The 57,289-nt window shown below is 42.6% G+C and carries 51 protein-coding genes and 3 tRNA genes (1 of these 54 only partly in view); 20 read left to right on the top strand and 34 right to left on the bottom strand.

Going from position 1 to position 57,289, the window contains the following annotated elements:
• Nucleotides 1-108: 108 nt before the first annotated feature.
• The 18 genes from JMW39_RS08285 to JMW39_RS08200 all read right to left on the bottom strand — a co-directional run bounded on the left by JMW39_RS08285 (nucleotide 109) and on the right by JMW39_RS08200 (nucleotide 19,754).
• Nucleotides 109-1,773 carry a hypothetical protein gene (locus tag JMW39_RS08285; RefSeq protein ID WP_201545675.1) on the bottom strand — a complete coding sequence of 555 codons (1,665 nt, stop codon included), beginning with the start codon at nucleotides 1,771-1,773 and terminating at the stop codon, nucleotides 109-111.
• A gap of 76 nt (nucleotides 1,774-1,849) precedes the next feature.
• Complete coding sequence (locus tag JMW39_RS08280; RefSeq protein WP_201545672.1) at nucleotides 1,850-2,701, bottom strand: PilX N-terminal domain-containing pilus assembly protein; 852 nt, start codon at nucleotides 2,699-2,701, stop codon at nucleotides 1,850-1,852.
• Nucleotides 2,702-2,750: 49 nt separating this feature from the next.
• Nucleotides 2,751-3,851, bottom strand: a complete 1,101-nt coding sequence (locus JMW39_RS08275; protein WP_201545669.1) for a PilW family protein — start codon at nucleotides 3,849-3,851, stop codon at nucleotides 2,751-2,753.
• Complete coding sequence (locus JMW39_RS08270; protein ID WP_201545666.1) at nucleotides 3,851-4,420, bottom strand: type IV pilus modification protein PilV; 570 nt, start codon at nucleotides 4,418-4,420, stop codon at nucleotides 3,851-3,853. Before JMW39_RS08270 ends, JMW39_RS08275 begins: the two co-directional genes overlap by 1 nt.
• Nucleotides 4,417-4,908 (bottom strand): Tfp pilus assembly protein FimT/FimU, encoded by a 492-nt coding sequence (locus tag JMW39_RS08265; RefSeq protein ID WP_227679463.1) that lies wholly within the window; start codon nucleotides 4,906-4,908, stop codon nucleotides 4,417-4,419. Before JMW39_RS08265 ends, JMW39_RS08270 begins: the two co-directional genes overlap by 4 nt.
• Nucleotides 4,909-5,268: 360 nt before the next feature.
• Nucleotides 5,269-6,072 carry a ComF family protein gene (locus tag JMW39_RS08260; RefSeq protein WP_201545664.1) on the bottom strand — a complete coding sequence of 268 codons (804 nt, stop codon included), beginning with the start codon at nucleotides 6,070-6,072 and terminating at the stop codon, nucleotides 5,269-5,271.
• Nucleotides 6,073-6,099: 27 nt separating this feature from the next.
• On the bottom strand, nucleotides 6,100-7,557 hold the full coding sequence (locus tag JMW39_RS08255; RefSeq protein ID WP_201545661.1) for a phospholipase A: 1,458 nt from the start codon (nucleotides 7,555-7,557) through the stop codon (nucleotides 6,100-6,102).
• A gap of 394 nt (nucleotides 7,558-7,951) precedes the next feature.
• Entirely contained in the window at nucleotides 7,952-10,114 is a 2,163-nt protein-coding gene (locus JMW39_RS08250; protein ID WP_201545658.1) for a protein-disulfide reductase DsbD domain-containing protein, read from the bottom strand.
• Between the two features lie 63 nt (nucleotides 10,115-10,177).
• The gene (locus JMW39_RS08245; protein WP_201545655.1) at nucleotides 10,178-10,747 is read right to left on the bottom strand and encodes a protein-disulfide reductase DsbD domain-containing protein; all 570 of its coding nucleotides are present in this window, start codon (nucleotides 10,745-10,747) and stop codon (nucleotides 10,178-10,180) included.
• 263 nt (nucleotides 10,748-11,010) lie between these two features.
• A complete protein-coding gene (gspG, locus tag JMW39_RS08240) occupies nucleotides 11,011-11,550 on the bottom strand; it encodes a type II secretion system major pseudopilin GspG (protein ID WP_320157916.1) in 540 nt (179 codons plus the stop codon).
• A gap of 430 nt (nucleotides 11,551-11,980) precedes the next feature.
• The gene (gene gspF, locus JMW39_RS08235) at nucleotides 11,981-13,183 is read right to left on the bottom strand and encodes a type II secretion system inner membrane protein GspF (protein WP_201545635.1); all 1,203 of its coding nucleotides are present in this window, start codon (nucleotides 13,181-13,183) and stop codon (nucleotides 11,981-11,983) included.
• Nucleotides 13,184-13,264: 81 nt separating this feature from the next.
• A complete protein-coding gene (locus JMW39_RS08230) occupies nucleotides 13,265-14,383 on the bottom strand; it encodes a hypothetical protein (RefSeq protein WP_201545621.1) in 1,119 nt (372 codons plus the stop codon).
• A gap of 289 nt (nucleotides 14,384-14,672) precedes the next feature.
• Nucleotides 14,673-15,608, bottom strand: coding sequence for a helix-turn-helix transcriptional regulator (locus tag JMW39_RS08225; RefSeq protein ID WP_201545618.1), 936 nt, complete (start codon nucleotides 15,606-15,608; stop codon nucleotides 14,673-14,675).
• Nucleotides 15,609-16,056: 448 nt separating this feature from the next.
• Nucleotides 16,057-16,132: transfer RNA gene (locus JMW39_RS08220), tRNA-His, on the bottom strand.
• Nucleotides 16,133-16,171: 39 nt separating this feature from the next.
• A tRNA-Arg gene (locus JMW39_RS08215) sits at nucleotides 16,172-16,248 on the bottom strand.
• Nucleotides 16,249-16,341: 93 nt separating this feature from the next.
• Nucleotides 16,342-16,418, bottom strand: a tRNA-Pro gene (locus JMW39_RS08210).
• 247 nt (nucleotides 16,419-16,665) lie between these two features.
• Complete coding sequence (locus tag JMW39_RS08205; RefSeq protein ID WP_227679462.1) at nucleotides 16,666-18,264, bottom strand: McrC family protein; 1,599 nt, start codon at nucleotides 18,262-18,264, stop codon at nucleotides 16,666-16,668.
• 14 nt (nucleotides 18,265-18,278) lie between these two features.
• Nucleotides 18,279-19,754, bottom strand: a complete 1,476-nt coding sequence (locus tag JMW39_RS08200) for an McrB family protein (protein WP_201545615.1) — start codon at nucleotides 19,752-19,754, stop codon at nucleotides 18,279-18,281.
• A gap of 401 nt (nucleotides 19,755-20,155) precedes the next feature.
• Here JMW39_RS08200 and JMW39_RS08195 point away from each other — a divergent pair, with 401 nt between their 5' ends.
• Together JMW39_RS08195 and JMW39_RS08190 are read left to right on the top strand one after the other, a co-directional pair.
• On the top strand, nucleotides 20,156-20,890 hold the full coding sequence (locus JMW39_RS08195) for a DUF4442 domain-containing protein (RefSeq protein ID WP_201545599.1): 735 nt from the start codon (nucleotides 20,156-20,158) through the stop codon (nucleotides 20,888-20,890).
• 74 nt (nucleotides 20,891-20,964) lie between these two features.
• Nucleotides 20,965-21,459, top strand: a complete 495-nt coding sequence (locus JMW39_RS08190; RefSeq protein ID WP_149490519.1) for a RidA family protein — start codon at nucleotides 20,965-20,967, stop codon at nucleotides 21,457-21,459.
• Between the two features lie 95 nt (nucleotides 21,460-21,554).
• Here JMW39_RS08190 and gspE read toward each other — a convergent pair whose 3' ends face one another.
• The gene (gene gspE, locus JMW39_RS08185) at nucleotides 21,555-23,096 is read right to left on the bottom strand and encodes a type II secretion system ATPase GspE (protein WP_201545596.1); all 1,542 of its coding nucleotides are present in this window, start codon (nucleotides 23,094-23,096) and stop codon (nucleotides 21,555-21,557) included.
• Between the two features lie 404 nt (nucleotides 23,097-23,500).
• On the opposite strand from gspE, the gene JMW39_RS08180 reads away from it, so the two are divergent.
• Both JMW39_RS08180 and JMW39_RS08175 read left to right on the top strand, forming a co-directional pair.
• A complete protein-coding gene (locus JMW39_RS08180; protein ID WP_201545591.1) occupies nucleotides 23,501-24,340 on the top strand; it encodes a thiazole synthase in 840 nt (279 codons plus the stop codon).
• Nucleotides 24,341-24,616: 276 nt separating this feature from the next.
• A complete protein-coding gene (locus JMW39_RS08175; protein ID WP_201545588.1) occupies nucleotides 24,617-26,056 on the top strand; it encodes a WS/DGAT/MGAT family O-acyltransferase in 1,440 nt (479 codons plus the stop codon).
• A 69-nt stretch (nucleotides 26,057-26,125) separates the two neighbouring features.
• On the opposite strand, the gene JMW39_RS08170 is transcribed toward JMW39_RS08175, so the two are convergent.
• Nucleotides 26,126-26,953, bottom strand: coding sequence for an inositol monophosphatase family protein (locus JMW39_RS08170; RefSeq protein ID WP_201545586.1), 828 nt, complete (start codon nucleotides 26,951-26,953; stop codon nucleotides 26,126-26,128).
• 298 nt (nucleotides 26,954-27,251) lie between these two features.
• Complete coding sequence (gene dxs / locus JMW39_RS08165; protein ID WP_201545583.1) at nucleotides 27,252-29,300, bottom strand: 1-deoxy-D-xylulose-5-phosphate synthase; 2,049 nt, start codon at nucleotides 29,298-29,300, stop codon at nucleotides 27,252-27,254.
• A 575-nt stretch (nucleotides 29,301-29,875) separates the two neighbouring features.
• On the opposite strand from dxs, the gene ribA reads away from it, so the two are divergent.
• From ribA to JMW39_RS08150, 3 genes are all read left to right on the top strand, one after another.
• Nucleotides 29,876-30,583: a GTP cyclohydrolase II gene (gene ribA / locus JMW39_RS08160; RefSeq protein WP_201545580.1), complete on the top strand. Its 708-nt coding sequence runs from the start codon at nucleotides 29,876-29,878 to the stop codon at nucleotides 30,581-30,583.
• 111 nt (nucleotides 30,584-30,694) lie between these two features.
• Complete coding sequence (hemF, locus tag JMW39_RS08155) at nucleotides 30,695-31,624, top strand: oxygen-dependent coproporphyrinogen oxidase (protein ID WP_201545798.1); 930 nt, start codon at nucleotides 30,695-30,697, stop codon at nucleotides 31,622-31,624.
• A gap of 285 nt (nucleotides 31,625-31,909) precedes the next feature.
• Nucleotides 31,910-32,380 (top strand): c-type cytochrome, encoded by a 471-nt coding sequence (locus JMW39_RS08150; protein WP_201545578.1) that lies wholly within the window; start codon nucleotides 31,910-31,912, stop codon nucleotides 32,378-32,380.
• Between the two features lie 131 nt (nucleotides 32,381-32,511).
• Here the strand turns inward: JMW39_RS08150 and gloA are convergent, their stop codons facing one another.
• Nucleotides 32,512-33,096: a lactoylglutathione lyase gene (gloA, locus tag JMW39_RS08145; protein WP_413786224.1), complete on the bottom strand. Its 585-nt coding sequence runs from the start codon at nucleotides 33,094-33,096 to the stop codon at nucleotides 32,512-32,514.
• A 99-nt stretch (nucleotides 33,097-33,195) separates the two neighbouring features.
• Nucleotides 33,196-33,834, bottom strand: coding sequence for a carbonic anhydrase (locus JMW39_RS08140; protein WP_201545576.1), 639 nt, complete (start codon nucleotides 33,832-33,834; stop codon nucleotides 33,196-33,198).
• Nucleotides 33,835-34,261: 427 nt separating this feature from the next.
• Between JMW39_RS08140 and potA the strand changes: the two genes are divergently transcribed.
• The 4 genes from potA (at nucleotide 34,262) to JMW39_RS08120 (ending at nucleotide 38,273) form a co-directional block, all read left to right on the top strand.
• A complete protein-coding gene (gene potA / locus JMW39_RS08135; RefSeq protein ID WP_201545574.1) occupies nucleotides 34,262-35,536 on the top strand; it encodes a spermidine/putrescine ABC transporter ATP-binding protein PotA in 1,275 nt (424 codons plus the stop codon).
• Nucleotides 35,536-36,444: a spermidine/putrescine ABC transporter permease PotB gene (potB, locus tag JMW39_RS08130; protein WP_201545561.1), complete on the top strand. Its 909-nt coding sequence runs from the start codon at nucleotides 35,536-35,538 to the stop codon at nucleotides 36,442-36,444. Before potA ends, potB begins: the two co-directional genes overlap by 1 nt.
• Nucleotides 36,444-37,262: a spermidine/putrescine ABC transporter permease PotC gene (gene potC, locus JMW39_RS08125; RefSeq protein WP_201545554.1), complete on the top strand. Its 819-nt coding sequence runs from the start codon at nucleotides 36,444-36,446 to the stop codon at nucleotides 37,260-37,262. The genes potB and potC overlap by 1 nt, the downstream gene beginning before the upstream one ends.
• A 120-nt stretch (nucleotides 37,263-37,382) precedes the next feature.
• A complete protein-coding gene (locus JMW39_RS08120; RefSeq protein WP_201545548.1) occupies nucleotides 37,383-38,273 on the top strand; it encodes a LysR family transcriptional regulator in 891 nt (296 codons plus the stop codon).
• An 84-nt stretch (nucleotides 38,274-38,357) separates the two neighbouring features.
• Here JMW39_RS08120 and JMW39_RS08115 read toward each other — a convergent pair whose 3' ends face one another.
• The 4 genes from JMW39_RS08115 to JMW39_RS08100 all read right to left on the bottom strand — a co-directional run bounded on the left by JMW39_RS08115 (nucleotide 38,358) and on the right by JMW39_RS08100 (nucleotide 41,115).
• Nucleotides 38,358-38,729, bottom strand: a complete 372-nt coding sequence (locus JMW39_RS08115) for a CrcB family protein (RefSeq protein WP_201545546.1) — start codon at nucleotides 38,727-38,729, stop codon at nucleotides 38,358-38,360.
• A gap of 58 nt (nucleotides 38,730-38,787) precedes the next feature.
• A complete protein-coding gene (tsaD, locus tag JMW39_RS08110; protein WP_201545538.1) occupies nucleotides 38,788-39,855 on the bottom strand; it encodes a tRNA (adenosine(37)-N6)-threonylcarbamoyltransferase complex transferase subunit TsaD in 1,068 nt (355 codons plus the stop codon).
• A gap of 185 nt (nucleotides 39,856-40,040) precedes the next feature.
• Entirely contained in the window at nucleotides 40,041-40,562 is a 522-nt protein-coding gene (locus tag JMW39_RS08105; RefSeq protein ID WP_201545530.1) for a c-type cytochrome, read from the bottom strand.
• A 133-nt stretch (nucleotides 40,563-40,695) separates the two neighbouring features.
• Nucleotides 40,696-41,115, bottom strand: a complete 420-nt coding sequence (locus tag JMW39_RS08100) for a hypothetical protein (protein WP_227679461.1) — start codon at nucleotides 41,113-41,115, stop codon at nucleotides 40,696-40,698.
• 428 nt (nucleotides 41,116-41,543) lie between these two features.
• Between JMW39_RS08100 and rpsU the strand changes: the two genes are divergently transcribed.
• Nucleotides 41,544-41,759 (top strand): 30S ribosomal protein S21, encoded by a 216-nt coding sequence (gene rpsU, locus JMW39_RS08095; protein WP_201545528.1) that lies wholly within the window; start codon nucleotides 41,544-41,546, stop codon nucleotides 41,757-41,759.
• Nucleotides 41,760-41,963: 204 nt separating this feature from the next.
• On the top strand, nucleotides 41,964-42,413 hold the full coding sequence (locus tag JMW39_RS08090; RefSeq protein ID WP_201545525.1) for a GatB/YqeY domain-containing protein: 450 nt from the start codon (nucleotides 41,964-41,966) through the stop codon (nucleotides 42,411-42,413).
• A gap of 198 nt (nucleotides 42,414-42,611) precedes the next feature.
• Here the strand turns inward: JMW39_RS08090 and JMW39_RS08085 are convergent, their stop codons facing one another.
• Nucleotides 42,612-44,162: a M48 family metallopeptidase gene (locus JMW39_RS08085; protein WP_227679460.1), complete on the bottom strand. Its 1,551-nt coding sequence runs from the start codon at nucleotides 44,160-44,162 to the stop codon at nucleotides 42,612-42,614.
• 397 nt (nucleotides 44,163-44,559) lie between these two features.
• Between JMW39_RS08085 and JMW39_RS08080 the strand changes: the two genes are divergently transcribed.
• From JMW39_RS08080 to thiS, 4 genes are all read left to right on the top strand, one after another.
• Nucleotides 44,560-45,045: a sulfurtransferase TusA family protein gene (locus tag JMW39_RS08080; RefSeq protein WP_201545510.1), complete on the top strand. Its 486-nt coding sequence runs from the start codon at nucleotides 44,560-44,562 to the stop codon at nucleotides 45,043-45,045.
• A gap of 241 nt (nucleotides 45,046-45,286) precedes the next feature.
• The gene (rpoH, locus tag JMW39_RS08075; RefSeq protein ID WP_201545792.1) at nucleotides 45,287-46,150 is read left to right on the top strand and encodes an RNA polymerase sigma factor RpoH; all 864 of its coding nucleotides are present in this window, start codon (nucleotides 45,287-45,289) and stop codon (nucleotides 46,148-46,150) included.
• Between the two features lie 76 nt (nucleotides 46,151-46,226).
• Entirely contained in the window at nucleotides 46,227-46,598 is a 372-nt protein-coding gene (locus JMW39_RS08070) for a DUF423 domain-containing protein (RefSeq protein WP_201545508.1), read from the top strand.
• A gap of 178 nt (nucleotides 46,599-46,776) precedes the next feature.
• Nucleotides 46,777-46,977 carry a sulfur carrier protein ThiS gene (thiS, locus tag JMW39_RS08065; protein ID WP_201545506.1) on the top strand — a complete coding sequence of 67 codons (201 nt, stop codon included), beginning with the start codon at nucleotides 46,777-46,779 and terminating at the stop codon, nucleotides 46,975-46,977.
• A 213-nt stretch (nucleotides 46,978-47,190) separates the two neighbouring features.
• Here the strand turns inward: thiS and hpf are convergent, their stop codons facing one another.
• Both hpf and rpoN read right to left on the bottom strand, forming a co-directional pair.
• Nucleotides 47,191-47,571: a ribosome hibernation-promoting factor, HPF/YfiA family gene (hpf, locus tag JMW39_RS08060; protein ID WP_201545504.1), complete on the bottom strand. Its 381-nt coding sequence runs from the start codon at nucleotides 47,569-47,571 to the stop codon at nucleotides 47,191-47,193.
• A gap of 449 nt (nucleotides 47,572-48,020) precedes the next feature.
• Nucleotides 48,021-49,712, bottom strand: a complete 1,692-nt coding sequence (gene rpoN / locus JMW39_RS08055) for an RNA polymerase factor sigma-54 (protein WP_201545502.1) — start codon at nucleotides 49,710-49,712, stop codon at nucleotides 48,021-48,023.
• 312 nt (nucleotides 49,713-50,024) lie between these two features.
• On the opposite strand from rpoN, the gene JMW39_RS08050 reads away from it, so the two are divergent.
• Nucleotides 50,025-50,921: a nitrilase-related carbon-nitrogen hydrolase gene (locus JMW39_RS08050; RefSeq protein ID WP_201545500.1), complete on the top strand. Its 897-nt coding sequence runs from the start codon at nucleotides 50,025-50,027 to the stop codon at nucleotides 50,919-50,921.
• Nucleotides 50,922-50,980: 59 nt separating this feature from the next.
• Here JMW39_RS08050 and JMW39_RS08045 read toward each other — a convergent pair whose 3' ends face one another.
• The 4 genes from JMW39_RS08045 to lptM form a co-directional block, all read right to left on the bottom strand.
• The gene (locus JMW39_RS08045) at nucleotides 50,981-52,018 is read right to left on the bottom strand and encodes a tyrosine recombinase XerC (protein ID WP_227679458.1); all 1,038 of its coding nucleotides are present in this window, start codon (nucleotides 52,016-52,018) and stop codon (nucleotides 50,981-50,983) included.
• Nucleotides 52,019-52,075: 57 nt separating this feature from the next.
• On the bottom strand, nucleotides 52,076-52,963 hold the full coding sequence (gene dapF, locus JMW39_RS08040) for a diaminopimelate epimerase (RefSeq protein ID WP_201545498.1): 888 nt from the start codon (nucleotides 52,961-52,963) through the stop codon (nucleotides 52,076-52,078).
• Between the two features lie 258 nt (nucleotides 52,964-53,221).
• Nucleotides 53,222-54,556, bottom strand: coding sequence for a diaminopimelate decarboxylase (gene lysA / locus JMW39_RS08035; RefSeq protein ID WP_265088448.1), 1,335 nt, complete (start codon nucleotides 54,554-54,556; stop codon nucleotides 53,222-53,224).
• A 116-nt stretch (nucleotides 54,557-54,672) separates the two neighbouring features.
• Nucleotides 54,673-55,011, bottom strand: a complete 339-nt coding sequence (gene lptM, locus JMW39_RS08030; protein WP_201545496.1) for an LPS translocon maturation chaperone LptM — start codon at nucleotides 55,009-55,011, stop codon at nucleotides 54,673-54,675.
• Nucleotides 55,012-55,729: 718 nt separating this feature from the next.
• Here lptM and JMW39_RS08025 point away from each other — a divergent pair.
• Nucleotides 55,730-56,962 (top strand): acetate/propionate family kinase, encoded by a 1,233-nt coding sequence (locus JMW39_RS08025; RefSeq protein ID WP_201545494.1) that lies wholly within the window; start codon nucleotides 55,730-55,732, stop codon nucleotides 56,960-56,962.
• A 175-nt stretch (nucleotides 56,963-57,137) separates the two neighbouring features.
• A protein-coding gene (gene pta, locus JMW39_RS08020) for a phosphate acetyltransferase (RefSeq protein WP_201545493.1) crosses the window boundary here: on the top strand, nucleotides 57,138-57,289 show its 5' end (the start). Its footprint extends 2,005 nt past the window's final position; only the first 152 of its 2,157 coding nucleotides appear in the window; its start codon is at nucleotides 57,138-57,140; the stop codon falls past the right edge of the window.

Here is a 57,289-nt window from a genome sequence, read left to right as displayed (position 1 = left end):
ACTCATGTCTTTGTTTTTGACACTTCTAATCACTTGTGCTCGAAAATCTGCTGAATAGGTCATTTGTTCTTCTGCCATTTCGCTTGTTTTAAAACGATTGTATCTTATTTAAAAAGAACTGACTATATCAGCAATACTTGAAGCATCTGTCGTATAATAAAAACCACCGCCGCCATATGCTTCGCTGCCTAATTTACATAAGTTCTTTGCATCAGTAGAAGGTGTAATAGATGAGTTAGGGTCTTTTTCATCACAATGATAGACCGTTTTGCCGCTACCATCTACTGAGGTCTTGATACCATCAAATGTCTTACCAAAACCAACTGCAGCGGTTAAAATTGAGCGCTTAGAAGGGTTGGTCACATCTCGTAACTTTTGAGAGTAATCACCCATACATGACCATGCGCCCTCCGAACCTCCTTTTCCATTTTCCAAACCTCCAGAACAGCTACTGCTTATACTTAAAGAGCTACTATTACCTGTCAGGCTTAAATTCATTAAATTAGAAGCAATAGTGCTAGAAGAACCATTTGGCTCACCATCTGTTAAAAAATAAACCCCATAGCCACTACACTGTGATTCAGAGACAGGTGCTTGATAGTTTAGATAATCATTATTAGAATCTTTAGTATCTTGATTTGATACGGTATAGCCACTATGATCCGTATCTTTGATCACCTTAACTTTCTCTATTTTTTTGAGATAATAACGAGTATTTGAAGTATCCTCATACTTATTAATTTCTCTCGATACGTAAGTTTTTGCCGTATCATCATAGTAAGATAACGAATTTGAATAATAACCACTACTTGTTTCCCGTCTAACGGTGCGATATTGGCTTTCTGCACAGTCATAAATATTGAGACTTCCTAATTTAGTTAGTTCAGAAGAGTTATTATCGCATTTGTCTATAGTATATCTGTAGTCATATCTTGAGCCGCTAGAAACAATCTTACCCAATACTTTATAAGCCGTTATCTCTTCTGTTGTTGTGGTACTCGTACCCATCATATATGCTCCTGCTTCCGCATAAGCATTAGCAGCAGGTGTACCATTATAAACGGTTAGGCTCTTTACAGCATTTATTAGTTTAATACGTTGGTCGTCGTCTAGCTTTTTAGCAGGCACAATAATACGACCTGCTTTACTATCAGCCTGCCCATCTCCATCTTTATCAACAGAGTAATTGCCTAAACCAATCATATTCTTTTCTGATAAGGTATAATTCCCGTTACTGTCTTTTTGTGAAAACAATTGGATCAGAGCATCTTGTAACATGGTGATACGGTCATAATAATTTTGACTACTACTATTTTCGTTCCAAGTACTGCCACTCCAGCTGCCTTTTTTACAACTTTTTAAGCTATAATCAATCTTTGTACTACCAATTACAACGCTTTTATTATCTGCTAATCCATGAACTTTAAAAGCGTTAGCATTTTTATAAGACCAAGAAAGACTACCATTCCAATTTTTAGTTATATTCCAGACACAGCTAAAGCCGTAATCCTCAAACATACTATCTACACCATAATCTGATCTAGTACTGGTACCCATAGACCCTGATGTATCAAGCATTAGAGTTAGTACCGCACCACCTGACTCAGCTGCTTTGTATATCTCAAGGTCTCCCAAGTTATTTCTACCGGCATTGACAGATATGGGTATCATAGAAAGCGCGATAGCACAAGAAAGCGGCAACATCAGAGGCTTAACAATCTGATTAACTTTAGAGCACTTTGAGTGTTGGCTGATATTATTTTTTAAAATCATAGTAAATACTCTTTTTAATAACAGATGTTAAACAATCTAAATAAGTGATGTATGACTCAGTTGCTATCGATATCGATTACTTGGGTTTTGGGTTGCCGTTGACATCAATCCCTACTAATTCTTGGCAACCTTCTGCTATTTTACCGTCCCCTACACCAAAGCCGTAACAGACCGTATTCTCAACGACATTTTTGACATAGGCTTGTTGTACTAATGTCTTGCTAGGGATACCCTCATCTTTCATGCACTCGTCTAGAGACTTAGTGGTTCCATCATTAGGAGCAATAGGCTTTTTTAAACAATCATTTATTGCTTGTTTATTAGCGTTCGATAGACTGGGCAGGATCGAGGTAGAATGAATATTAAAAACAGCAGACTCGTTGCTAGGCTCATTTGCTTGTATGCCAGAACCTTGTGTTACTGATTTAAAATTTCCTTGTCCTACTACCGCTTTTGATGGACGAGTAATATTAATCTGTGTGACAACATTACTGCGGGCGCTAGCATAGCTATCTGCCTTAGATATATCGCAGTAGCCATTGCCTGTCGTCAATACAGTACTTCCATTTGGCTTTACAATACTGGCTTGGTTCAATTTGGCAAAATCACTCTGTCGTGGGTTATAGCAAAAAATATACTGATCGTTGCGATTTGCGCTCCCTGCTTCAGAAAGATAGTAGCCAAACATCCCACTTCCTTTAATAACCGCATCTTTATAATCTTGATCTTTGTCATTATCAAAAATTTTCTCTATACGCTTGTTACCACTATCTGATGAGTTTAATAGAAACGTGTCTATTTGATCCGCAGTAGCGACTTTTAGGTCTGTTGTACTTCTTTTAACTGCGATAACACCTACCAAAGTAATCAGCATTAAGAAAAGTAGCACGACTATAAGAGTAACGCCTTCCTGTGATTTTTTACGCATCTCATTTATCCTCTTGCAGTCAGCATATACGCTTAACTTATTAGATAGCTTATATAGAGCTCTCTTTGATTGCTCTCGAGTTTCTTAACATTATATTTGACTCATATACCCTACGAATAAAGGCTTTAGACGTATCTGTTGATAATGCCTTTGGCTCTCCAAATATGATGAATTTAGAAGCTCCTGTCTCTCCCGTTAATGGACGATCGGCGCGTACTAGAGCAGATAGCTTTATGGATATAATATCCGTGGTTATAGTAGAATCAGTCGCTAAACCCTTTAAATAGCTCATGTACTGCTCAGGAGTAAAATACCTCAGATTCACGGAAGAAGTTAGCGGGTCTACAACTTCTACCCCTAACAGCACACCAAAATAATCTACTCTCGGAATAACTACTTCTCCTACATCGCCAAAATCTCTTATATTTCGACTCTCTTGCAATATAGTACTATCATTAATTTTTTGTAAAGTAAGCTCTGCTGGATTTAAAATCTCTTTGACATATCGCCCAGCATCACAACGTAGCTCATAGCTTTTTATATTAGATTCATAATTAGATTTGTCATTCTGAGCGACTTCTCTTAAAAAATATCTTTGAACGATAACCTGTCCCGGTATAAGCTCTAAACGACCATCACGTTCTATTTCTATAGGACCTCGAACTAAAGTACCTTCGCAATCATACATATCCTGCGGTGCTTCATATTGAATAGTCAATTGTGAGCTTTTTAGACCAGTAATATTACTTGCTTCTATTCCGCTTCTTGTTAGAAATTTAACATCAATGTCATCTGTACCAACGCTTGTTGCGGTTCCACCCATTTTAATGCCATTCATATTGTTTTTAGATTTATCTGTTTGCGAGGCACTAACTAGACTGGTATCACTGGTCATAACCACACCAGCTAAAGGAGTGAAAGGGTTATTGGAGTCCGCCATACCTAAATTACTAAGCCTGATACTTTTCTCAATATTTTGAATACCAAAAATACTCGCTTCTAATATATCTGTACCACCAGACTGTACGCTACTGGTTTTGATACTTGTGAGATAAACCTGCATAACTGCTGCCGAGATCAGAAGACCTAATGTAAGGGATATCATAAGCTCAATTAAAGAAAAACCTTTTTGAGTACAATTAGGTGGCATTAGTAGGACTCCATAATCACACAGTCAGAACCTGCATGGTATATACCAGAAGTGTCAGCACAAGCTTTATTACTTTGCGAATTAGCAGCAAAAATTGGTTTTGTGCCATTCCATGAAGCAATAATACATTGGCGTAGTTGCTTATTTGTAGTGCCTGGACAAGTAACCATGTTAACTAAAATGCCATTATTACAAGCTTGTTGCATAGCGCTCCAGCTATTATATTTTACTAATTGTTGTGCAGTGCATGAGTCGCTATCACAGTTCTTCGTCACACTACTAGTTTTATAGTCTGTGACAGCAGTGCAATAATCTTTTGTATCAGATACATTTCCTAAAGCACTCTGTATACCCTGCTGATAAGCTAATATATTATTAGGATTTAGCCGTAAGTCTTCAGATAGGCCGCGCATCACTGTATTAGCATTAGCAATTAATACGCTATCGTCTGTTGCTTTTACAGATACCATATTTAATGCACTAAAGCCTAAAACTGCCACCGCTAGTAATAGTAAAGCGACCATTACCTCAACCAGCCCAAGACCAATTTGCTTATTAAGCATATTCATGTACATGTTCCTTCCGACTTAACGCTAATAGTTGCTATAGCGCTAACCGTTACTTTTAAAGGAGTGGCAGCAGTATTGCTATCGCAGATAGTATATATAGTGGCATTCGCAATCTTATTCGGACTGAACTTAGTACTAGTAGCATTTGGTTTGATTGTACTTTTAGTATCATACTTATAACTTGCTATATTTTTTTTTACCGCGCCTGAAACCATATAATCGATTTTGATCGTTTTTTTAGTATTATCGAAACTCAACGTCAATGGTTGTCGGCGAATAATGCTCTCAGCCTTAGCTTCTTTTAATGCATTCTCTAACGTAGCAGTTGTCGACTTTACGCGCTGATTGGCTAATTGATTACTAATATTAGGTGCCGCAATACTAACAATAATTGCAAGCACGGCAATCGTTACCATCAGCTCAATCAGCGTAAACCCTGAACTGGTCATTCGTAATTTTTGTACTACCGTATTTGCAGATGCGTTCACATCAAATCCCTATATCTAGCTGCCACTTTCTTAATTAATACTTGGTTCAGAATAATAATTATTGTACCTAGCTCTTCTAAAGCCTATTATCAGTCTCTTACATTTTAACTATATTCACTAATATACATGCAATTTTCGTTCCAATAGATCTCATTTTAATATAGCGGAAATACTTTTACTGGTTAGATCTCTGACTTTACTTATTATGGTGTTAATTAGAATTTATGGTAATCACATTGGATGCTAAAGCTCTAAAATATATGGGGGAAATGTGTCAATAATATAACGTTAAGACAACAAATTAGCAACATAATAGTTATTATAAATTGATATGAAAAGCTTTTCTAATAAAAACGGATTTTATGACTGACTACCATGCGCTAAGGCATAAGCTGAGAGATAATACTGATGAGAGTTTTGAGAGTTAGGTATTGCTAAGCTTGTATGTTGCATAATTAGAGCACGACCTAACGCTTGTAGGCTAGCGCCTGTGGTTGCAACATCATCAAATAATATTAAGCGTTTAACCGGAAGTTTTTCGATTAAAGCAAAGGCATTGTCTAAATTACTTAAACGTTCCGCACGCGTCAGTCCTTGCTGGCTAACAGTATTGTCGATACGTTCTACGCCTTGCCAAAACGGAATGTGCCAATGCTTAGACAGTTGCGTGGCTAAAATACTGACGGGGTCAAAGCCACGTTTAATAAGGCGTTGATTGGTTGTCGGCATGGCAATAATGACGCTATTATCGCGATGGCAGCCATGAGGACGTGGTAATTGACGTAATACATGCAGCAATAACGGCAGCTTCGTCATATCTTCGTGATGCTTAAAAGCACGGATCGCTTGCCGTATTGGATAATCGTAATAAGTCGCTGCTTGAATAGACAGACTAGTGCCCGCAGCAATATCAACTTCGAAAGATTTGGGTAGCCACGCGATACTGTTATGACAATCGGAGCAAAGCAAGCCGCTATTAAAACGGTTATTAACTTGTTGGCGCAGTTTGGTAAAGAATGAATAATTATTTAGCGGACTTGTTGAGGGATGATTTTTTAAGAATTGTGATTGCGGCGTACTGCGATAAATACGGCATAACTGGCAGCGTATGTCTCCATACTCTGCCAGCCATAGTCCGCTTTGATAAGGCGCTAAATGGCGCATCCGACGATGCCTATTGGCGCACTTATATTAGAAACCTTTCCAATCATTAAGAATGATACCAAAACCGATAGAGGTATTTTCATGGTTATAATCAACAATAGATTCACCATAACCCTGAAATAGCTGTATATAGCCATTAATATTTTTAGCTAATGGATACGTGTAGTCAATTTGCGCCGCACCTTTATTGGTGGCGGGATTATAACGCAAAGTGCCACTCAGACTCTGTTGCGCTGGTAGGTCATATAAGAATTTAATATCACCATAACCCATGTAGTCTTCGATATCTGGATTATCTTCACTATCAGAGCTTTCGTTATTAATGCGAGCCCATAGGCGTGGTATGACAGAAAGCTTACCCCACTCAGCCCCTGCCATCAGATAAGCACGGTTCCATGAGCGCGATAAAGGATCATCTTGTCCGTTAGAGTGGTGAATAGCACCCGCTCCTAACATGCGCAGACGACCACCAAAAGGTAAGTCAGCCGCCACTGGCTGGGTCAAAAATATTTCTGGCTGATAGTCGGTCGCTCGAAATGGACGCGAGTTATCTTCGTTATAGACTTGCCAATGCGACTCTTGAGTATAACCAAACCACAAATCAGCACTGGTATCGAACAGATCTTCCATTACTTTAGTCTTTAAAGACAACTGGAACTTTAGCTCGGTATTGCGCGTATCGTTAGAGGTGCGAGGATACACTTCTTGTGACGGCGTGCTTGGACCTAAATTGGGATCAAAGGTATAAAAGAGTGGCAATACATAAGTCGGACGGTACGGTCTAACCGTCCACGTACCACGCTCGCTATTTTTATCCAAATCATAAGCCAAGCTTAGCGGGCTAAACTTTTCTATATCGGCTTGTGTAACGCCGATATTTTCTAATACTTCCGCTTCCCTCTGCGTCAATCCAACCGTATCCAAAGTGTCTGTATCTGTTGGTTCACTATTCGTGGTGCCATTCATCGCTTCATTAGCATTAGCATTGGTAGCGATAGTGTTATTTTCGTCTACAAGCACCAATTGCGGATTACCTGAAAAGGTACTTTGCAGGGTTTTTGCCAAATCAACCGGTTGCTTAGTGGCAGTGTAGCTCGGCGTCTGACCTTGCTCAGCCACTTTATCGAAACAGGCTAACCGCGCACCACTGGTTTGCACTTGAGTACATTCATAAAACAGTCTTGCTTGTTCGGCGACAAATTCCTTACTAATAACTTTGTCGCTTTGAGCCGCTGCATTTGGGTTGACGACGCGCTTATTCACCTTTTCTGAGGATTTATCGGTCTCATATTCAAATGCAATGTCTTCTACTGGCAGCTCCTCATAAACTTCATTACCATTGGCCGCATGTCCTTGTAGCGTAAAACAAGTAAGCGCCGTACCAACGGCTATCGTTAAATAGCGCTTAGGTAGCTGAATATGGCTAGGTTTGCATACTTTAATAAGCGCTAAAGAGCGACGCTGTGAGGTAATATGAGAAAACATAAGTGTCCTTTATCTAACTGACATCATCGTCAGCAGAGTATATGAGATAAGTAATATAACCATTAGCGTGATTGCTAAAATAGAATAAGAACTGAGACAATAGCCATAAATTTGGTCGTAAAAGGTAGCGATTACACGTAGTAATGCTCCTTTAGCAATGTTGCTTTATTGTAATGAAAATATAGGCACTATACTAGCGTTATCGCTGTCTAATGCCAATGTAAATAACAATATAAATCGCAAAGTAAATAGAAATAAATAACGCTAAACCAAGGATTTAGCGCCTACATTAAAGAATATATTTAATAAAATTGAAAAAGCCAACGCCCTATTATCAAAGGACGTTGGCTTTTTAGTGTGTAGGAATGACGTGAAATTTATCTAAATTTAATGATTAATTCAATGCAGCTAAGGTTTGCTCAAACTCTGCGCGACCAATTTCACCCACTTGTTGATTGACCAATTGACCGTCTTGATAATACAGCAATGCTGGTGGGCCAAATAATTTATAGCGCGCTAAGATTGCTTTTGAATCGGCTGTCGTTTCAGTGATATCAAGTCTGACCAGTTGCCAATCTTGCATCTGCGCTGGACGATTATAAAATAAGTTTTTATCCATAATCCTGCACTCAATACACCATTCGGCAGTGACGTCGACCAGCACTTTAGGGTTGGCGGCGATAATGGCATCTAACTCAGTCAGCGTAGTAACAGTCTTATCTGTGCTATTGCTTATCGCTGGTTGACCAGTAGTAGTCTGCATCATCGGAGTAACGCTTAATGACGCTAGCGGATGTAAGCTATCATCATTGCCTAATGCAGCGCCGACGATTAAACACGTCGCCCAAATACCAGTAATCAATCCTAGCGCTTGGGTCAGCATACGACCTTTACCCAACCAGCTCCACGCCCACATCGCCACAACCATAAACCATAATGCCCACACCATCAGCATCACAGGCGAAATAAAGACGCGCTCAATTAATAACAACGCAACGGCAAAAAGCAGCAAAGCAAAACCTTGCTTAACCCAGTTCATCCACTCGCCAGCTTTAGGCATGATTTTACCTTGGGTAGCACCAATTAAGATAAGCGGCGCTGATAAACCAAAACCTAGCATAAATAAGGCGGCAAACCCAAGTAGCGGGCTACCAATCGTCGATACTGCAAGCAGCGCGCCAAATAATGGTGCAGAAACACAAGGTGATACTACGAGCGCGGATAAAAACCCAGCGATTAAACTGCCGCCCGTACTACCAAGCTTACTATCCCCTGCTTGGCTTAAGCCTTGCATTTTACTACTAATAAATCTTGGCAGACGAATGCTAAACAAACCTAGCATGTATAAAGCCAATAGGACAAAGACAATAGCAAAACTAATCAAGATAATCGGATTTTGCAGCCAACCGATAATGCCTAACGATTCACCAAACACCGCTATAACTGCACCTAAAATACCATAAGCCGTCGCGACACCGATGGCATAACTGCTGGTGAGAATAATGCCGCGTTTCACGGTTGGGTTTTCCTCACGTGCAACGATGTTGGCGACAATTGGTAGCATCGGTAATACACATGGCGTCAATGCCAAGCCTAACCCTGCCAAAAACAATAATACCAATGCCAACCACGGATGCGAAGCCAAGCCAAAAGGATCGCTATTAATCGCATTATTGCCAATCACTGTATTACTGTCTGTTGCAGCAGCATTATTTATGACAGCGTCATTGTTTGCTGCTCCACTTGTGACATTACCACCTATAACTTCTTCGTCTGCGCCAGAGATGGTATTGCTAGCACCAAGTTCTGCATCTAAAGTCGCATCATCTAACAAGGCATAATCAATCACCTCATCGTCTGGCAAGGCTTGCGCTGCGGCAACATTATTAGAATCATCCGCATTTGCAGATAGAGGTTTATCATTCGCAGGATTATTTTGCGCAGCGGAAATACTGGCACTATTCGCTGCCGATTGTTGCGGCATGGCCGCGATATTGACCGTGGTTTTTATTTTCTCCGGTGGATAGCACAGACCCGCTTTGGCGCAACCTTGCCAACCAATCGTCACAGCAGCATTATCTATAGCTTTGCCGTTACTACTGCTCAAAACGGTGCTAGCAATCATGTTAGCTTGGTCAAAAACCAATACTTGCCCAAAGGTTGGATCGTCGATTGAGACTGGCTTTTGGCTAAAGGTAAAAGGCGCGGCTGTCACGCCAGCAGGCAACGTCAGCTTAATTTGGTCTTTGTAAACATAGTGCTCAGGGGTTATGTCAAAGTTAATCGCTAAACGGGTGCCATTATTGGTAGGTTTGCTACTACTGCTGACCTGAAAAGCTTGGTCAACTGGCAAAAATTTCGGCTGGGCAGTACTTTTATTACCAAATAAATCACCCAATCCTGCCGCTTGCGATGCCACTGGCGCAACCACTAATCCAGTAGCGGTTAATACCGTCAACAGTGAACTAGCGCTTAAAGCAAATGCCAATAGACAAGATTTTTTTGAAGATTTATTTTCCGTTAATGACGGAGATTTTTCTGCGGTCTTAATGGACATAAAACGCTACCTATTATTACCAAAATTCAAATTAACCCATTCGCTGTCTGTCTACGTGATTATTTATTTACGTAGCGTAGCAATATTTACCGTGGTTTTTATTTTCTCTGGTGGATAACACAGACCCGCTTTGGCACAGCCTTGCCAGCCAATGACAACCGGTACATTTTTGGCGCCTTTGCCATTATTGCTGGTCAACGTGGTAGTGGCGATTATATTTTTTTGGGTAAAGACCGGAACTTTCCCAAAGGTCGGGTCATTAATAGCAACTGGCGACTGACTAAAGCTAAATGGCGTGGCACTGATGCCCTTAGGAAAGCTTAACGTAAGTTTATCTTTATAAACGTAATGGCCGGGCGTGATATCAAACGTAATCGATAGCTGCGTGCGTTTAGAGGTCGCTTTGGAAATACTATCCACTTGAAAGGCTTTATCGACTGGCAAAAACTTTGATTGCGCTACATTATTGTTACTAAACAACTCACCTAGTCCTGCTGCTTGCGCGCTCATTGACATCATTGACATCATTGACAACCCTGTCATCAATAAGGTGCTCATAAGCGCAATTGACAATATATGAGGCTTTTTAGCAAGGCGTTTATTGATAATTGACGTGGCTGTTTTTATGAACATAAATACCTACCTTTGATGACTGGTTTTAAAGACTGTTTTTAAAGTACGGGTAAAGACTGCTTTCAATGATTAATTACTAAAAACTTGAACTTATATGGTGAGCGTTTATATATGACACTACTTATTTTATGTTTTAATAAAAAATATCAACCAATAAAGCCTTATTGGTTGATATTTAGAAATTATAAACGGCGCTTTAGTCAATAAAGTGTCATTATTAGAAAATAACAGACTACTCATCTCTAACCACTTTAAGGCCAAACTTATAGCTGGGCATAAAGGTCAGCGTCTTGTCCTTCACCGCCCTGCTGTCCATCTGCACCCAAAGAAAACAAGTCATAAGGTCGACCTTCGCTACCTGGCGCGACATATTGCAATTCGTTTTCCCAACCATCGGTCGGATAACCACCTTTGATATAACCGCCATCAGGATAGTTTTTGGCCTCTGCTGGCGGTGTGGTTAGCGCTTCTAAACCTTGCGCCGTAGTTGGATAACGCGAATTATCAACTTTATACATATCAAGAGCATTAGATACGGTCGCAATCGCCGTTTCAGTGGTTTTGACGCGAGCTTTATCACTTTGTCCAACCACTTTCGGCACCACCAAACCTGCAAGAATGGCCAAAATCACAATCACTACCATAATTTCAATAAGAGTAAATCCAGACTGGCTTTTACGCAATGGCTGACTGGCTCTCGTAGAAGCTGGCTTATTGTCGCTAATACTTTCTGCCTGAGATTTATTGCCAGTCTTAGCGTTTTTTGGCATGGTATTTACTTGAATGGTATCAATTATAGTCATCGCTTTTGTCATCGCTTTTTATCAGGTGATATAAATAATGAATGTGGTGTTCAGAGCGCTTTCATCGGTTGGCTATAGATTAATGAACACTAAACCGTTTATCACTATAAACCATGCTTTTATTTTTATCCAGCGCTACGGTAGCTTGTTATTGATGGAGATTTTTATTTATTGAAAGAGGCAGCGGATAATTTGATGACAGCTAATATTGCTAAGCACGAAGTATATTTATAAATATAGACTATCTAGACGTGGCTTTTGACTAATGCTTACTATAGCGTGCCAATTGGTTTAGCTCTAGTAAAAACACGCCGCTGTCAACAATCTACAACAGTAAGCAAAGCTTAAGAAAGTTAATGGAATTTTTAGCAAGATAGAGGTAATGAGGTTTAATTTAGATAAAGTAAATTTAAGAAAGTTTAGACATTTACTATCCTGCCAAATCATTCATATTAACAATCGGTAGCATCACCGCCATCACAATAATCATCACTACCACGCCCATGAGTACTAGCATTAACGGCTCAAGTAACGACAGCAAAGTACTGATAAAGTTGGTCGCTTCCGCTTCTTGCATATTAGCCGCGCGGCTGAGCATATTTTCAAGCTCGCCTGAGTTTTCACCACTTTTAATCATTTGTACCATCATTGGCGGAAAGTAGGCGGATTTTTCTAATTGACTGGATAAACTTGAACCTTCCGTCACCCTATCGGCTGCGGTGATAATGCTTTTTTGAATATGTAAATTGGTCGTCACCGCCGCACCTATATGTAACGCTTCAATCAGCGGCACACCTGAGCGCACCAATATCGCAAGCGTACTGGCAAAACGTGCCGCATTAAGCCCTTTTGATAAGCGCGCCAATATTGGTAATCTGAGAACGATACTGTCTATGGATAATTTACCCGCTTGGGTTTGCGCAAAGCGATAAAATAAGAAAGCCACCCCTGCCAATACCAATACCATCAGCCACCACCATTGGGTAATGATGTTTGATAAACTCAGGACAATTTGGGTAATCAGCGGCAATGCCTGTTCAGACTGCTCAAAGACTTTGACAATTTTGGGCACCACAAAGCTCATCAGCCCCATGATGACGCCAATTGCCATGACCATCAGCACAATCGGATAGACCATCGCTCCTTGGATTTTCTTTTGTAGGGCAAAACGGTTTTCGGTGTAATCAGCCAACTGATTGAGGATTAAATCTAAGTGACCTGACTTCTCGCCTGCCGCAATGGTGGCAATATATAGCGGTGGAAAACTGGCCGCTTGTTGCAGAGCGCGCGCCAAGCTCAAACCTTCTAGCACATGCGAGCGTACGGCAAGCATAAGTGATTTAATGTGAGTTTTTGGCGATTGTTTGGCGACGGCGGCAAGCGTTTCCTCTAAAGGAATACCGGCGGCAAGCAATACTGATAATTGACGGGTCAGCAATGCCAATTCATAAGCAGAGGGTTTTTTATAGCGGTTTTTATTTTGGCTTTTTCGGTCATTGACGGCGGTGACTTCAACGGGCGTCCATTGTTTATCACGCAGCTGCTGGCGCACTTGCCGCGCAGAATCGCCTTCAAGTAAGCCTTTTTGGACACTGCCATGGTCGTCTAACGCTTTATAATGATAAGCGGGCATAGCAGTGAATATCCTAAGGTGGTCAATTAAAAATGATTATAAATCAGGTTTTATAGAGAAAGTGTATTTAGAGTTAACATCTTAGAAAAGCGGAGTAGAATCACTACTATCAGGCATCAAACCCTGTAATAGTAAAACGTCTAAATGCTGTTGTTGTAGCTTTTTATCGAAATCATTGACCTCAGCAATCAGCATTCTCTCGATACGCTTGTCACTGGCAAATACGCTCAACCTTGCACAAATAACCGCCAATTGATAAATACGTTTTTTGCAATAACCATCCAAGCCTTGCAGCAATCTCACCATATGTGGCGTCTCAAGACTGGCGTATTCATAATCGCTCACGACCTGCTGACCCAACGCGGTAACACCATAACTGATAGACAGATGGGCGCAAAAATAGCAGCTAAATAAATAGCCAACGACATGGCCAATATAATAAGCACGGTCATAAGTAAAGCTACTGACCCCAAAATGGCCGAGGACATAACTGTTCAAACTGCCTTGATCTAAAATAGGCTTGTCATGCTTGAGTTTACCAACGGTAGCAAAGCGCAGTGGATTGTGTCCATCTTGCGTCGTTAGCAGCCAACCGGCCGGCTGCTGCGCGGGCATATGACGCACAATATCTTCGATAATATCATCGACCACATGCAACTGCTGCCATAAACGCTCTAGCCCATCGGTATCCATGAGACCACGTTTATCAAGCTGCTGCGCTAGTAAATATTGCTGATATTCTGCAAACTGTGTTTTCAGTGTTTGCACAAGATAAGTAGGACGAGTCGCAGTAGACGCCATATAGAGTTGGCGCGTGCGCTCATGCTGAGCGCGATAAAGTGCCACACGTTGGACAGCGACATTGGTATCGCTAGTAGCAGTATTCTGGGTTTGGTTGACGGGTATTTGATTAGCAGATATTTGATTCGTAATATTTAGATGTGATTGCTCGGCATTTAATTCAGAATTTGACTCAACATTTGGTAAGGTAAATAATGCCAACAATGCTGCTTTATCAAAGGCAGCCGTTATCTGACCTTTTTGCTTATTTTTTACCGCCCGTTGGTTATTCTGAGCCTTAACTTTAACGTCTTTTTGATTAACGCCTTTTTCATTAACGCTGTCTTTATGGATAACAGACGCAGTAGCGCCTTTAGTATTATTCAAGGTTACGGTTGGTTTAGCGGTCGGTTCAGTCATAAAATACCATCAGCTGCAAAAAATCAATATCGCCCAAGACATATCAGCTATCACTATCGCATTGCTCTCATACCATGAGATTGAGATATAACACTCTAAAGGTTATCGCATCAACATATTTATCTTGGGCAATTCATTATTCTATAGTACCTGAACCTTAGTACGTTGTCAGCTGTCCATCATCGAAATACTAGACATCAAAATTAGTGACAAAGGGTGTGTTAAACAGCATAAATATTTAATAAATAGCCTGAGCGCTTTTTAAAGATGTACAGGAATTAATAGCTAATTAAGCGAGCGTTTGTTGCTGATACTGTTGGCGATAGGCTTTTGGCGACACACCATAAACACGCTTAAAAGCTTGGCTAAAGGTCGAATCTGAGGCGTAACCTACCAATTCACTGATACGACTAATGCTATTTTGCTGCAAACGAAGATAACGGGCGGCCAAGCGTAAGCGATAATCCAGTAAATAGGTCAATGGCGGTATACCAACCACCTCTTTAAAACGCTGCGCAAAGCTTGAGCGTGACATTCCTGCGACCTCAGCAAGCTTATGAATCGTCCAGCTTTGGTCTGGCGATTCGTGCATCGCTACCAACGCTTTGGTTAAAAACGGATCCTTCATGGCTTTTAGCCAATTATCGGTCGCTTCAGGCAGACTTTCAATATACACCCGCAGACATTCAATCATCATGATACTTGCCCAATGATTGATGACCGCAGCCTTACCCATACGCTCGCGCTCGGCCTCCAGTGTTAGTAGCCTAATCTCAACATCAATGACTTCAAACCGACCATCAGAGTCATCGTTAATTTCAGGCAATATTGCTGGCAGCATCGATAATAGAGGCCGAATCATGGCCTTGTCGTACTTACACTCGATCAGTATCAATGACGCTTCAGAATCACCGTCACCCTTTACATCCAGTGTATGCTCTTTACAGTTTATCAGTAACTCATCCAACGCCTGAGCCTCATCACCATGATGATTTAGCGCATAACTCACATGCTGATGCGAGCTTGGAATCATAATCATGTCACCAGCTCGCGTTTCTCGTGGGCCGTTGCCGACATCGATACAAAAACCACCAGACATGACCAAATAAAATAAAATCGTATCTTGTCTGGTGATTGAGTAAGACCAATTACCCACGCCATTTAAACGATAATATTTCGTTTCGAATAAATGCACATTTTCTAGCAACACGCTCAGTGCGTCCATCCATTACTTCCTCAATAATCGGTAATCAATATAGTAAATTTTAAAAAATAGAAATAAAGCGCTTATCACTGCAAAATCTTTTAAAGTAATTCGGTAACAATTTTAATTTTATTTGATAGGCTTTGAATTTTTGATAAAGTCGAAGCAAAGAAATAACTAAAAATATTGAATAAATAATTTAATGTGACAGCTGAATTTAACAATGGTTAACAAATAATAAAAAATTGGCGAGCACATCTATCATAGGAAAAAAAGCGAAAAAAGGCTAGCAGATGCTTATGTCATTAAATGTCTCATAAGTTGATAACTTATAACAAGTAAAGCAGCATGATAATTTCATAATTTTGATTTGTATTAAACAGACAGGCACAAAAAAATGCCAATAAAGGCAAACAGAGTTATTTTAATATTTTTGAATTTAGTGAGGAAGGTAATGCAGTATAAAATATGGGGCGACTGATGGGACTCGAACCCACGACAACCGAGATCACAACCCGGGGCTCTACCAACTGAGCTACAACCGCCATAACTATTGCCAAGAAAGGCAAGATTGACAGGCTAAATGGTGCGCCTGGCAGGATTCGAACCTGCGGCCACCTCCTTAGAAGGGAGATGCTCTATCCAACTGAGCTACAGGCGCTCTTAGAGGACTTTTATATATCTTGGCAAGTTTAACATAGTAGAAACTAAACCATTATACATAAAAAAAAGCCTGTAAGGCTCTTTAAATAGATGGTCGGAGTGATAGGATTCGAACCTACGACCCTCTGGTCCCAAACCAGATGCGCTACCAAACTGCGCCACACTCCGAAATTCTCTATTATCACGATAGTTTGTTACTTAACTCGTTATCGGTAATACCGCTAACTTGTTAATGTTCCTTGCTATCGAGGTGCACATATTAAGGGGTAAAGCCGGTTGTGTCAACACCTATTTTTGATTATTTTCAAAGAATCGTTAAATTCTTTTAAAAACCTTAAATCTTACTACAAATAGTGCTGGTACAACATTGATTTTTACTAACCATAATACATACTGTCGTTTTCGACAGCGCTCATTATACTACATTCAAATCTGGAAGCAAGCCGCCGTTTATATTTCCGCTAATAACATTAAAGGGAATGAGCCATAATCGAGCGGGATTTGACTGTATGTTAGAGGTTTTAAGACAGTCTGTACTATCACCTTTATCATAAGCTTGTTGTCTAAGCTCGACGGGTTGCCTGCTATTATCCTGCACCGGATAGACCAGCCACACTTGCTCTGCATGATAAGCCTGCGCATAACTGGTCAACTGATAGGCATCATTGGCGCTAATCGCCCCAGCGTGCGCTAGGTGCTTCCATTTCATATCAATCACGTGGCTATAATGACCTGAGTTATAATTACTTGCGCTATCACTCTCACTAACTGCTACATCTTCCGGATTTTGAACTTGACTTGGAATTAGCTGAGTATCATTGTCAGCAGCTACTTTATATATCAATAAATCAGGACGAATAGATAGACACGCCTGCCCTTCTGCATCGTTTAGCCACACACTTTGCGTTTGAAACATGGGCTTATAAGCCGAATTGGTCTGCTGAAACATTTTCGCTATGCGTTGGCTTGCCCATTGCTCAAACGCTTGATTCATATCAATCAATAAACATAAACGTGGTTGAAAGACGTTTTGATTGGCTAATGCATGCGGATTAATTCCATTTCCAGTATCAGCAGCAGATTGCTGCAATAGCCAATAAGCCAAATCTACTAACTGCTGAGCCGCTTGTAATTGCTGCCGAGATAAAGGCTGCAGCGCTAACTGCCGTTTTGCTTGCTGATATAGCGGCTCGAGCCGCTGCAGCTCATAACGACTTAGCACTGCTACTTGTTGCCATAACTGTAATGATGGCAGTAATGTCGATGCCGAAAATAGCGGAGTAAGTAAACTAAGCGCGCTTTTAATCAAGCGATTACTGAGCATCTCTTGGCTCATCACACTGCTTTCACAAACGAATTTATGCGGCTGCATACTGTTGTGGCGCAGCTGTTCTTTGATCAGCAAGCGGCCTTGTAGCGCTGCTTGGTTATGGATTTGCATCTGATAGTGCTTGGTCGGTTGATAATGCGCCAAACGCTGCAAAAACTGTGCTATCAACCAATCTGATAATGGCAGTACTTTAATTGGTAGCGCTGCTAATTGCGTACTAAATTGACCTAGGTTTTTTGTATTGGGAAGCTTATTTTTAGAATGATTGCTACTGGTTAAATCTGCCAGCATACCCTGCACCCATTGGCGCGTCTGATTGATAACGCTGGATTTGGCTGAATCATGAGGCTGCAGCTGATTATGCTTGATAGACGTTTTTGCCATCAATTTGGGCAATATCTCAAGCGTCATCCTGCTAGGCAGCAAAATAATACCGACATAATGGCTAACCTTTAGCTGCCACTGTCCGTGCTGGCGTTTAATGCTAAAAACGGCATACTCTTGCGCCATTAACCAATGAAAATCCGTTACGTGCGCAAAATCACGCGCCGTCAAACGCTGGTGTTCAAACACCGTAATAATATTAGCATCAAGTGCAGTCGCATTGACGTTATTAGTGATATTAGCACTATTAATAGTGCTGCCTATCGCTTTGCCCTCAGACTGTAATCCTCTACTTATCACAAGCTAATACCTTGTTAATATAAACGCTGATAAACTAACGGCTTGGCAAATTCAGCGCTGTTATTCATTAAATCTGCATTAATTTTATAACTGCCCGTACTCATAGACTGACTGAGAAATGACTGCTGGTCTGCAAATATTGGATTTGAACTATTGGGGCTAGCCGAGTTATTTGCATCACTATTGATGAGCGCTTGGCTATCTTGGATAAACTGTGCGCTCATCGGCTGCTGCTCATCTTGAAAAATATATTGCAAAATAGTGAGTTGTCCACTAGCCGCCTGTGCCAATTGCGGAATGATTTGTTCAATAAGTGCGGTTTGCAATTGCTCAAAACTGTGCACTGACCATAAAAACGCATGACCTAATTGCGCCTCTGCCCCTAGCGTTTGGGTAATGCGGTTATTTAAACCGGTTAAGAGTTTTGCTAAATCTATCGCTTCTGTCGGACTAGCTGTTTTTGAATGAAGCACTTCTGGATTACTCGCTTCTGAATTATCAGCTTCTAAGTCTTGATTGAGATAAATAATAGGTAATAATTCCGGCTGCGGCGGACAGTCAACAAAGCGAAAACGTCGACGCAATGCCATATCAAGCGGCACTAATGAGTGGTCTTGGGTGTTCATCGTGGCATAAATATCAACATTGGCAGGGACGCTAAAAGTCCGCCCTGAATACGCAAAATTAACCGTCATCGCGTTTGCCATACCGGCACGCTTGTCTGACTCAATCAAACTTAGTAGCTCGCCAAAGACGCGTGAGACGTTAGCCCGATTGATCTCATCAATTAACATCGCATAACGCTGCTCAGGATCGCGGGCAGCGCGCTGGCATAATTTTAAGAATGCACCATCTTGAATGGCATAACTCATTTGAGATGAACTATTTGTTGTATGGCTGGACGCCGCCATCACAGGGCGAATACCTTCAACAAACTCCTCATAACCATACGCTTGATGGAAGCTGACCATACTAAAGCGCTGCTGGCTGAAATTTTGGTCTTGGTTGTTATTCTCGTGCTGCGCCTGCTGAAACTCCGCTAATTGCTGCGCTAACTCGCTTAATAAATCCATGCCTTCGGGGAGCAGATACCATGCGCCGCTATTATCTTTATCGAAATAGGCTTGGCTGGCTCTATTTTTATAACTCACCGTTTGTGAGCTAGCAGGCGTATGCATTTGTAGCACAGACCAAGCGGTATTGCTTAAGTTTTTATCACGCGAATTTTGCGCCGCTTTGCTAACAAAAAACTCATGATTGACAATTTCTGGCACTTTAACCAAATCCTGTTTTTTAGATTTAAAATCTAAAAATATCAAACAAACGACATCACGCCAGCTTAGTTCATGCAGCAGTTGTCCCAATAAATCCTTGTCATTTACCCTTGGTAAATAGTCGGTATATTGCTGCGCGATTTGTAGCAAGCGATAGGTTTTACCCGTGCCAGCGACGCCGGTATAAATGATATTGGTCGGTTTTTGAGGAGACATATCCGGCACAGCCTTATCGAGTATTAAAAAATCACGGCAACCATACTTCAGCACTTTAGCCACGTAAGAGTTTAGCTATTTTTACATTAAGCGCCATAGAATAGTGCAACGTTATTGCTCATATTTATTGCGAGCATTTAAGGTATCGTTACGTTAGTCATATTTTATAAGCGCAGCAGTTCATGTTAATAATAGTAGCGATACGGCGCTTAATGTACCATAGTTAGAAATTTACTAAGTTAGAAATGCGCCAGCGTTAAAATAGCTGCTAGGATAAAGCTTATTATCTTACTCATTCAACGCTCATTTCTAACCATCGGTTAATTAATCTAGTTGGCTAGCCTAATGGAGCAGCTTCGTTAATTAATATGATTAAACCACTCCAAATTGAGGAATGTTGTATGTCAGGATTATTAAAAAAACTCCCTACCAAGCTGACCAATAAACGAGCAGTCAAAGTAGCTGACAACACAAGATTGCCAGTCGAAAAACCAAATACTACCTTAAAACCCATCAGTAACCAATTTACCAAGCTGCTATCAGTCACTAAGTATTTACCGGCGGGAGCGCGCGCCAGCATTTTATCGAAAGCTTTTGGTAAAGTGGTGCCGTACGTGGCCACAACCGGTATCTATTATGAGAACGTCGACGCTAATCAAGTGGTGGTCAGCTTAAATAACACTAAAGCGGTGCAAAACCATATTGGCTCTGTCCATGCCGTTGCCATCACCTTACTTGCCGAAACGGCAACAGGATTTATTTTGGGTTTAAACCTACCGTCTGACCGCGTATTATTGATTAAATCTTATTCGGTAAATTTTTATCGTCCAATTAAAAAAGGTCAGATTGCTGCCGTGGCGTCATTGTCGGATGAGCAGCGCTTGGATATTTTGAACACGCCAAAAGGTGAGATGGTCATTCCTTGCGTGATTCATGACCGTGAGTCTGATAGCGACCGTGACCCAATCGTCGTTGAGATGACGTGGGCTTGGATACCTAAGTCTGAATTAGAAGCACGCCGTCAAGGTAAAGCGACTAAAGCAGAGCTAGAGAATGAACAACTTGAAAATGCGATGTCTGAGAGTGAAGAAAGCAGTAAGCAGTCTTCAAAAGAGCTTGAGAGCAATTCGTTTTAATTCTTTAAAACAAAAACAAGCATACGTCAAAAAATGGATTTTTATAAAACCATGATAATAATAGGGAGACAAGCGTGTCTACATATATCAATCAATTGACTACTAACTTATCTAAAGCATTGCTGATTAGCGCCTGCTCATTAGGCTTGGGCTTTGCCGCTACGGCTAATGCGGCGCCAGCGAAGAATAATGCAACCATCACCAAATCTAGTCCAGTATTTCTCGGTGATGGCGGCAATTATCCATTTTCAGAAGCGGTACGTGTCGGCGACACTTTATATATGTCTGGTCAGATTGGTTTTAAAGATGGCAAACTGGTCAAAGGCGGAGTAAAAGCGGAAGCCAAACAAGCCCTCGATAATATCAATGAAACCTTATTAAAGTACGGCTACCAAAAGTCAGACATCGTAAAATGTATGGCAATGCTGACCGACATGGATGACTTTGATGACTTTAATAAAGTCTATAAAGCAGAGTTGGCTAAGCCTTACCCTGTACGCTCAGCTTTTGGCGTCTCAGAACTGGCAGCGGGTGCAAGCGTTGAAGTTGAGTGTATCGCTGCAAAATGATAGCAACTCGAAAATTTAAGATACTAGAGTCAAATAACTGGCTTTTACAGCCAGTTATTTTTCTAAATGTTTTACAAATACTTTCTCTAAGCATTTTATACCAATATCGTGTCATCGGTGATGGCGCTTTCTTTGGTTACCCGCAGTACCTCTTCTAACGTCGTCCGACCCTCTATGACTTTGCGTAAGCCATCAGCACGTATTGATGGTGTCTGCTGGCGGGCGTATTCTTCTAACTCGTACTCAGCCGTATTGCTATGAATCATACGGCGCAACGTATCGTCAACTGGCACCACTTCATAGATCGCCGTCCGCCCTTTAAAGCCTGAATTATTACATTTATCACAGCCAACGGGTTTGGGTAAATTAATCGTCTGTGCTGTTAAATTTTCAGCATTTAACCCTATACCAATTTCCGCAAACAATTTGGCCTCTTCGTTATCAGCAGCCTGCCAACCATGACAATGTGTACATAAAGTACGCACCAAGCGCTGGGCGACAACACCTATTAGCGACGACGATAATAAAAATGGCTCAACGCCCATATCTTGCAAACGCGTGACCGCCCCAATGGCGGTATTGGTATGCAGCGTTGATAATACCAAGTGTCCTGTCAAAGACGCTTGGACGGCAATTTCGGCGGTTTCTAAATCACGAATTTCACCAACCATGACCACGTCTGGATCTTGCCGCAACATGGCGCGTAAACTTTTGGCAAAGGTCATATCGACCTTGTTATTCACTTGCGTTTGCCCAATACCATCGAGTTGAAACTCAATTGGATCTTCGGCAGTTAAAATATTTCGGGTTTGGTCATTGAGGTCAGTCAATGCTGAATATAGGGTGGTAGTTTTACCCGAACCCGTCGGTCCGGTCACCAAAATAATGCCATGCGGACGATGGATCAAGCGCTTAAGCTCGGTATAGTCATTATCAGAAAGTCCAAGATAAGTCATATTCAGACGACCCGCTTGTTTATCGAGCAATCGCATCACTACTCGCTCACCGAAACTTGACGGCAGTGTCGATACCCGCACATCAACCTCACGTCCTGCGAGTCTTAGACTAATACGACCGTCTTGTGGCACGCGCTTTTCAGCGATATCAAGCTTCGCCATGACCTTGATACGTGAGACGAGTAATGGCGCTAATTGGCGTTTTGGTGTGATGATTTCTTTGAGCTCACCATCAACCCGAAAGCGTACCACTAAGCGTTTCTCAAAAGTCTCAATATGAATATCCGAGGCATTTAGACGTATGGCTTCGGACAGCAGCGCATTGATCAGACGAATAATGGGCGCGTCATCTTGTTGGTCCATCAAATCTTCAGTTTCAGGAACGCTATCTGCCAAACTATCAAGGTCAGGATGGTCTTCAAGACCTGCGGCAATATGCTGCGACTCACCCGTATTACCCGCATAGGCAGCATTCATGCGTTTTTCGAAATCATCGGTGCTGATACTTTCGTAATTGGGTACACCGCGCACGCCTTGTTGCTGTAAAAAACGTACCGCTTCATTAATCGCCGATAGTGGCGTGGCTTTGGTCAATACCAGTGTCGGCGGCAACTCGGGATCAATAGCAAGAATGGCCAAAATTTGATGACGTTTTGCAAAACTGTACGGCAGCTGCAGCATAAAGACGACCTAGTGAGTGACAGATTTAAAAAAGAACTTATAAAATAACTTTGACAGTGGCTTTGAAAACAGCCTTGAAAACACAATCTAATACATGCTAAAAAGTACTGCTGACTTTACTCTTTCAAGCTACCTGCTCAAATCGTTAAACTGGGTAAAGATTGTCAGTAAGCGCGCATGAGTTTGTTATAATAGCATTTTGTTTTATGCAAGTAGCAAGGCTTTGATGTGATTTATGACTTTGCTGTTTAGGCAGTTATAATATTAGCATTTAGCATCGCAGGCATTTAGCCCCATAACGCCTATTTACGTTTTGCCTCTGCTACTATTTGATAAAAATTCTTATTGCCCACAGTAATAACCTTGTTAGTCACCTTTGTTCGCCCGCTATTAGGATTATCCTTATGTCACAAGCCGCAAATTCTACTACCAACGCTCAGTCATCTTCACAAGACACTTTAGCACAAGATACTTTTACGGTCGGCAGCCGTACATTCTCTTCTCGATTATTGGTCGGTACCGGTAAGTATAAAGATATGGCTGAAACGGGTGCAGCTATTGGCGCTTCAGAAGCTGAGATTGTCACCGTTGCTATTCGCCGCACCAACATTGGTCAAAATAGTAATGAGCCGAATTTATTAGATGTAATTTCACCGGATAAATATACCATCTTACCCAATACCGCAGGCTGCTTTGATGCCGAAACCGCGATTCGTACTTGTAAGCTTGCTCGCGAGTTATTAGGCGGGCATAATCTGGTTAAGCTGGAAGTGTTAGGTGATGAAAAAACTCTTTATCCAAATGTGATGGAAACCTTAAAAGCGGCGAAAGTGTTAATCGATGATGGCTTTGAAGTCATGGTTTATACCTCTGACGACCCTATTGTCGCTCAAGAATTAGAGAGCATGGGCTGCGTGGCAATTATGCCTCTTGGTAGCTTGATTGGCTCTGGCCTTGGTTTGCTCAATCGCCATACGCTCAGCCTTATTATCGAGAATGCCAATGTACCAGTATTGGTTGATGCTGGCGTCGGTACCGCTTCTGATGCAGCGATTGCTATGGAGCTTGGCTGTGATGGTGTGCTGATGAATTCAGCCATTGCCAATTCACAAAACCCCGTGCTGATGGCGCAGGCCATGAAACATGCCATTTGGGCAGGTCGGCAAGCGTTCTTAGCAGGTCGTATGCCGATGCGTAAAATGGCGACTGCCAGCTCGCCGCAAACCGGATACTTTTTTCAATAGTTTTTTAGCTTATATTTTTCAGATTGAATTTTTCGGATCGGGTTTTTAAGCTTATACGCTTAAGCTAAAACCTGTAAAAGCATGGCTTATCACATAATAAAATAATAAAATTTCCGTGAACCATGCTTTTTATATTAAGATAACTTTCTAACTACTTTTAAATTTTTAATATTTTTTTCGCTAGATTGTTTAGTTTTTCTACACTTTATCCTTATTTAACTGAATACTTATTTATTTTATCGCCATTTTTCATTCATCGTCATAAAAGGATTTATTATGCGACTTCTCACAGCAGTCGACCAGTTGTTCTTACTTCTTGAGTCGCGTAAACAACCCATGCATGTTGGGGGTCTCTTCTTATTCGAATTGCCAGAAAATGCGGATAACAGTTTTGTTTGTCAGTTAGTCAAACAGATGCAACACTCTGATGTGCCGCCGACCTTCCCTTTTAACCAAGTGCTTGAGCATTTGATATTTTGGAAAAAAGACAAGTACTTTGATGTTGAGCATCATTTGCATCATGTGGCGCTACCAAAGCCCGCCCGTGTACGCGAGCTCTTGATGTACGTTTCAAGAGAGCATGGCCGTCTATTAGATCGGGCGATGCCCCTATGGGAATGTCATGTCATTGAAGGGATTGAACCAGAAAGCGAAGGTGCTCCTGAGCGGTTTGCCTTATATTTTAAAATTCACCATTCATTAGTTGATGGTATCGCGGCTATGCGCATCGTCAAAAAATCCTTATCTCAATCGCCGACCGAACCGGTCATACTACCAATTTGGTCGTTAATGGCACGTCATCGCAACCAAGTCGATGCAATTTTGCCTAAAGAGCGCTCAGCACGGCGAATTATCAAAGAGCAAGTGTCCACCATTAAGCCAGTATTTACAGAGTTGCTCGATAGTTTAAAAAATTATGGTGACGACAGTTATGTCAGCACCTTTGCGGCGCCGATGAGCGTACTCAATAAACGCATTTCAGCATCACGGCGCATAGCTGCGCAGTCCTATGAGATACAGCGCTTTAACGATATCGCTGAGCGTTTAAATATCAGTAAAAATGATGTGGTACTTGCGGTTTGTGCTGGTGCCCTTCGTCGTTATTTACTATCGATAGATGCCCTACCGAGCAAGCCTTTGATTGCCTTTGTGCCAATATCATTACGTACAGATGATAGCGTGGGGGGCAACCAGTTGTCATTTGTACTGGCCAATTTAGGCACGCATTTAGACGATCCTCTCAGCCGAATTGAGCTCATTCATCGCAGTATGAATAATGGCAAACGCCGCTTCCGCCGTATGAATCAAGCGCAAGTTATTAACTATAGCGTCATCTCCTATGCATGGGAAGGCATCAATCTGGCAACTGGTCTGTTTCCTAAGAAGCAAGCTTTTAACCTGATTATCTCTAATGTACCTGGTTCGGAAAAACCGCTCTATTGGAATGGCGCGCGTATGCAGTCCTTATACCCAGCATCCATTGTATTCAACGGTCAAGCCATGAATATTACTCTTGCTAGCTATTTGGACAAGATTGAATTTGGGATTACCGCTTGTAGTAAAGCTTTGCCGCATGTACAAGATATGCTCGTCCTCATAGAAGAAGAGCTGCAGCTGTTGGAGCGCACCAGTAAAGAGCTTGAATTCCAAGGCATTACGGTTGAAGATAGAAGTGGCGATGAAGGTAATAACAAAACAAAAAAGCTGGCTCCATAACGGAACCAGCTTTTTATTTTTAGTATTAACGTTTTACTATTGATAAGTCAGAGCATTAAACAGTAAAAACTATACCGCATCACCCCACGTTGGGACGACCACTTGCATCAATGGTTTCAAGAGCTTGATATTACAAGCAAAGATAGAGCCAGAGGTCATCGAGTTGTGCGCGCCTGTATGGTCAACGACCACACCGCGTGCTTCGGTCACGATAAGCTCACCGGCAGCGATATCCCACGGCTTGATAGACATCTCAAAATAACCGTCAAAACGACCAGCGGCCACATAGCACAAGTCGAGTGCAGCTGACCCTAAACGGCGAATTTGACCGCCCTCTTCAGAGATTTTTTGTAAGCTTTCAAAATGCTGTTTAGCATAAGAGATAACTTCGCCATTACGTTTACGCTCGAGCGGATGACCAGTGGTAAATAGACCGCCGTCAATTGTTTTGCGCTCGCTGACGTTGATACGGCGTTGGTTTAAACGCGCGCCTTTACCACGGCTGGCAGAGAACATCTCATCACGCACAGGATCATAAATAACACCGTGTTGAGTAACGCCTTTATGCTGTACAGCGATAGATACGCAAAACTGCGGCACACCATGGACGAAGTTTTTGGTGCCATCTAGTGGATCAATAATCCAGCACCAGTCAGCATCTTCACCGCGACCTTCTTGCATACCAAACTCTTCACCCAAGAATGAGTGATTTGGGTAGCTGGCTTTTAACGTCTCAATCGTCAGCTCTTCACTGAAACGATCAATGCGGGTCACCAAACCATCAAGCCCTTTTGACTCAATATCTAGCTCGATTTTGTGGCGGTTTTGATGCGCATATAAAATCTCTTTACCGACTTTTTCAGCAGCACGCGCTGCGATGACGACCATGGGTTCCATAAATAACCTATTTGCTTGATGAATGAATACTACTTAAGAGATGTGACTTATAAAATGTACGAAAAATAAAACTTGCATCAAAACTCACGCTTAACTTACTTGATTAACAAGTGTCGTGATTACTTATAGTAAAAAACCATAGCCGCCTAGCAAACCAAATATAGGATTGCCAGCAGTGGTACCGCCCAAGTTGTCAAATAATTCACACCTACGGCAAGTAGGCGAGGTTTAAGCAAGGAACAGAAATACTTTATTTTTCAATCCGCTATTTTAGCAATTTTTTATAGATTATAGTGTTTTATTTTAGCAATTGCTGGAGCTGACTGACGACTCCTGCAACATCCAAACCACAGTCAGCCATTTGCTCTGCTTGCGAACCATGAGCGACAAAACGATCAGGGATACCAATATTACAGATTGCTGGGCGGCTATTCTTGAATGCTGGCGATTCGTTAAGTAAGTACTCATTTACCGCGCTGCCCGCGCCGCCCATAATCGTGTGCTCTTCTAGAGTAGCTATATGAGTGATGCCTTGCTCGATTAAGGTTTCGAGCAAATGGGTATCTAAAGGTTTTACCCAGCGCATATTAACCACATGTATCTGACAGTCTGACTTTATATTATCGTTAATCAGACTTTCTGCGGCTTGCTGAGCTGTATCAACCATAGTACCAAAGGCTAATAACGCCAATTTATTAGGGGCATCATCTTGACCTAATACCGATTCTACTACCGCTTTGCCAATAGGATAAAGTTGTACAGGTTGCTTTATAATAGCACCTGTACCAACACCGCGCGGATAGCGTACTGCTGTACAGCCTTGATATTCATAGCAAGTATTCAGCAAGTGATAACATTCGTTTTCATCTTTTGGCGCCGCAATCAACATGTTCGGCACGCAGCGTAAAAAGGCAAAATCGAATACGCCGGCATGGGTTGCGCCATCTTCTCCGACCAAACCGGCGCGATCAATAGCAAACATCACATCAAGGTTTTGTAGAGCGACATCATGAATGAGCTGATCGTAACCACGCTGCAAAAAGGTTGAATAAATCGCTACGACAGGTTTGACGCCTTGGGTTGCCATCCCGCCTGCTAAAGTTACCGCGTGTTGTTCAGCAATTGCTACATCAAAAAAACGCTTGGGAAATTGACGCGCAAACTCAATCATCCCCGAGCCTTCTTCCATGGCTGGGGTAATGGCAAGCAGCTTATCGTCAGTAGCGGCTTTATCACATAAGAACTGCCCAAAGACTTGCGAGTATTTTAATAGTGGTTTGCTGGTTGTTAGGCTAGCTGTTACCGCTTTCTTCTCGCTATCTTCAGCAGGCAATCTACTAATAGCGTGATAGCCAACTGGATCTAATTCTGCAGGAGCAAAACCTTTACCTTTAGTAGTATAAATATGGACTAACACTGGGCCTTTTAATTGCTTGGCAAGCGACAGCACGCGTAATAGCTCAGGGATATTATGCCCATCAAACGGACCAAAATAGGTAAAGCCAATCGCCTTAAATATATTGTCTTCTAGCTGCGGGACATCGCGCAGCTCATTATGACGCTTACGGCGGTCATAGGCTTGCATATCAGGGCGCTTGCATAATATTGGCTCGCCTGCATCAGAGATATCAACCTGATACCCTGACTCCCATAACGTCGCTAAATGCCGCGAAAAACCACCGATAGAGCAAGATATTGACATATCATTGTCATTTAAAATCACGAGCAAATCAGCATCTTGTTGTACGGCATCGTTCATCGCTTCAAATGCCATGCCGCCGGTCATCGCCCCATCGCCAATAATACACGCAACCGTTTGTGCAATGCCTTGATAACGAAGCGCCAAGCTCATGCCCAAAGCTGCTGAGATGGACGTCGATGAATGACCAACCCCAAAAGTATCGTAGACCGACTCAGCGCGTTCTGGAAAAGCGGTTAAACCGTCTTTTGAGCGAATGGTGCCAAGCTTATCACGGCGACCAGTCAGTACTTTATGAGCATAGGCTTGATGACCTACGTCCCAAACAATCTGATCTTGCGGCGCATCCAACAGATAATGCAGCGCAATGGTCAACTCAATCACGCCTAAATTGGCCCCGAAATGACCGCCACTTTGACCCGCTGAATAGAGCAGGAAAAGCCGTAGCTCATCCGCCAATGTAATTAGCTGACTTGCGCTAAACGCCTTCAAGTCAATCGGTGCGTCTACCGTATCAAGTAGTGGCGTATGCGGACGCTCACGCGGAATTGCTGCATATGTTTTTTGCAGGTTTGATAGCGGTGCAGCAGAATCAATGGCTGACGCAGATAATGACTTAGACTGTGGGGAATGAGTTGACTGCTGCATAAAACGTACGATACCTACCAATCTGCTGACAAGATGCGACCTTAGACAGTGGCTATCACTAGTAATAATCTAAGTGGCGTTAATAATAGTGCTGACATCATAAACGGATAAATGCCATCGACTATATGTTTATTAGTACAGCCTTTAACACAACTGTGAATAACGAAAAATGCGCTATTTAATATAAGGCGCTAGCTTTAATCTTATAACGCTAAAGGCAGTTATAAAGATGGTGACCAATGCTGTTATAAATCCTGATGCTGCTTTATGACAATGTTTAATAATAATGTTTGATAATGATATTTAATAATTTTGTATGGATAGCGAACATTGGTGACGACATAGTAATGTAAGGACAAAGACTTGTCACTGTATCCGTCAAAATAGTATGGCATAATAGCATTTATTTTTAATTGTCGCTTTAATCATCGTGCGCCGTCTGTGAACTTTGTGTGTATTTCCACTAAACAGCATTCTGATGCTGTTTTAATCAAGCACTATGTAATACTTTAGCTATTATTATAAAGCTTTAACAGACCTCTAGCGTTACGATGATCGGCTTATGCAGGACATTAATGTCATATCAATTTATCACTAGTGCCAAACTACCTACTCGTCACGGCGAGTTTGATATTCATATCTTTGAAAATGCAGACGGTCAAGAGCATGTGATGCTTACTGTCGGTCTTTCGGTGGTCAATCAAGACACTTCTATTACAGACACCGCCATTGATAATTTAAATCGCGCTGACATGGCATCAAACCAAAAAGATCAATCGTTAGCAGAGCGCCCTGTGCCACTAATACGTATCCATTCAGAATGTCTCACTGGCGACGCATTTAGTTCATTAAAATGCGATTGTGGTCCCCAACTTAATACTGCCATGCAAGCGATACAAGAAACGGGCTGCGGGGCGATATTATACTTGCGCCAAGAAGGTCGCGGGATTGGCCTGACCAATAAAATCCGTGCTTACGCCTTGCAAGATCAAGGTCATGATACCTTAGATGCCAATCTTATGTTAGGTTTACCGGCTGATGCGCGCGTTTATGATATGTGCGGACCGATGCTTGCTCATGTCGGCGTCGATAGCGTGCGCCTGATTACCAATAATCCCGATAAAGTCGCTTACTTAACCGAGCACGGTATCAATGTCGTTGAGCGCGTGCCTTTATTGGTTGGGGTTAACGATATGAATGCTGAGTATCTAGCGACTAAACGTGACCGGATGGGGCATCTGTTTGATAAAGACTTCAATACTGCCTTACACCTTAATAAATAGTAAATAATTAGATATTTTATGACCATACCAAATATAGATAACCTTGATATAGATAACCATGACAATTCTTCAAAAACCAATACGGCAGTGACGCCCACCAATAACGACATCATGCGCGTGCGTGAGTTTTTGGTCGATTTGCAAGCGCGTATCTGCCAAGCCTTAGAAGCGCAAGAGCGCGACGGCAGCAGCAAGGATAAGCCAGCAACTTTCGTTCCTGACGATTGGGAACGCCCTGAAGGCGGCGGTGGTCGCTCGTGCGTGTTAGCAGATGGTGACGTCATTGAAAAAGCAGGTGTGATGTTTAGTCATATTCATGTGCAGAACTTGCCCGCTTCGGCAACGGCTCGCCATCCTGATATTGCCGGTCGTAAAGCACAAGCAATGGGCGTTTCACTGGTTGTGCATCCTAAAAACCCTAATGTGCCGACCAGCCATGCCAACGTGCGTTTATTCATTGCCGAAGCTGAGGGTGAAGACCCCATTTGGTGGTTTGGTGGCGGTTTCGATTTGACGCCATTTTATCCAGTGCTTGCTGATTGCGTGCATTGGCATCAGGTCTGCCATGACCTCTGCGCTCCTTTTGGTGACAATATCTATCCTGATTTTAAACAGTGGTGTGATGAATACTTCCATCTGCGTCATCGTGATGAGCAGCGCGGTATCGGTGGCTTATTTTATGATGACGTCAATTTTGAGAGTCGTGGTTGGGATTTTGAAACTTGCTTTAAATTTATGCAAGCGGTCGGTAATGGCTATCTTGAGGGTATATTGCCCATCTTTGAGCAGCGTAAAAATGCACCTTACACCGAAGCGCAGCGTGAATTTCAGCTCTATCGCCGCGGACGCTACGTCGAATATAACCTTGTTTATGACCGTGGCACCCTGTTTGGGTTACAAAGTAATGGACGCATTGAATCTATCTTAGTCAGTATGCCACCGCTTGCCAGCTGGCATTATCGCTTTGAACCTGTTGAAGGGTCACCTGAGTTTGAATTGACCGATTTTTATCTAAAACCGCGTGATTGGTTGACTTTATAGTCATCATTGGCATAATAAACCACAGACGGTGTTAATTTCTGCATTGGTCATAGCCATTTTTAATCTATATTAGCTATAAAATAACAAGGGTCAGCGATAGATGCTGACCCTTGTTATTTAAGCAACAGCTATATGGATTACAAACTACCTATTAAGCAGATATAGTCGTCTTTAATACTTAAAACAACAACATAACATTTATATTCATAGTAGCAATTTAATAGGTGGCGAGCATGCAGATGCCACGGCACCTTTTTATTAGCCACGTATAAAGGAGCAATACAGATGGCACAGGTTTCTAATAATAAATCATTCAAGTCTATCGTCGGCATCACCTTGATGGCAGCTGCATTAGGTATAACGGCTTGTAGCACACCAGTTGACCCGGACGTTAAAGCGCGTCAAGACAGCATGAAAAGCTGGGGCGATGCGATGGGCATCATGGGCGATATGGCTGAAGCACCAGATACATTTGATGCCGAAGTATTTAAAGAGCAAGCGGCATTTTTAGCAAAAGATTCGGCCAGTCCTTGGAGTCATTTTGAAAATAAAGAAGCTATGGGTAATGCCACTGAAGCCGTTTGGAGCAACGTTGACGGTTTCCACGCAGAAGCAGATGACTTCCAAAAAGCCACAGCTGAGTTAAATACCGTTGCACAAACAGCGACCAGTGTCGATCAAGTCCTGCCAGCGCTTGGACAAGTCGGTGACAGCTGTAAATCATGCCACACCGATTTTAAAGTGAAAAAAGACTAACTAGTTTTGCTTCACAGACACAAAAAAGCCGCTATATTTAATATAGCGGCTTTTTTATTGATGATTTTTAAAATATACAAACTGGTTTAGAGTAATCCATATTATTAATAAGCTTATCAAGCTTTTAAAAATTAGCCCATTAAATCCGCTTGCACAATTTCAATCCAGTAACCGTCAACGTCTTTGATAAAGGCGATATTTTTCATACTACCGTCTTCAGGACGTTTTTTAAAATCAACGTTGTTTTTATCAAACCAAGCAACCGCCTCATCAAGGCTTGGCACACTAAAGCAAATATGACCAAAACCTTGTGGTTCACCATTGCCATCGTGATAACTAAAATCCGCTTGGGTTTCAGTGCCATAGTTATGAGTTAACTCTAAAATACCGCGCTGACGGAAGGCGAAAATCTCTAAGTCATCACCAGCGGGTAAATTATCACGCTCGCTGTCAGTCAACTTGGCTAAAAAATATAAATCAAAACCCATCGCTGGGAATTTTTTCACCGCCAATAACGTCATCCCTAAGACACCGGTATAAAAAGCCAATGATTTGACAGGGTCTTTTACGCGTAGCATGGTGTGGTTGAACGTATAACCTACTGTCTGAGCTGAAATAGGCTGAACGCCTTCTGCTTTTACGCTGCTTTCAGGTTGAGCTATCATTTTTTGGTTAATAGCTTCTTGGTTGCTATTTAAATTTTCTAAATCAGTCATAATTTTTCCAATATCTAAGTATTTTTAATCGTTAATAGCAGATACGTTCTCGATGTTAAAGCGTACCCACTATCGTAAATAATTAATAATAAATGACTATTAAGCGTCTAAAAACCGTACTTTTCCAGTCTCTAAATTATATTCGGCACCAACGACGAGTAACTGACCGCTATTGGTTAAGTCTTCTAAGGCACGCGAACCGTGCTTTAATTGGCTTACCGACATGCGCACATTGGCACGAATAGAGCGATCGACCAGCTCATCCGCATCGACATCTTGACCATTTGCAGTAGCTAGCTCATGCAAATTATAGACACTCGGGCGAATACGATCGACGATTGACTGTAAGTTTGGTGAGTAGTTTTGCTCAGGATTAATCAGCGCCTCAACACACGCGGTCACAGCGCCGCAATGTGAATGTCCAAGGACCACCACCAACTTAGTGCCAAATTTTTCGGCGGCAAACTCAACCGAACCAATTTGCGATGGCGCAACCACATTGCCTGCCACGCGTATGACAAACAAATCGCCCAAACCTTGATCAAACACAATCTCAACCGGTACGCGGGCATCTGAGCAACCCAAAATAATCGCTAAAGGGTCTTGATTATTGATCAGCTCAGGACGTTTTTGCATACAGGGGTCAGTACTGGTCAAACTTTCCACGTAGCGCACATTACCTTCTTTGAGTAGTGCCAGTGCTTCTTGACCAGTTTTTGGGCGGTTACTGTTAGGCATAAGGAGTCCTTGTTTATCAAAATAGTTTAAATTATAAATTGCTCTAGCATTCTGTTTTCTACTTTAAATTACTTTTGCAGCTAAGCTTATCTTTTAAGCTTGGCCGTTTGCTATCGCAAATATCCTTGTATTTAGCATACACAAAATTATTGTATAGCAACCAAGCCAAAAAAACGGTAAAAATTCTTTATTCTAAGGGCGCTATATTTCAAGCTGATTTTATTTTGCCTATTTTTTTCTTTAACAACCTAAACCAAACAACCGATAACGAACTTGCACTGACTTATAGCAAGGGTTTGTTATAATACGCAGCAACCAGACTTCATATATAGCCATCGCTTATCGCCATACTTAACAACATGTAAATTGCTGCCAGTAACTAGTATTGTAGCGCTACTGAGCATTTGGTGTTTTAGGAACCAACCTTATGACCGAATCGAATATAAACCCGCAAACCACACCTGTATCGCCCAATCCTGACAAGGTACTGCTACAACTGACTGGTCTACAAAAAATCTATGATCAAACCGAAGTCTTAAAGGACATCAACCTTGATATTCAGCATGGTGAGTTTATAACCCTGCTTGGTCCATCAGGCTGCGGTAAGACGACATTGCTACGCTTAATTGCTGGTTTTGAGCAGCCCAACGCTGGGGCGATTTATCTTGATGGCATGCAAATGGCAGGCTTGCCAGCCGATAAGCGTCCGGTCAATACCGTGTTTCAGCAATATGCGTTATTTCCGCATATGACGGTGGCGCAAAACGTCGCTTATGGGCTTAAGCTCAAAAAAGTCCCAAAAGATGAGATTCAAACGCGCGTGCGTGAGATGCTGGCGATGGTACAGCTTGAGCATTTGGCCAATCGTCGACCGCAAGATTTATCCGGTGGTCAGCAGCAACGGGTGGCGATTGCGCGCGCCGTTATTAATCGCCCTAAACTATTATTGCTCGATGAGCCTTTATCGGCGCTCGACCATAAGCTGCGCCTACAAATGCAATCTGAGCTTAAACGTCTGCAACGTGAGCTTGGCATTACTTTTGTCTTTGTCACCCATGATCAAGAAGAAGCGCTGTCGATGTCAGACCGCATTGCGGTAATGAAAGACGGCAGATTTCAGCAAATTGGCACGCCGATTGAGATTTATGAAACCCCCGCCAATTTATTTACCGCCAAATTTATCGGTGAGACCAACTTGTTTAAGGCGGAAGTCAAAGGTGTTTATCCTGAGCAGCCCGATCGCGATGGTCGTGTGACCAATGGGCGTATTGAGGTCGAAGTGTGCGAGGCACAAGCGCAAGAGGGTGCGACGACCTTACGTAATCTGCGCCGTCCTGACTTTGCCAATGACGTACAAGTCGGCGATATCGTTAATTTACTATTGCGTCCAGAAGATTTGCGCATTTATGACCCCAATGATCAAGAGCATAGTGGTTTATTAGGGCGCGTGATTGAGAGTAATTATAAAGGCAGCACTTTAGACTCTATTATTGAGCTAACAAACGGGCATATTATTAAAGCCTCGGAATTCTTTGATGAAGATGACCCAAGTTTTGATTATAAGCTTAATGAAGGCGTTAAAGTGTCATGGGTAGATGGCTGGGAATGGGTGTTGCCAGAAGAAGATACGCTTGATAGCGGTATTGATAATGGGATGAATAATAGTACTAGCAAATTAGCTGCCCAAAAGGATATCAGCTAATGGCACGTACTAACTTAAGTAATAGAAAATCAAATAATAAAAGCTTGAGCAACAGAAGCCCTTTTCGTACCGCAACGCTATGGCTAATTTGGGGCTGGCTGCTCATCTTTGCGTTATTGCCAAATATACTGGTGATTGCCGTTAGCTTTTTGACCCGTGATAGCACCGCTTTTATTAGTTTGCCGGTCACTATCGACAGCTACGTACGCATGATTGACCCGCTTTATTTTGATGTCTTTGTACATTCATTATGGATGGCTGGCATCACTACGGTTATCTGCTTACTACTTGGCTACCCCTTTGCTTGGTTTGTATCAAGAGTTGATAAACGCTGGCAGCCTCTGTTGATGCTCATGCTAATACTGCCATTTTGGACCAACTCTTTGGTACGGACTTATGCGCTAAAACTATTATTTGCCAGTAATGGCTTGATTAACAAATCCTTATTAGCAATCGGAATTATCGATGCCCCCATTGATATTTTATATACCCAAGGCGCGGTCATTGCCGGTTTAACCTATTTATTATTTCCCTTCATGGTGCTGCCACTCTATGCAGTATTTAGCGATTTGCGCAATGATATGCTGCTCGCCTCGCAAGATTTGGGTGCTTCAAAACGACAAACCTTTTGGCACGTGGTACTACCATTAACGACACCGGGGATTATCTCAGGGGTGCTGTTGGTATTATTACCAGCGATGGGGATGTTTTATGTCGCCGATATTTTGGGTGGCTCGCGTAACTTGTTGGTCGGTAATATTATTAAAAACCAGTTTTTGGATGCGCGTGATTGGCCGTTTGGTGCCGCCGCCAGTGTGCTATTGACCCTTGCGATGGCGGTATTATTACTCGCTTATCGCGCCAGTAGCCGCCGTATTGGCAAGACTGACTTTAACGAGGTGGCCTAATGTCTGATAGTTCACTGAATAATACTCCAATTAAAAATAAACGCCCTATCAAATTAGGTAATATTGCTGCCAAAGGCTACCTCGGCCTGATTTACACTTTATTATATCTGCCCATCATCGTTTTGGTGGTGATGTCCTTTAATAAGTCAAAAATCGGTTATAACTGGGGCGGCTTTAGTTTAAAGTGGTACGAGTCGTTATTTAATAACCAAGCAATGCTTGACGCCTTTTGGCATTCTATCGTCTTGGGCTTAGTTGCCGCCACAGTTTCGACCGTTATCGGCACCTTGACCGCACTGGCGCTACATCGCTATGACTTTCGCGGTAAAGGGCTGCTAAATGGCTTGTTATTTGTGCTGATGATGTCACCTGAGATTGTCTTAGCGATATCGCTATTGGCGCTGTTTTTATTAATCGGCCTGCAACTCGGTTTCGTTTCGTTATTATTAGCGCACATTACGTTTTGCTTGCCGTTTGTGGTCATTACCGTCTTTGCGCGCTTAAGCAGTTTGGACGAGCGTTTGATGGAAGCGGCGCGAGATTTAGGTGCTAGCGAATCAACGATGGTACGTACGGTGTTGATTCCAGTGATTTTCCCAGCGGTTATGGCTGGCTGGTTGCTAGCCTTTACCTTATCGCTCGATGATGTGGTGGTATCGACCTTCGTCACTGGTCCTAGCTATGAGATTTTACCGTTACGTATCTATTCTATGGTGCGCGTGGGACTTAAACCTGAAGTTAATGCCATTGGGACAATTTTATTGGTTGCTTCATTAATTTTAGTGGTTATCTCGCAATTGCTCCTACGTCGGCGTTAATTTTAAATTTTACGGCGGCAATAGCGCTCACGTAAGATTAGGCATAAAGCATTGACGATTTTTTAAATTTGTATAACACGCAATTTCTTATTTTTTTAACTTCAGTGGTTAGGTTATTTTATGCTAGAGCTCCGTCATCTTAATACGCTAACTGCGCTGCGAGCCCATGGCTCATTGGCCGCTGCTGCCGATGAGCTGCATGTCACCGCATCTGCGGTCTCACATCAGTTAAAAGAGTTAGAGAATTACTACGATATTAGCTTGGTCAATCGGCGTACGCGTCCGCTGACATTTACCCCAGCAGGTAAAACCGTACTGGCGCTAGCAGACAGTATCATGCCGCAGGTCACGCGCACCAAAGCAAACTTAAAGCGCTTGGCTCATGGTCAAGCGGGTCGATTGCGCTTGGCCTCTGAATGTCATAGCTGCTTTGATTGGCTGATGCCGATACTTAATCATTATCGCCGCGAATGGTCGGATGTTGAATTGGACTTTGCCACCGGTTTTGAGCCTGAGCCGCATCACTTATTGATTGAAGGTGATATCGACCTGCTGATTACCACCAGCAATTTACCAATAGAAGGTATCAGCTATCAGCCATTATTTGAGTATGAAAGCCGTTTGGTGCTGTCGCCTACACATGACTTGGCTGAGCAACAATTCATTCATGCTCAAGACTTGGTTGATCAGACCTTGATTGCTTATCCGGTGGAAGCTAAGCGCCTCGATATTATTGCTAATTTTATGACGCCAGAGCAAGTAAGCTTTAAAAGCATGCGTACCACCGAGCTAACGGCGATGCTTATTCAATTGGTTGCTAGTGAACGCGGGGTAGCAGCATTACCTGATTGGGTGGTCGCTGAATATGAAAAAAAAGGCTGGGTGGTTTCACGCCCATTAGGTAACGGCGTCTACTGTCAGCTGTATGCCGCGACGCGCACCTCGAGCAAAGATACCGCTTATATGCAAGGGTTTGCGAGTTTACTAGAAGGGATTGTAAAACCCGTATAGCTAGTGCTTTTTTTAGAGAATTGTTTTAAAAAAGAGCTGTATTAAAAATTAATACGGCTCTTTTTTATTGCTGCATTTTTATTTTTACAAAACTAACTTAAAGAAGTAAAACCCAAGTGCCGTTGCTAATAACGTCAGCCCAACATGTAATCCAATAAGTCCTAAGCCCGCAAGCAGTTTACCATTATTCATAAACGTAAATACTTCAACGCTAAAGGTACTAAAAGTCGTCAGTCCGCCCAAAAAACCAGTTATCACAAACAATCTGACATTTGGAGACAAGCTGCTGCCCACGCGTTCAAACCACACTAAGGCTAGCCCTATCAAAAGTCCACCTAAGACATTGGCACCCAAAGTGCCGAGTGGTATCCAACTATGCAGCGGATTAAAACGCGCCAGCCAGCCTCGCAGGCAAGCACCAATAGCAGCACCTAATCCAATCGCAAGCCACTGCATAAGCTATCCTTGAGTGATATAAATATTGATGGGTTAGATATGAAATACCTTGTAGAGCTTATAGCGCAGACAGCTCGGTCATCGGCCAACGTGGTACGCAGCTAACAGCCAAATCATCCGCCTGACCTGCTTGCAAGCGCTCGTAACCAGCATAGGCAATCATCGCGCCATTATCGGTACATAAGGCTGGCGGTGCGTAATGAACGGTGGCATTGATTTTAGCAAGCTCACTCTCTAATGTCTCACGCAAATGACTATTGGCACTGACGCCTCCCGCAATGACCAATCGGCTCATCTCGACTTGTTTAAGCGCTTTGACGCATTTTTTCACCAAGGTATCGACCACCGCATGTTGAAAGCTTGCCGCAATATCGGCGCGCACTTGTGGATCGCTAGCAGAACCATTGCCTGAACCGCCTGAACCGCCTGAACATGGAGTATCTTTAATCAGGTTATGCACCGCCGTTTTCATACCGCTAAAAGAAAAATCCAAACCGCGATGCAGCATTGGACGCGGTAAATCATAAGCATTTTTATCGCCGCCTTCTGCTAATTTGGCAATATTTGGACCACCAGGATACGGCAGACCGAGCATTTTTGCCGCTTTATCAAAGCACTCACCTGCCGCATCATCGATGGATTCGCCGAGAATTTCATATTGCCCGATACCATGGGCAGCAATAAGCAAAGTATGACCACCAGAAACAAGTAAGGAAACAAACGGAAACGCTGGAGGATTCGCTCCCATCAAAGGTGCTAAGAGATGCCCTTCCATATGATGAACGCCAATCGCTGGTATATCCAAGCCATAAGCTAAGCTGCGCCCAAATAATGCGCCCGTCATCAGCGCACCGATAAGCCCAGGACCTTTGGTGTATGCAATAGCATCAATCTCATCTTTAGTGATATTGCACTGCTCTAGCAATTCGTTAAATAAAGGCACCAGCTTACGAATATGGTCGCGGCTGGCAAGCTCAGGCACCACACCGCCATAAAGGGCGTGTAGTTCTATCTGCGAATACAGCACTTGCCCAAGCAGACCTTTATTGTCGCTATCTATCTGCTCGCTATCGAAAATCGCTAGACCAGTCTCATCGCAAGAGGTCTCTAAACCCAATACTTTCATCTATGTGCCTTTATATTTTGTCTTACAGCGTTTATAACTGTGCATCGTTTATTATGACTATGCAAAGTTTATTGCTTACAAACAGCTTTTTAGAATATACGTTATAGCGGTATTGCATCGCCAATAAAAAACCGCCACTGTTAGCTTACAATGGCGGTCATTCTAGCAAATTTCAACAAGCAATATTAGCTAGCTGCAGCAACCATATAATCAACTGCTGCATGAACTTGTGCTTCAGTGACGTCTCCAACCGCTTGCGCAGGCATTTTATTAAAGCCTTTGGCAGAATGCATACGTAATGTTTCTATGTCTTTAGCAAGGTGTGGCGCCCAAGCTGCTTTATCACCAAATTTCGGCGCTTCAAGCAAACCATTTTCATGACAAACTTTACACTGTTTTTCGTACAGCTGCGCACCAGCATCTGCGGCCAACACTTCAGGCTCAGCCGCAGCTTCGGGTTCAGCTTCTACGACTGACACTTCCGTAGGCTCTGCTTCAACCGCAGGCTCAGGGGTTACTACTTCGGTTTCTGCAGCAGGCGCTTCTGGCTCTACTACTACCGTTTCTTTCTCATTAACCGCGGCAGGTTCTTCTGCCTTATTGTCACCGCCACTACAAGCACTAAGTGCCAATAACGCACTAAGACTTAGGCTAGATAACGCTAATTTAGCAACCGATTTCTTCTTCATATTTTGTTGAATAGTCATAGTTATTCCTTCATCTATAGATTATTGGTAATAAACCCCAATGTAATAGCTGGCATAGTAGTCAAAAGCTGGCAATGGTGAATCGCTATTATTAATCGAGCATACTACTTACTGACTCGCTTGCTTATTGTTATTAATTGCTTGCGGGCGCATTAGCAGTCGCATCAGTACCTGCCATCTCTGTATCCGTACTAGCCACTTCGGTATCCGCACTTGCAGTCGCTGGCGCTTCTGATGTAGCTGATGCATCAGTGGCAACTGTACCATCTTGTGCAGTAGCAATTTCAGTACCTGCTTCAGTATCAGCAGTCGCGTCTGTCTCAGCCGCTGGCATTGGCGCAGTTTCTGGGAAATCTAGCTTTTCTGCTTCAGGCGCATTTTTACGGGCAAGCTCTGCCGCTTCGTCTACTTTATCTTTTGCTAAGACTTCACCAGACTCTGCGCCCGCTGCTTCTTTATCATTGCTACAAGCACTGATGCTGACGCCCATTGTAAGAAGCAAGGTCGCCCATAATGCCGTACTAACCGCTGTTTTTTTCATGCCAATTTTCATCGAAAAATCCTCAATATGATAGCTATAAAAGCCTTGTAGCGCCTGCCTCTACTTTTAGTTTAGGTTTCAAGGTCAGACTGAACATAGCATAGCATAGAGTTAATATAAGCCGTTATTGCCAAACAGGTGTTTTGTCCATCTTTTATTGATAATTTTTTAAAAGATTATTAAAAATATTAACACTTTTACTTAAATTAACGTCCTATTAAATTTGTACCGCTCAGTATGTGGTTAGTGACTGATACTTAAAATAGATACGCGAAAGCCTTTGACTTTGCTGCCATTTTTTATTAAAATAGGCGCCCTTGTGCTATTGCACAAGATTATCCTAGTTTGAGTTGATGCCAGTAATCTTGAGATATTACGGCTAAACACTAATATACAGCCAAACTAATGCCCTTATATCTCATCCTAATCGAGGAGTCTTCATGCCTGCAGTTAAGGTTAAAGAAAACGAACCAGTTGATATCGCTATCCGTCGTTTCAAACGTGCTTGTGAAAAAGCTGGCGTATTGGCAGATGTACGTAAGCGTGAATTTTATGAAAAACCAACGCAAGTACGCAAGCGCAAAGCAGCTGCTGCAGTAAAGCGTTATAAAAAGAAATTACAACGCGAAACTATTCGTACCACTCGTATGTACTAATCGATTATTCGACTAGTTAAATACCAGCGCTACACTAACGCCACTGTTATCGATGAATAACAGTGGCGTTTTTTATGCTACAATTTTTGTTATTCATGCTGGCAAATGCTCAGCAGATTTTATTTGAAACTTTATCCCCTATTACTTTACCAAAAGTTATTTTACTAAAAATTATTTTATCCATACTCATAAGGAATAATAACAATGAGCCAGCTTAAACAGACGTTAACTGACACCATCATCGTCTCTATGAAAGCACGTGAGATTGAACGAGTCAAAGTCCTACGTAACGTACAAGCGGTTATCAAACAAATCGAGATTGACCGTCAAACAGAACTTAACGATACCGAAGTACTTGAAATTTTACAAAAACAGCTCAAGCAACGCCATGAATCCTTGACTATTTTTACCGAAAATGGCCGTGATGATTTGGCAAACAAAGAGCAGTTTGAGATTGATATTATCAACGAATATATGCCAAAACAGATGGATGATGCCGAGCTTGCCGCTTTGGTCAATGCAGAAATCGCTGCACAAGGCGCCACATCGATGCGTGATATGGGCAGCGTGATGGGTATGTTAAAGAATAAAACTGCGGGCCGTGCCGACCCTGCATTAATATCTAAACTGGTGAAAGACGCTTTGCAAGGTTAATTGAAGTTAATAAAAGCGATAGTTGGTTTGAAATAAACTTGATACGTTAATAACCACGTGCGACTGTTATAAATTTTCCTTGCTTGCTGCTATCACAGATGCTACGAAAAATTCATCCCAGTCGCACTGTATCGATTTTGAAGCCCGTCTGCTATATATTCTTAATTATTGTATAAACTTAAGCTATCAAACAACCGCCTAGGGCTTAAAGTCTTTGGCGGTTTTTACCGCTTTGATTTCCGCATTAATATTGGCCAGTAACGGTCGGGCGCTGCTCGCTTGCGCAGTTTTTTGCATTTGCTCAGTCAATTGCTTGGCTTGCGTCAACGAGGTCAGCGCACGCTCATAGCGTCCACTCCACAGCTGGTCATGACTTCGATAACGCAGCGCATTGATGGTGGCAATTTTTGCAAGCGGCACCGAGTCGGTGGTTTTAGCAATTTTCTCATTGGCCAATTGCAAACTTTGCCACGCATAACGGTCATTTGGCTGCTGCTCAGTCAAGGGTTTAAGCAATGCTTGCGCTTTGGTGGGCTGATTGCTATTGGTCAGTGCTTCCGCTAAATAAAGACGCAGGTCACGGCGCTCAGGATAAAGGCGCTGCTGACTCTCGAGCAGTTCAGCCGCTTGTTGCCATTTATTTTGCTCAGTAAGGATTTGGCTTTGGGTAATGGACAATAATGGCTCTAATACTTGGCGCTGCGTTGCGGGTAATGCCGATAGCTCATTATATATCTCATTGGCCTCGCCAAAGCGCTGCTGCTCGCCATACCAATACATCAGCGCCAATTTTGCGCCGACGCTATTTTTAGCGGCAGTCGTCAGTGCGGTTTCAGAGACATGCTTGCCGGTACTTTGCGTACGCCAGTACAGTAAATCAAACAACGCTTGATGGCGCTGCTGCTTTGACAAAGGCAATGCATCATAACGCTGAGCACGGCTTTGTGACTCACTTAAACGCTCATTGCTTAAAGGATGCGAGCGCACAAAACTGGGCAAGAATTGATTGGCGGTTTGGTTCAATTGGCTTTTTTGATTCATCGTCGCAAAAAATCGCGGCATGGCGCGTGGATCGTAACCAGCTTGGTTCATGATTTGCATACCAACGCGGTCAGCATCACGTTCATTATTACGGCTAAAAGCCATGCTGCTATTCATCGTCGCGGTTTGACTGCCCATCATGACAGCGGCAGCCGCATCACCATCGACTGCTGACGCGGCAATAGCCGCCAGCATACCGCCTATTTGCATCAGCAAGGCTTTTTTACGCTCATCCGCGCCGCTCTCATAATGATGCTGACTAATATGTGCCACCTCATGGGCGACGACGCTGGCAAGCTCATCCATACTACTTGCCGCAAGTATCGTCCCCGTATTGAGACCAATAACCCCACCTGGCGCCGCAAAAGCATTGATACTGGGATTATCAATAATAACCAAGCCAAGTGGCGCTTGCTGGCGGGCTTGGGCATTTAGTCGCCATGTCATTTCCTTGACCGTTTCTTGAATCCAAGGGTCATGCTCCATCTTAGTACGACCATTAATGTTTCTTAATGACCATTCGCCAAGCAGTTTATTTTCATACTGCTCCGCAAAGCTTAATCCCTGCCCGCGTAAATTGGGCAAATCTAACTCTTCAGCATTGGTAGGCTGCCATGAATCATAAGCAAATGGTGCCGCTTGCGTGCCAATACTGTTGGCAGTGGTTGCTAGCGCCAGCAAAGTAGCAGATATGCTAACCCTTAGCACAACAGCGCCTTTGAACGTGTTTAGCAGCGATGGTCTATGAGAATAATACAAGTGCGTATCCTATACGAGTAATCATAACGTCTTTTTGACTATACGAGCTTGTTTATTCAAGGTCAATTATCGTCTGCTTCTGGCTACCAATCACGCTGCCGTGCGTCACGATTGTGCAACATGATTGTGTAAATCTAGGCTAGATAAATTATAGTCTGAATTTAAATTTTAAATCTATCGCCTAATGCTAATAAAACGTGCTGATTGACCAATCATTATGATGATTATATTCAACTGCAATTATATAGTGGCAATTTGCTATAATGGCAAGTCATGATAAAGGCTTCTGAGCAATACTGTACTAAGCCAAGTTCTGTTAAACACTGATATTTTATAGGTTTATTTTATGTCCTTTGATAACCAACCCATCATTGTAAGAGGCGAGTATGCTCTTCACTTATCAGAGGCTTTGCCTGAAGCAAAACAGCAAGTGATAAGACATCTGATGGATTTATTGACCGACAATACTATTAGATTAATTGATAACGTTAAGTTAAATAACAACTCAGGTCTGACGCAAACAACCATTCAGATTAAAGATATAGTAGATGGGCGCGGACTTGCCTGCCCGATGCCGCTGCTAAAAACTAAGGTAGCATTACGTCAGGTAGACGCGGGTGAATCACTATATGTGGTTGCAACTGACCCAAACTCTCAAGCAGATATCACTGCGTTTTGCGCGCAGAGTCAGAAAACGGACACAACAAATCCATTATTATTGCTTATTAATAAGAAGACAGTGTCAAATAGCGAAGAAGCTATAGCCACAAAACCTGAAGATTCTATTGATACAATATATCACTTCATCATTACCAAAACTGATAGCAACTAAGCGGCGCTATCCTTTACAATTACAACTATAAAGATTTTTATCTGACTCATTGCTTATCTATTTAACCAAGGTCAAGAATATGGCTAATACTTCTACTAACGCTGCAAACTCCCGTAAAAAAGACAGCTCAGCGCCTGCAAAAAACGAAGCACGTGATGCGGCGCTAAAAGCGGCAGCGGCGCGTCCGCCTTATGACGCCAGTGCGCTTGGCGATACCAGCACCCGCGATTTGGTCCCTGCAATGCCAACGCATCTATCTGCGCCTGGGGTAAATTTGGGTGCCTATATTAATACCGTGCATCAAATCCCAATTTTGACGCCAACCCAAGAGCAAGAGCTTGCCCATCGCTATTACGATGAAGGTGATGTTGAAGCGGCGCGTTTACTTGTCATGTCACATCTGCGCTTTGTTATTCATATTGCCCGTAGCTACTCGGGCTATGGCCTGCCACAAGCGGATTTAATCCAAGAAGGCAATTTAGGCTTAATGAAAGCCGTTAAACGCTTTGATCCTAATAAAGGCGTACGTTTAGTATCATTTGCCGTGCATTGGATTAAGGCTGAAATTCACGAATTTGTCATTCGTAACTGGCGCATTGTCAAAGTTGCTACTACCAAGGCACACCGTAAATTATTCTTTAACTTACGTAGTCTTAAAAAGACCAATAATCAGCTAACTCTTGAAGAGGCCGATGCGATTGCCAATGACTTAAATGTGACACGCAAGCAAGTGCTTGAGATGGAATCGCGCCTGACATCGTATGATGCGTCATTTGAAGCGCAATCGAGCGATGATGATGATGGACGCTATGCGCCGCAGCTGTTCTTAGAGGACGGTATCGACCCTGCTGAGATGGTTGAAGAGTCTGATTGGGAAGAAAATAACTCATCTGCCTTGCTTGCTGCAATGGATACATTAGATGATCGTTCGCGCGATATCGTCGAGCAGCGCTGGCTTTCTGAGCAAAAATCCACCTTGCATGAGCTAGCGGCGGTTTACTCTATCTCGGCAGAACGTGTACGCCAAATCGAGAAGAATGCCATGGATAAAATCCGTGAAGCCATGACCATCGATAGCGTGATTTTACCTGATGATATTCAGTAAGTTGCTTATCAGATAAAGCTTCTTATTAGATGAAAAAAGCCATTATTAAAGCCCCTTCTATAACACGAGTTTTACCATGCTAAATTGGATAAGTATTGCGGCGATTAATTTGGCTATCGCCGTGGCTTTAGGCGCCTTTGGTGCTCATGGTCTTAAAGCTATCGTCAGCCCTCAGCAGCTTGAATGGTGGCAAACGGCGACCTTATACTGGTTTATACATGGGCTTGGATTGTTACTCGTTAGTATACTCATTCGCCTTAACTATGCGACTCAAACTACAGCTTGGTTATTACAAATCGGGGTGATTATTTTTGCCGGCAGTTTATACGCGATGACACTTGGGGCGCCGCGCTGGTTTGGGGCCATTACCCCTATCGGCGGCATATTGATGATTGCAGGTTGGTTATGGCTTGCTGTATCGACGTTCCGTTTAGGTCATGTTACTTAACATCTACCTGTTTAATAGTTATTTTCTTAATATCTATTTCGGTTTAAATAGTCAAAACGCTTCATCAATCATGCCAAATAAATTATTGGCAATCATATATAAAACATCAGTTAAATATCAGATTATACAAAAGAAGAACTGATAAAAAGGAATCTCAAGTCATTAGGGAGCACATACTATGAGTAATATTAGTGTAAACGGTAAAAGATTGCAGACTACGCACCAAACGGTACAATTAGTCGTCAATGAGCTTGGGCTTAGTAGTGGACGCTATGCCGTTGAAGTCGATGGCGAGCTGATACCAAAAAGTGAGCTTGATAAGCTGCATATCGTTGAAGGTATGAATATCGAAGTCGTACAAGCGGTTGGTGGCGGCTAGTATTTATAAATCATACAGCCTAAAACAAGATAATAAAAAAGACCTCAACAATGATACGTTAGAGGTCTTTTTTTTGCTTAGCTTAGTCAGCTTAGCATGTCGTTTTAATTACTAAAGCTGTCAATCATTTATAATTAACCATCCTGCTATTTATACTATTTATTGATTGGCTAAGATTGATTAATATTGCGACAGCAAATCCTATAATGGCAATTAAATCGCTGGTGCTGCTTCAGCATCTTCTAAATCTTCATAGCGTTCATCACGTCCTGGACCCTGAGTTTTCTTGCGGTCTTGACGGGTTTTATATTTACGCACTTGTCTATCAAGTTTGTCTGCCATCTCATTGATAGCTTTATACATATCATCTTCAAGCGCTTGAACAAACATCTCTTGACCTGCCACTCGCATAATCGCTTCGGCTTTATGGGTCTTTTTACCGCCATCACTTGCGCCGCTGTTGTCTAGCGATAATATCACTTTAATACTTTGAATCTGATCGAAGTGACGCTCTACCTTTTCAAGTTTTTCGCGAACGGCTTTGTCCATGGCATCGGTAATACTGATATGGTGACCACTGATAGAAACATTCATATTATTGTCCTTTTATTATTGCTTATATTTTTACTTACAATCAACAGATGAGCCAGCATTGCTGCTTTTATCACCCTGCCTTACCAAACATTTACCTAGTATATTTTTTATCTCAGATGGCTTAGCTTTTAATTTTTAGCTTTTAATTTTTTAGTGACTAATGCCTTTATTCCTCTACTCCTTTATTAAAATAAAAATGTATTTTTATCATATTTGATGATTAATAATTTATATAAATAAGCCAAACCGATACTTGGTCTTCGTTGTTGGTATGACTCTAATTTGTCATGAAAAGCGAATAGTAGCAAGACATTAAAATGTAACCAAATGTAATAATAACTGATGTTTCTTTTATGTTTCTATATAATCAAAAAATTTTATTTTTTATTTCATTTGAAAATACTTTAATCACAGTAGCTCGCTATTTATAAGCCATTGAATCGCAACAATTAATACTTTTGTTTGCGCTGAGTGGAGGAGCCAATATTCATGGCTTCACGGTATTTAGCCACCGTTCGTCTAGCAATATCGATACCTTCTGCCAATAGAATATCTTTTATGCGACTGTCAGAAAGCGGTTTTTTTGGGTCTTCATCAGCGATGAGCTGTCTAATCATGGCGCTGATAGCAGTTGAGGAGATATCACCGTCGCTACTGCTAACATGAGATGAGAAGAAATGCTTGAGGGAAAATAACCCTTGTGGCGTCAAGATGGTTTTGCTAGTGGTCAGGCGCGAGACGGTCGATTCGTGCAAATCCACTTCTTCGGCAATGGCTTTTAGAATAAGGGGTTGCATAGCGGTTGCGCCATATTGCAAAAAATCTTGCTGGTAGCGCACGATACTGGTTGCAACTTTTAATAGGTTTTGATTGCGCTCTTCGATACTACGAATAAACAAGCGCGCGTCGGTGAGGTTTTCACGCAGATATTGATTATCAGGGCTGTCATCACCGCGTTTGACTAAATTGGCATACTCTTGATTGACCCTTAGCTTGGGCAAGGTTTCAGGATTGAGGCGCACTTGCCAGCCATCTACCTGCGCAGTAGTATCGTTTCCATTTTTATTATTGGTAGTGTTATTGCTATTGTGACGGCGAATAGGGGTAACCAACACATCAGGAATATCGTAGCTTTCTGATGGCTGCATATAATCAGGCTGACTGCTTTGGAATAACAAGCCAGGTGACGGGTTCAAAGTACGTAATAGAGTAAGAGCGGGTGTAATGTACTCAGGCGCGAGTCCCGTCAGCTCAGTTAATGCTTTGATATTATTACTGACGAGATGCTCACTAGCAGATAATAAAGCTTGCGCTTCTTTAAGATACTTTGTATTCGTATCAAGCTTACATAATTGAAGCGCCAAGCATTCATTGAGAGTGCGCGCGCCAACACCAAGCGGGTCACACGATTGGATAATGCGCAGTACCGCCATGACCTCATCATGCTCAACGCGCTCGTCCCATTGGTAAAAGCTTGCCATGGTATCAAGGCTTTGTAATAACTCATCGATATCAAGGCGTATAAAGCCCATGTCATCCATAGAGTCCATCAAGTATTCAGCAATGAGCGTATCTGTTTCGGAAAGATGTTTGAAATTCAGCTGCCAGCGTACATGGTCTTGAATTCTCGCGCTAGTACTGCCTTGATAACTATCAAAGTCTGCATCGCCTGTGTGACTGCCAGCGCTGGTCGCCGCAGAGGCATAGTTACTATTTTCAAAACCACTATAATCGTCGCCATCAAGCGCATAGTTGTCTATCGCATCACCATCAAAACTGGCTTGCTGTAATTTATCAAAACTGTCGCTGCTAACTTCATCACTGTTATTATGGTCATAGTCAAAACCATTATCAGAAGCGTTGGTAGAAGCGCTAGAAAACGAGTCGATGCTAGTGTTTTGGTTCCAATTATCTAGCGTTAATGATTCGCCAAACTCATCAAATGTCTCATCTTTATGACTGTCATACTCATCGTCATCATCTTCGATACGTTCAAGCAATGGATTGCTATCGAGCTTCGCCTGAACCTCCTGCGCAAGCTCAAGACTAGAGAGCTGCAACAATTTAATAGCTTGCTGCATTTGCGGGGTCAGTTTTTGCGAGGTACTTAGCGTGGTCGCCAATCCAAACGACATACTCATGGGTGACTTATTACACTCCGATCGTGGTGAGATTCTATATATTATGCTGGTTAAAGCCTGAGCTTATTAACATTTATAATTATTAAAAAGCGCTTTAAGCTATCAGGTCATGACGATAGCATTTTTTGCTACAATGTTGCTATGATAATTTATACTCTGTTCAGATAAGCTATTTCTCCCCTCTTGCTCAACTTATGAAGATATGCATATTTCTGTATAGGTGCTGCGCGGCTAAATAACGCCTCAAAGCTGTGAAGCAAAATAATAAATAAGAGGCAAGCCTTATAAAGCTTAAAAATTGAGAACAACACTATGAATGAAATAAGAAATAACGCGCACCTGACCGTTGCTGCTGTGCAAATGAATAGCCAGCAAAATATCGAAGACAATTTAGCAGATATAAAAGCCGCCATTATTGATGCAAGCAAGCAAGGTGCTCAGCTAGTCGTTTTACCAGAAAACTACTGTAGCATGGGTCGACAGTTTGCCACTGCAGAGCGTTTTGATGAGCTGTCCAAAACGATGGCAGAGTATGCGCGTGCTTCTGGTATTTATCTATTAGCAGGCTCGCTGCCCTGCCTTTACCGCCCTGATGGCGTCATCGTACCCGATGGCAGGCTGCGTCAAGTCAGTCAACTATTTGCACCCGACGGTATGCGTGTTGCGCGCTACGATAAGATACACCTGTTTACCGCGACTGTTGCCGATAAGCAAGGAAGTTATAATGAAGCGGCGACCTTTGAGCCTGGTACGCAAACAGTCGTTGCAACATTAGAAGCAAATGATGCGGTTTATCAACTCGGTATGATGGTTTGCTTTGATTTACGCTTTCCAGCATTGGCACAGCGTTTACGGCAAGCAGGTGCAGAATTATTAAGTGCACCGTCCGCCTTTACCTATCTGACAGGACAAGCACACTGGTCGCTGTTGCTACGCGCGCGGGCGTTAGACAGCCAATGTATGGTGATTGGTGCAGCTCAAGGTGGTGAACATGCTTATAAGGATGGCAGTAGCCGTCAGACATGGGGACATGCGACTATCACTGCTTACGACGGCACGATTATCAACAGCTATGATGATAGTCAATTAAAAGACACTACTAATAAAGTTCATAAAAACTATGCTTTGGTATTGGCAATCTTAGATAAACAGGCACAACAGCAAGGGCGACAAAAAATGCCTATTTTTGACTGTCATCGTTTGGCATAAGGCAGTTTTCTAGCAAGATGAATTTTTAGAAAACATTTTTAGAAAGTCATTTTATGAGATTAAGTGGTTGGATTGCTATCTTTAGGTGCGTGAGTCGCACGAGGATGGGCGCGGTCATAGACTTGGGTCAATTTAGCAAAATCAACATGGGTATAAATCTGCGTGGTGCTGATATCACTGTGCCCAAGCATTTCTTGTACCGCGCGCAAATCCCCACTGCCGGATAACATGTGCGAGGCAAAACAATGACGCAATAAATGCGGATACATATTTTGCGCAATACCCGCACGCGTAGCCGCAACTTTTAGACGTTGCTGCACTGCCCGTGTTGATAAGCGTGTGCCTAATTTCTCACTGATAAATAAGGCGCTATCCATCTGCTCTACCCACAGATTTCGGTGCGGTACATAACGACGAACCGCCTCTGCTGCTTTCGCACCTAATGGCACTAAGCGCGTTTTGTTGCCTTTACCAGTCACGCGCACGCGCAAATCTGACAAATCTATATCTGCCATATCAAGCGCAACCAGCTCGCCGACACGTAAGCCACTGCTATAAAGCAATTCAAACATCGCCTTATCACGTAACCATAAGCGCGCCTGCTCGGGCGTATCAGGAATCTCTTGCTCAAGCAGTTGCGTCAATAAATCCACATCAGCGATAGACGGCAGGGGTCTAGGGCTGCGCTTAAGCTGATAGCCAGTGGTTGGATTGATACGTGCCAAACCCTCTTCTATCAGCCAACCATAAAAGTGGCGAATAGCGGACAGCTCTTGCTGGACGCTGGCAAGTGCAAGCTTGTCTTCATCGAGGCGCTGGCTGATATGCTGGGCTAACTGCCGCTTGTCACAGCGCGTCCACGTCAAGCGTTTACCGCGTAAAAACAGCGCCAATTGATTTAAGCCCGCAAAATAAGCCGTTAATGTGTGCGGTGAATGATTACGCACCGACATCATATTTAGCCAGCGATGCACTGGTGCTAACAATTCACGTAGCGCGCTATCGGCTTCGATGGTTTTAGCCAACTCTACCGATAACCATGATTTTGACTTGGAATCCGAGTTAGGCTCTGTCATCTGAGAGTTTTTACTGAACATAGCATTTACCTAGCGGCTGATATTCACCGCTTGTCATTGTTCATTAACTATTGTCCATTAACCTTCTGGAGTGGGCTTGATACCCGCTTGCGCCATCAGACCATCTGGGCTAAAGACGCCTTCGTAAACAAATGCGGTTGGACCAGTCATCATCACAGAATAACCCGGCTGCCATTTAATCACCATGCTGCCGCCATAAAGCTGCGCGCGTACGTCTTCGCCTTCGTCGAGCCAACCTTCACGAATACCAACTGCCACGGCTGCACAAGCACCCGTACCACAAGCTTGGGTCTCACCGACACCGCGCTCATAGACACGCAGGCGAATATGACGCTGATTCATTACCTGCATAAAGCCAACATTGACGCGCTCCGGAAAGGCAGGATGTGATTCGATGGCTTTGCCCAGTTTTTCGACGTCGGCATCGAGTACGCTATCCACTTTGATAACCGCATGCGGATTACCCATATTGGCAACATACAGCTGCACTGGCGTACCATTAACGTCTAAATGATAGGCGTTTTGAATCTTGGTCGTCGCTTTTGGGGTAAAGGGAATCTCGCTTGGCTCGAATTTTGGCTTACCCATATCGACTTCGACCCAACCATAGCGATCTGTCGTCAGCGAAATAATCCCGCTTGCCGTCTCGACACGCAGGCGTTGCTTAAATGATAGCTTACGTGCTTGCACAAAACGAGCAAAGCAGCGCGCGCCATTGCCGCATTGCTCCACTTCCATACCATCGGTATTAAAAATGCGATAACTAAAATCAACATCCGGACGCATCGGCGGCTCAACAACAAGCAATTGGTCAAAGCCAATGCCCAAATGACGATCGCCTAACAGTTGTACAAAATCCTTGGTTAACTCTAAGCGCTGAGTCACCAAATCGATGACCATAAAATCATTACCCAGCCCATGCATTTTTGTAAATTCTATTAGCATATCCTTGTTATCCTATCCTATTTTTATGTATGCCTTATATTAGCACGCTGTCAGATACAATCATAATTATCCCCGCTATCAAACGCTAAGTTAACCTTATGCTAAATAAGCCTTATACCGTCAAATTATGTCTCTCAATAGACTTTTAATTAAGGCAGGCAATAAAAAACCCATTGTCGTTATAACAATGGGTCATTTTAATCATCGAATTTTAATCGTAAAACTTCAATTATTAAACATCGCGGCGTTATTAATAAGCTATTTATCCTGCCACAACATCTCATCAGCATATAACGCTTCAAGCGTTTCGCGTTTACGAATCAGTTGATGATGATCATCAGCTACCATCACCTCGCTGGCACGACCGCGCGAATTGTAGTTGCTACTCATGGTAAAGCCGTACGCGCCTGCACCCGTTATTGCCAAGATATCGCCTGTCGCGAGCGATAATAAGCGGTCTTTTGCTAAAAAGTCACCGGTTTCACAAATCGAGCCAACGATATCCCACGACTGCATACCATCGGTATCAATGCCGTTGTTAGGCAGAACACTTGGAATCACCGCCATTTCAGCTTGATATAAAGCCGGACGAATCAAGTCGTTCATTGCGGCGTCAACAATAGCAAAGTTCTTATGCGCGGTTGGCTTAAGCACATCAACCTTAGTTAATAGCACACCAGCATTGGCCACGATACTACGACCGGGCTCAAAGAATACCGTTAAACCAAGCTCACTAAGTTTTGGTAATAACGCTTGCGCAAATTCATCGATAGATACCGGCGTCTCATCGATATAACGCACGCCTAGACCGCCGCCCAAATCGATATGACGCAGCTCAATGCCTTTATTACGCAGACTATGTATCAGCTCAATCACTTTATCTAAAGCTGCGACAAATGGCGCAACTTCCGTCAATTGCGAGCCGATATGACAATCAATACCGACGATATCGATATGCGATAATTGCGCCGCTTGCTCATAGACAGCGACGGCATTTTCATGGTCAATACCAAACTTATTGTCTTTTAGACCGGTTGAGATATACGGATGGGTCTTGGCATCGACATTAGGATTGACCCGTAATGAGATTGGCGCAGGTTTGTCTAACTTCGTTGCCACCTCATTGATTAAGGTCAGCTCGCTAATCGATTCGACGTTAAAGCAGCCAATACCTTGCGTAAGTGCATATTCGATGTCGCTATAGGTTTTGCCAACGCCCGAAAATACGACCCGCGAGGCTTCACCGCCTGCCGCCAATACGCGCATCAACTCACCGCGTGAGACGATATCAAATCCTGCCCCTGCTTGCGCCAAAATACCAAGCACCGCCAAATTGGAGTTGGCTTTTACCGCATAACAAATCTGGTGCTTTAGACTGGCAAAGCTTGTCGTATAAGCTTGATAAACGTCTAAAATCGCTTGCTTTGAGTAGACATAGCACGGCGTACCATAGTGTTTGACCACCTCAGCAATATTGACTTGCTCCATATATAACGCGCCGCCTCGATAATCTAGCGCGGGCAAATGGGTGGTTAAGGCTTCAGGATGCACATACAATCCTTGCTCAGTTTTGGTAGTGACTGACTGACTCATATAAGTATCTCTAATTTAATCAATGTATTAATGCATAGAGGTATTAATGCATAAAGGTAAATACCAGCTCGGATACGCTAACAATAGTTAGTCTCTTAATAGTTAATAAGCAACCATTAATAGTCGTTAGGATCGGTGCTCGGCTCAGGTAGCTGAAAACTATCTGCATTTTGCTCATTATTTTGATTTTCATCAATTTTAGCAAAAGCAGCATCTTGCGGATGACTGCTGCTATCAAGTGCAGGCGCATTACCTTTTACCGTTTGGCTACTGGAGTCTGTTAGATATAAATCGCCTTTTTGCCCGCAGCCGGTTAATACTGCTGAGCCTAGCACAAGAGTAGTTAAAATGAGCTTATAAATAGCAGGACGACTGGCGCTAATACTTGAAACATTTCTTGAAAAAGCGCTTAAGTCAGCGCTTTTAATAGTAGGAGTGCGGCGTATAGTAAACATAGAATGACTAACCTTTAATCTTGCAATAATTTGACTTGCAACGGCTTAGATAGAATCGAAATAAAAATAACTACCAGCGCAAAAAGCAAGGCTGCAATAGGGAAAATAGGACAATTTTTTAATCATAGCATTATTCGCTAAAGCTGTGCGCCTACGACCTTTATTTCATCTATAAATTTATCAAAATAAATACCTAAAACTATCAATAAAAGGGCTTTATAGATAACTCATAGAGAAGTGATAAAAGTCCATCAGATAAAATCAGACAAATTTACTTACAATTTTTATAAAGATTATATCTGTCTCATTATGACTGATAAACACTGACGGTCTTCGGTGTACACTTGTATTAAGCGCGCATAAGATGGGAGATTAAAACCTTAGAGTTATCGTGGTATAAGCATAAAAATATGGTACATTATACTTACCACTTGTGGCTGTGACGAGGTGCTAGTCTGCGCCTTATTAACCTTTAAAAACCCTAAAAGTTAGCGTTTCCCATAATTTGCAATAACAGATTTCTGAAAACAGATAGCTGTAAATCTTTAAGGTACTTTAAGTCAGTCTCAGCCAAAGAACAATAAAAATCAGCGATGTCATGGTTTGTATATGTCAGCTGTTTGGCATACGCCAGCAAGGATATGGCTGGTTTTTTTTATACAACCGGTGATAATCGATGACGATTCACCACTTACAAAATAAAATCTAAGGATAGAGTATGAGCGCCAGCCTAACCACAACTTTTGATGACAAAAATACCGGAACATCAAACCTGACTAACCCCACTTTAGTCCTCAACTGCGGTTCCTCTTCTATCAAATACGCCTTGATTAGCGAAGACAATGTTACCCGTATCACGGGTCTGGCCGAAAACTTAGGACTCGATACCGCTCGTATCAAGCACACCACATTAAACGGCGAAAAGCTAGAAATCACCATCGCTGGTGGTCGTCATGAGCTTGCCTTAAAGAAAATCCTTGAGTTACTTGAACAGTATCACTTTATCGCTGTCGGTCATCGCGTCGTTCATGGCGGCCGTGAATATTCAGAAGCGGTGCGTGTTGATGATCATGTGCTGCAAGAAGTGAAGCGTTTAAAAGTGCTCGCGCCACTACATAACCCGGCCAATGCGCTAGGTATCGAAGCGGTACAAGCTATTTATCCTGAGATTCCACAAGTGGTGGTATTTGATACCGCGTTCCATCAAACCATGCCGCCGGTTGCCTTCCGTTATCCGCTGCCAAAAGCCCTTTATGCAGAACACAAAATTCGTCGTTATGGCTTCCATGGCACCTCGCATGCTTATGTCTCAGAACGCGCCAGCGAAATTACCAGCGCAAAAGGACCACATGGTTGGTTAACGGCGCATTTGGGCAATGGCTGCTCAGCGACCGCTGTTTACGAAGGTAAAAGCCTTGATACTAGCATGGGTTTGACCCCGCTCGAGGGGCTAATGATGGGTACACGCAGCGGTGATATTGACCCAAGCTTGCACATTCACCTTAAACGCCAACTAGGTATGAGCTTAGAAGAAATTGACAAAATGCTCAATAACGAAAGCGGTCTGCTTGGTATCTCGGGTTTATCGAATGACTTACGTACTATTGAGCAAGCAGCTGATGAAGGTCATCAAGACGCTAAACTTGCGATTGAGATGTTCTGTTATCGCGTCGCCAAATACCTTGCTAGCTTAAGCTGTGCCCTCCCTAATTTTACCGGTATCGTCTTTACCGGTGGTATCGGCGAAAACTCAGTGACCACGCGTACACGTATTTTAGAGATGATGCCGCATTTTGGCATCAAAGTAGATGCCGATAAAAACGCCAGCTTGGTCGGTGGTAACGAGGGCAGTTTCCAAGCCGATGATAGCAGTATTGAGCTGTGGGTAATACCGACCGATGAAGAATACCGTATCGCGCAAGAAACGCGTCAAGCACTGGGTATAGAATAAGTCTATTATTAATATCTAAGCACTATTAGCAACGTGTCAAGACTAGTGGCAATGCTTAAAGACTAGTGGAAACGCATAAAGATTAATAGCAATGCGTATCAGAGGTTCTCAGAACTGTTTTATAGATAAAAGAATGAGAACCTCGTTAAAAATATAATAAACAGTAGGATACATTATGCAAACTTTTTTACTTGTGCCTATCAGCCGCGGTATCGGTGTGACGTCAGCGGCGTTAGGTTTGATTCGTGCTTTTGATTATAATGGTATCAAAGCAGGCTTTATGAAGCCATTTTTGCAAGACGACACCCTTGATAAACAAAACAGTCT

Source organism: Psychrobacter immobilis (assembly GCF_904846175.1).
GTDB lineage: Bacteria > Pseudomonadota > Gammaproteobacteria > Pseudomonadales > Moraxellaceae > Psychrobacter > Psychrobacter immobilis_E.
This window is presented reverse-complemented; position numbering and strand designations above follow the sequence as displayed.

Coding starts and splice junctions, on each gene's coding strand:
- JMW39_RS08285 (WP_201545675.1), bottom strand. CDS start 1,773: ATGATTTTAAAAAATAATATCAGCCAACACTCAAAGTGCTCTAAAGTT.
- JMW39_RS08280 (WP_201545672.1), bottom strand. CDS start 2,701: ATGCGTAAAAAATCACAGGAAGGCGTTACTCTTATAGTCGTGCTACTT.
- JMW39_RS08275 (WP_201545669.1), bottom strand. CDS start 3,851: ATGCCACCTAATTGTACTCAAAAAGGTTTTTCTTTAATTGAGCTTATG.
- JMW39_RS08270 (WP_201545666.1), bottom strand. CDS start 4,420: ATGAATATGCTTAATAAGCAAATTGGTCTTGGGCTGGTTGAGGTAATG.
- JMW39_RS08260 (WP_201545664.1), bottom strand. CDS start 6,072: ATGCGCCATTTAGCGCCTTATCAAAGCGGACTATGGCTGGCAGAGTAT.
- JMW39_RS08255 (WP_201545661.1), bottom strand. CDS start 7,557: ATGTTTTCTCATATTACCTCACAGCGTCGCTCTTTAGCGCTTATTAAA.
- JMW39_RS08250 (WP_201545658.1), bottom strand. CDS start 10,114: ATGTCCATTAAGACCGCAGAAAAATCTCCGTCATTAACGGAAAATAAA.
- JMW39_RS08245 (WP_201545655.1), bottom strand. CDS start 10,747: ATGTTCATAAAAACAGCCACGTCAATTATCAATAAACGCCTTGCTAAA.
- gspG (WP_320157916.1), bottom strand. CDS start 11,550: ATGACTATAATTGATACCATTCAAGTAAATACCATGCCAAAAAACGCT.
- gspF (WP_201545635.1), bottom strand. CDS start 13,183: ATGCCCGCTTATCATTATAAAGCGTTAGACGACCATGGCAGTGTCCAA.
- JMW39_RS08230 (WP_201545621.1), bottom strand. CDS start 14,383: ATGACTGAACCGACCGCTAAACCAACCGTAACCTTGAATAATACTAAA.
- JMW39_RS08225 (WP_201545618.1), bottom strand. CDS start 15,608: ATGGACGCACTGAGCGTGTTGCTAGAAAATGTGCATTTATTCGAAACG.
- JMW39_RS08200 (WP_201545615.1), bottom strand. CDS start 19,754: ATGTCTCCTCAAAAACCGACCAATATCATTTATACCGGCGTCGCTGGC.
- JMW39_RS08195 (WP_201545599.1), top strand. CDS start 20,156: ATGTCAGGATTATTAAAAAAACTCCCTACCAAGCTGACCAATAAACGA.
- gspE (WP_201545596.1), bottom strand. CDS start 23,096: ATGCTGCAGCTGCCGTACAGTTTTGCAAAACGTCATCAAATTTTGGCC.
- JMW39_RS08180 (WP_201545591.1), top strand. CDS start 23,501: ATGTCACAAGCCGCAAATTCTACTACCAACGCTCAGTCATCTTCACAA.
- JMW39_RS08175 (WP_201545588.1), top strand. CDS start 24,617: ATGCGACTTCTCACAGCAGTCGACCAGTTGTTCTTACTTCTTGAGTCG.
- JMW39_RS08170 (WP_201545586.1), bottom strand. CDS start 26,953: ATGGAACCCATGGTCGTCATCGCAGCGCGTGCTGCTGAAAAAGTCGGT.
- dxs (WP_201545583.1), bottom strand. CDS start 29,300: ATGCAGCAGTCAACTCATTCCCCACAGTCTAAGTCATTATCTGCGTCA.
- ribA (WP_201545580.1), top strand. CDS start 29,876: ATGTCATATCAATTTATCACTAGTGCCAAACTACCTACTCGTCACGGC.
- hemF (WP_201545798.1), top strand. CDS start 30,695: ATGCGCGTGCGTGAGTTTTTGGTCGATTTGCAAGCGCGTATCTGCCAA.
- JMW39_RS08150 (WP_201545578.1), top strand. CDS start 31,910: ATGGCACAGGTTTCTAATAATAAATCATTCAAGTCTATCGTCGGCATC.
- gloA (WP_413786224.1), bottom strand. CDS start 33,096: ATGACTGATTTAGAAAATTTAAATAGCAACCAAGAAGCTATTAACCAA.
- JMW39_RS08140 (WP_201545576.1), bottom strand. CDS start 33,834: ATGCCTAACAGTAACCGCCCAAAAACTGGTCAAGAAGCACTGGCACTA.
- potA (WP_201545574.1), top strand. CDS start 34,262: ATGACCGAATCGAATATAAACCCGCAAACCACACCTGTATCGCCCAAT.
- potB (WP_201545561.1), top strand. CDS start 35,536: ATGGCACGTACTAACTTAAGTAATAGAAAATCAAATAATAAAAGCTTG.
- potC (WP_201545554.1), top strand. CDS start 36,444: ATGTCTGATAGTTCACTGAATAATACTCCAATTAAAAATAAACGCCCT.
- JMW39_RS08120 (WP_201545548.1), top strand. CDS start 37,383: ATGCTAGAGCTCCGTCATCTTAATACGCTAACTGCGCTGCGAGCCCAT.
- JMW39_RS08115 (WP_201545546.1), bottom strand. CDS start 38,729: ATGCAGTGGCTTGCGATTGGATTAGGTGCTGCTATTGGTGCTTGCCTG.
- tsaD (WP_201545538.1), bottom strand. CDS start 39,855: ATGAAAGTATTGGGTTTAGAGACCTCTTGCGATGAGACTGGTCTAGCG.
- JMW39_RS08105 (WP_201545530.1), bottom strand. CDS start 40,562: ATGACTATTCAACAAAATATGAAGAAGAAATCGGTTGCTAAATTAGCG.
- JMW39_RS08100 (WP_227679461.1), bottom strand. CDS start 41,115: ATGAAAATTGGCATGAAAAAAACAGCGGTTAGTACGGCATTATGGGCG.
- rpsU (WP_201545528.1), top strand. CDS start 41,544: ATGCCTGCAGTTAAGGTTAAAGAAAACGAACCAGTTGATATCGCTATC.
- JMW39_RS08090 (WP_201545525.1), top strand. CDS start 41,964: ATGAGCCAGCTTAAACAGACGTTAACTGACACCATCATCGTCTCTATG.
- JMW39_RS08080 (WP_201545510.1), top strand. CDS start 44,560: ATGTCCTTTGATAACCAACCCATCATTGTAAGAGGCGAGTATGCTCTT.
- rpoH (WP_201545792.1), top strand. CDS start 45,287: ATGCCAACGCATCTATCTGCGCCTGGGGTAAATTTGGGTGCCTATATT.
- JMW39_RS08070 (WP_201545508.1), top strand. CDS start 46,227: ATGCTAAATTGGATAAGTATTGCGGCGATTAATTTGGCTATCGCCGTG.
- thiS (WP_201545506.1), top strand. CDS start 46,777: ATGAGTAATATTAGTGTAAACGGTAAAAGATTGCAGACTACGCACCAA.
- hpf (WP_201545504.1), bottom strand. CDS start 47,571: ATGAATGTTTCTATCAGTGGTCACCATATCAGTATTACCGATGCCATG.
- rpoN (WP_201545502.1), bottom strand. CDS start 49,712: ATGAGTATGTCGTTTGGATTGGCGACCACGCTAAGTACCTCGCAAAAA.
- JMW39_RS08050 (WP_201545500.1), top strand. CDS start 50,025: ATGAATGAAATAAGAAATAACGCGCACCTGACCGTTGCTGCTGTGCAA.
- JMW39_RS08045 (WP_227679458.1), bottom strand. CDS start 52,018: ATGTTCAGTAAAAACTCTCAGATGACAGAGCCTAACTCGGATTCCAAG.
- dapF (WP_201545498.1), bottom strand. CDS start 52,963: ATGCTAATAGAATTTACAAAAATGCATGGGCTGGGTAATGATTTTATG.
- lysA (WP_265088448.1), bottom strand. CDS start 54,556: ATGAGTCAGTCAGTCACTACCAAAACTGAGCAAGGATTGTATGTGCAT.
- lptM (WP_201545496.1), bottom strand. CDS start 55,011: ATGTTTACTATACGCCGCACTCCTACTATTAAAAGCGCTGACTTAAGC.
- JMW39_RS08025 (WP_201545494.1), top strand. CDS start 55,730: ATGAGCGCCAGCCTAACCACAACTTTTGATGACAAAAATACCGGAACA.